The sequence below is a fragment of the Acinetobacter sp. 766875 genome (assembly GCF_000582055.1).
Classification (GTDB): domain Bacteria; phylum Pseudomonadota; class Gammaproteobacteria; order Pseudomonadales; family Moraxellaceae; genus Acinetobacter; species Acinetobacter nosocomialis.
The window spans coordinates 1-57,671 of record NZ_JEXX01000010.1; the positions used below are offsets into that span (position 1 = coordinate 1).

The window sequence follows — 57,671 nt, forward strand, 5'->3', positions numbered from 1 at the left end:
TATTATTATATAAAATAAAAAATAATTTAAATTATTTTTTTAAGAACTATATTAAAATCAACAATTAAATATTTTTCATCTTGAATTGAAAAAAATTCACTCCTATATTTATTTAAAAAACTTAGAATATATAGAAATATATCTTGATTTTTTCCTTATGACTACTCAGAGACAAAAACTTGAACTTCCTTTAGGACATAATAAATTATTACTTCATTCATGTTGTGCTCCCTGTTCTGGAGAAGTCATGGAAGCATTAATTGAGTCCAATATAGACTTTTCTATATTCTTTTATAATCCTAATATCCATCCAGTGAAAGAATATCTCATTCGTAAAGACGAAAATATTCGATTTGCAGAGAAACATAATATTCCGTTTATTGATGCAGATTATGACACAGACAATTGGTTTGCTCGTGCTAAAGGAATGGAAAACGAACCTGAACGTGGTATCCGATGTACCATGTGTTTTGATATGCGCTTTGAGCGTACTGCTTTATACGCTTATGAACATGGTTTTAGCTTAATCAGTAGTTCTTTAGGCATTTCAAGATGGAAAAATATGGCACAAATCAACGATTGCGGGATTCGCGCTGCTTCACACTATCCAGAAATCCAGTACTGGGACTACAACTGGCGAAAAAATGGTGGCTCTAGCCGTATGATTGAAATTAGTAAGCGTGAAGAATTCTATCAGCAAGAATATTGTGGTTGTGTCTATTCTTTACGTGATACAAATCGCTGGCGTATGAGTAATGGCCGAGATCGTATTAAACTTGGTGTTAAGTTTTATAGTAATGCTATGGAAGAAGATTAAAAATCTCTCTAGCTAATTAAAAATAAATAAGTTAATTATATTTATTTCATTTTCTAAATTTTTAAACTTAAATAAAAAGAGCCACATCTGGAGAATGTGGCTAAAAGGTGTACTTAGACGAGCTTTGATGTTTTTATAATAATTAAGTTAGCTTAAAATAATATTAATAAAATTTTTTTATTTTAAAAAGTCATAAAAATAAGCAATTTCTTTTCTCATTAGATTTATTGTGTTAGTTTTTAATACTTTAATGTTTCTATAAACTATTTATATCCAACATATAATTTCATCAATCAGTCAGAATGAAGTGTAATTATGATTCAAAATGAAATAATCAAAGTCTCGCCAGTTCAACAACAAGACTATACTCAATGGTTAGAATATTGGGTTGCCTATCAATATTTCTATCAGGTCAATTTACCCCTCCCTATCACAAAAATGACTTGGGATCGTTTTTTCGATGAAAAAGAACCCATTTATTGTGCTGTTGCCAAAAATAAACAAGGTATCTTAGGTTTTGTCACTTATATGTTTCATCGGTCTACTTGGGCAGAAAATAACTACTGTTATTTAGAAGATCTGTATGTATCACCTGAAGTTCGTGGACGACACATTGGTAAACAACTTATTGAGTATGTACAGAAGCAAGCCACCGAACATAACTGTGAACGTTTATATTGGCATACTCAAGAAAGCAATCAAAAAGCACAAAAACTCTACGACTGGATTGCACAAAAGCCCGGCATTATTCAATATCGTATGTCTTTAACCTAACAAGTAAAAACACCAAAAGCCTCAATTCTTTTGGTGTTTTATTTTTAAACCAAAAATAGTGTTTATTTAATTCTTGATACGAATAAGCTTACTTACTTTATCATTAACAGCTAAACACTGATTAAATGCTGCAAAACGTTTGAGTTCTTGCTCTAGCTCGAAAAAGAAATGCTCTTTATCTTTCACTGTTTTTTCTAAATGTAAGCTAATTACTTCTAACTCTTTCACACTCCGATGCGCTTTACAGTCAATTCGGCCTACCAACTCATCTTGATAGAGAATAGGTAAACAGAAATATCCAAATACCCGTTTGGCTGCTGGTACATAACATTCGATCCGATAATCAAACTCGAATAAAGAAGTTAAGCGATCACGATGAATAAGCGAGTTATCAAATGGTGAGAGTATTTTTAAACCAAATTCACTATCCACTTTTTGCTCTAATGCTGCTACATCTACATATAGGGTTTGACCGTCAGCAAGTTTAACCGCTGATAGAATACCAGCATCAACCTGTTCTTTGAGCACAGCACGCATAGCATCTTTTAAATCATTTTTCTTTAAATGAACTAATTGTTTCCATGTAAATGCCCCATGTGCTCGAAGCGTATTAGTAAATAATTATTGCGCATATTCGTAAAGCGTAGGCATTGTTAAATCAATATTTTCAGGCAAGCAACGCTCTGTCAAATCATAAACTTTTTCCATACCGTTACGCTCACAAATCATCAGATCGCCTTGCATATATAACTGCTCAAAAGCACGGCGTCCCGGACCTGTATTCCACCAATTCCCTAAACTTTTTTTATTTTTCTTGTCAATATCACGTAATCGAATTTTACCTTCAGCACGAACACGCGCCAATATTTCATTCATCAGGTGTTGATCACCTCTATTGAAATAACGGCTTTCCCCTTTCTTAACCGACATCATGGCAGGTAAAGCATAGCGATAATCTTTCATAGGAAGATAAGACGCCGCATGATACCAATATTCGAAAATCTGACGTTCGCGAACCAAACTATTTAAATGGCTTAACTCATAGTCATGCACTCGGTTCCATAATATATGGTGATGAGCACGCTCAACCACAGAGATGGTATCAATCTGCACATATCCTAAATGTTCAATCGCCTGTAAGGTTCCATCTACTCCTGTCGCAAATGGACTATTTTTTCCTAAGCCTTGTTTCAGTAAGGCAATTTTTTTCAAAGAAGATGTCATAAAAATCAAATATTATTGTATTCATTTCAAATCTAAAAATTTCAGAATCATCCTATCACTATTCTTTAATATTCTTTGCAACTAAATCGTATTTCTTTAGATATGTAATATTCTCTACTCACATAAAAATTTATAGGCGAATTTTGCGATAACTTTTAGGTGCTAGCCTTATCACTAAAACTATCACCAGTATCACACTACATATATGAAAAATCCATCCAGCTTTATAAGTCCCTGTAAAGTCGTGTAATGCTGCGACTAGCCAAGGTGGTATTGCTGCAAGTAAAAAACCACCCCCTTGCATAAGTGCAGATAAAGCTCCTGCATTGCTAGGTTCTTCAAAATGGTCAAGTGCAACAATAAGTGTTAGAGCAAAACAGCCTCCCAAGCCAATCCCTAAACAAATTGCCCATAAAATAGATGCAAACTCGGGCACAAATGCAAGTCCAGAAAAACCAGCAAATTGCATGAATAGAGTAAACCATAGCCATGGACGGCGATCTTTATATTGTCTAGCTAAAATAGGCAAAATCAGTGCCGATGCTGCTTGGCTTAAAGCAAGTAAAGCGAGCAATTTTCCACTTTGTCCACTACTCCAACCATGATCTTGAAAAGAAGGTGCTAACCAAGCAACAACCGAAGAATAACCACCATTAACAAGCCCAAAACACAGCATTAATAACCATGTTCTAGGTTTCTTAAACAATGTCTTGACAGGTGCTGGAGGTGCATTCGAACTTACGATAGAGGGTAAAAAAATAAATGTTGAGATTAATGCCAATACAGCTGGTAGAGCAAAGAAAGCCAATCCCACAGGCCATAAACCCGTTATATTTGAGACCACAGGCGCTAACCATGCGCCTAATGCACCGCCCCCCATAAGCATAGCTGAATAAAGTCCCATCATCGGACCAATATGTTGATTAAACTCTCTTTTGATAATGCCTGGAAAAGCTGCTTGTATCAGCGCGACGCCTAAACCGATCACGACCGCACTGATAATTAAACCCTCAGCTGTAGGAAATAAAAATCTAAGGCCACATCCAATACAAATAGTCAGTAAAGCACCCAAAACAACTCTGCGCTCGCCAACTATGCTTTGTACGATTGGACCAATAAATGCAATGACCCCCATTAACATCATCGGCAATAAAGTGAGTAAAGCTATTCCTTGTAGACTCAACCCAGTGCCTGCTCGGATACTGGAGACTAATGGACCAATGCTTGTCATAAAAGGTCTTAAATTGAGTCCAACCAAGGCGACTGTAACGATAAGCATGGATCGAGCAAAAGAAGCTCCAGACTGATTCATTACTTTAGGCCTGACTGATTGCTTTGATAATTCTTCCACAGTACGTAAAGATCGGTACGGCCTTCAAATCGAACAGGTACATATTCAATTTTCATAGACTGCTCAGCAAAGGGTTTTGCAAGATCAGCATATATTTCAGCTGTAGATAAACCAAAAGGTTTTCCGTCTTCATTAGAATAAGCATAATGAACTTTTTTTATACCTGCTAAACGCATTGCAGCCATACACATAGGACATGGATGCCCACTTGCAAACACAGAACAAGCTTCTAAATTTGCAGTTCCTAGAACTTGGCTAGCTGCACGAATTGCAAGTAATTCAGCATGAGCCGTCGGGTCATTGGTTGTTAAAATCTGATTTACGCCCGAAGCAATTACTTTCCCATCTTTTACAATTACTGCTCCAAATGGTCTGCCGCCTTTTTCAATATTGTGATAAGCAAGTTCTAACGCTTGGCGTAAAAACATTTGATTTTCTTTCATCATTTATCCTCAACCAACTTTGCGCCGACTAAAAGAAGTAACTTTCAATTTCACGGTATTCACTTGAATGTACATGCTGTAGCAACGATCCAATTATCTAGATAAGAAACTTAGGTATGAAAAACTCTAAGTAAACTTTAAGAGCAGAACAATTTGGAACTAGAATAAATGTGCTTAAAAGTATTTGGAAATTAAATTATTTAATCGATTGTATTAAGATTATAAATACTTATTTATTGTGCTTTTTGTATTGTTAGTGATAATTCTTATGTTTGACCCTCGTCTTCTTCGTGCATTTGTGACTATTTTTGAAAGTGGCAGTTTTACCGCCGCTGCTGATAAGTTACATCTGACACAATCAACGATTAGTCAGCAGTTGGCACGTCTTGAAGAATCCGTTGGTCATACTCTCATTGATCGCACATCACGCCCTTTACAATTGACTGCCTCAGGTGAATATTTAATTGGTTATGCTCAAAGGATTTTGATACTTCAACAAGAAGCAGAAGCTGTTTTAAAAGATCCAGCAGGTAGTATTCCTATTCGGATTGGCTTACCAGAAGATATGATGAGTACTGCTATGGCAGAAGTTTTCGGCATATTCGCACAAGCCCATCGGTCTATTCGCTTAGATGTTACTTGTGGCCTAAGCCGTAACCTAACAGAGCGTTACCGAAATGGTGAACTGGATATTGTTATTGTGAAAGAGCCTGCTGCGAGTGCTGATTGCTATGCATCTTTACCTGAAGAAATGGCTTGGTTTGAAAGTGAAAATACGATTACCCCCATAACCGATCCTATTGGTTTAGTAACTTTTCCCCAAGGTGGACTTTATCGAGACGAAATGTTTGAAACCTTAGAGCGAGAACGGAAACGTTGGTATATTGCTTTTACAGGCAGTAGTTTAGAAAGTGTTTTAGTCAGTGTCGAAACAGGTTTGGGAATATCTTTACTTCCTGTAAGTACCACTAAAGGTCGTCGTGTACGTAAATATAGGTCGTTAGGTGAAGCTTCACCTATGGTAGTTTCAATTTACATATGGGAAAAAGCTGGGTTGATTTCCCAGCTTGCTGATAAGATGACTACTGTATTGCACGATCGTTTCGAATCGCTCTCTTAAGCTTTTAACTTATTTCATTTAAGCTTTCAGCAATCAATTTTTCCGCCATTTCTTGAGTTTTCTTCAAACCAGGCATTCTATACTCGGTATGACCATAGTCTTGTATAGATTTCCAGCGTCCCCCCCATGTCAGTCCAACGGACTCTGCAACTTGCCCATACAGTCGATACCCCTGCATAGCCCATGGATCACGTTCAGAAATAACCACTTTACCATTTCGTTTAAATGCTACATCTGCTGCTAAACCAAATTGATGGTAGCTCTGATAACCTTTTGCCTTGGTTGTATTCGGGTTGCCTGCCAACATATTTTGGCGCCCTGGACTGCGATAACCTTCAAGCAAGACTAACTCATAACCATATTGCTCTTTCATAATTTTAAAGACCATAAGCAAACGCTGCTTATAGCGTGGGTTCATTTTGTCCCACTTACGATTGACCATATTGGTATCTAAAATTGCACGACCATCGAAACTTGCTTTATCAATAGGTGAAGAATTAATTGCACCACTGTCTTGAGAAGCATATTGTTGTTCTAATTGAGTCGCTTCAACAATTGCCGCTTCAATCAGACCTTCATCTACTTCAGGTGGTGGTGATAAGATTTCTCCATTTAATAATGCGTAAATTTGCGGATCAGTTTTTTTTAAGTATTCGGCTTCAATCCGAGTTGAACTAATCGGACGAGTAAAGGCAAAAACTAAAATGCTGGCAAATAAAAAAAATCCTGCAATTACAATCCACCATTGTTGCAAATGCCAATGAGATTGTAATTTTTCAGGTGCAGCTGCCTGATTCATGGTCTGGGCAAATTGCCTGACCTGATTTAGTTGCCGACGTCCCTGAGGTAATAACGATAAAACAAATGTTCTACCTTTACTTCTGAGTTCGTAAGACATTAAAAATGCCAGCCCTATAGCAAGGCAGGCAAAACAAAAGAAAATTAGAAAAATCATCATGAATTTACTAATTCACCGCAAATGGACTGCGAGTCACTTTGATATCAACCGATGCTTTCGGTGTTTCCGCCTCAGCCTCTGGCTCAACTGGAACTTTCTTAGCTTCAGCAGGTTTAGCTTGAACTACCTTAGGTTGAGCGATAGGTTTTTGCTGAGCTGGTTGTATTGGTTGAGTGGGTTTAGCCACAACTTGTTGCTTAGGTGCTACCCGTTCACCTGTTAACTGTGCATCAAAAGGTGAAACACGTTGCTGAGTTGGAGCCGCATTTTTATGAGGAGCAGGTTTAAAAATACCGCTCAGTTCATTTTCTTTAGGTTGCTCAAAACCATCATGGCTCATTGGATCAGCTTGCTCTTGCTGATCAACTGTAACTTGTCCATGCGTAGAAGAATTCGTCATCAATACTGGATCACGTTCCTGATCTTGATTTGACTTACTCTCAACAGTGGTAGGATCTGACGAATACGGTTGAGACAAGAACAGGAACAGTGAGATGCTTACAAACACCCCGGCAATAATACCAATGATGATATAGATTACTGGTGATCTCGACTTTTTTTTATTCGATTGCAAAACTCGAATAGAAGTTGGTTTTTCCTGAGCCATTTCGTTCCATCATCAAGGTAAATAAATTGTAATATGTGCCTGCTCTTGTGGGGCAGAAATCACATTTTGATAAGTAGATAATGCTTTATCATTTTGATTGTTCAACATAAATCTTAGACCCGCGAAGGTAAGCAATGCAAAAATCAATAAGAAAATCAAAATCCAGAAAAAAGGTAATTCGCGATGAATAATATTTCGTATCTGATCGGGAATTGCCGAGAACGGCGAAAAAGCAACTTTTTTACCTTTTAAATAATCAATTTCGTCACCTACTCGCGCAACCAAATGATTTAAGCTTTCGATAGACTCAATTCGATATTTACCCTGAAAACCTAATAATAGACAGTAATGGAATACTTCAAGAGCAGCTAAACGATCTTTTCCACGGCTTCTCAGCTGTTCTAATATTTCGAAGAACTGATAACCCGCCAATTGAGAACCAAATAAGCTCAATTGCAACGGACTAATCAACCAAGCATTTTGCAAATTAAAATAGCTTGGGTCTTGTTGGGTCACGATTGTTTCATCAATCAATGCACAAAATGCATATTTAGCATCATGAATATCATCTGCTGAAAACTGCAACTTTTTAGCTTGTTGTTCAAATCGATTAAGCAAATCTAAAATCTTTTCACGAAACCGCTGCGCGTCAGCTGGCACATACTGATTTCGAATCAAAAAGATTAAATAAAAACCATCGTGCAATAAATCGATCAGATTAATCGCCTGTAGTTTTGCTTGGGACTGGCTATTATTATTTCCCCCTGTCCCGATTTGCCCGTCATCAAATAAAGAAGGAGCACCTGTAGATTGTGACATTTTTCTCTCCTTTATCTTTAAGCGTTCATGACCGCAATCAGCTCAATACTGATATCTTGGAAGCCCGCTGGAACGTAAATACAAATCGTTTCTGAATCCAACATGCGCTGATAGAGTTCATGATGCGGTTCGATTTCGAAATAGCTCACACCAGAACGCACTGGAATAGCCGTTGGAACTTGAATTAAGTGGTGTAATGGAATGGCTGGCAATGCTGCAACAACACGCTGCTCAACATCCAGCGTACTACCGATTTTAAATCGTAGAGGTACAATCTGAATCAACTCGTGAGTCTGCATTGCACTGCTAGATACGGCTATGTAAAGTCTAGTGTCACGAGTAATCTTATCTGTCTCGAGGCTTCCCACCCAATATGAAGGACGAATTTCTTTAAGGGCAATACTGATGTAGCGACTAGAAATAATGGTATCTAATAAATCACGCAAAATGGTGTCGAGCTGGGTAAAGCTCTCTTGCAAATTGTGATGTTTATAGGCCGGTAACTGATCAACTTCATAAGCTGTCGAAAAAGTTAATAATGAGCCCGCCAAACGCAATAGTTCAAAAAACAATCGTTCCGGATGAATTTGTGGATATTGCAGGAAATGATTCAGACCAGCATGTGCAGTGTTTAAAGCATTGACTAACCAAAACGAAACGATATCACCTGAACGGAATTCAATTAATTTCTGTTCATTTTCACGGTTGTTGGTTTGAATGGTTTTAATTTTTGCCTTAATAACATTCAATGTTCTTTTTAAATTCGAAACCAATGTCTCAGATGCATCGACATGCAAAATAGGTGGAATAAATTTACGATCAATTTCAAAAGCACCTGAACTCTGGCGTTTGATTTTACCAATTGGCAAATAAAGAAAACCATCCAGATTATGATCAGGATTACTGTTTGCATCTAATAATTTAAACACAGCTCGACGACGCAATAAGCTGATATCAGCTTCTGTCGCATTTGTGAACAGATCGTGGGTCTCAACCAAATGTGATTGATAACGCCCCTTCTGTGATTGATTCTGATCAATTAAATTCTGTTTATTGGCTTGTAATAATGGTAATGCCAAATAGATGACCATTTCACCACGTAAATTAAGCTCATCAAGCAGAATTGGTTCAGGTAATAAATCGTAAGCCGGTGCCTGATATATTTCACCGTCTTGCCAAATCATTTCTACCGATTCAAGCGCAAGAATATGTGTACTAAGCTGTGCTTCATCAAAACTTAATTTTTGAACACCATATGAAAACGGCACAACGGCACGAACAGTGTGATTTAAGCGTTGTTCATGATAGGTATCTTGAATTTGGAAATGTTGAGGTCTTAAAAATAAACCTTCGCCCCACAGGACTTTTTCAGCTTTAAACATATGTCTTTACCAATCTTTATTCATATTCATTTTTAGGCTGCACACCTAACATTTCCTGAACCATTTGTAATGGGTTTTCATCTTTAATGACTTGTGCCAACCATTCATGTAATGGCATTTGACTCCATTTAATGGTCTTTTGAAGCATATAACTCACAGGACTATGTGGCTCGTTGGCCTGAAAATAATCGGCTATTTCTTGTAGCACTTTCATTGCTTGCTCACGGTTAGCCAAGTGAGTTTGTGCTTGAGGCTGAAACATAGGCTGTTCTGATACGATTTGTACAGGCACTTGATTTTCCATAGATGGAGTCGTAATAACAGCGGCCTGTTCTTGGGTTTGGGCAAGCCCACTACCAAAAGCCTCTGCTTTATAAATCTTGCGTAAGGTGCTGTGAATGGTTTCAAATGCAGAATCAATTGCAGCAAAACTTGGTGCATCTAATCCCATTAAGTGATCAAGCGTCTGTTTTAAAACATTCCACTCCGTTAGAACCGAAGTAAACTCTTGATAATTTGAATATTGAAAGGTTTTAGACGTATTAAAAATCGCTTGATCAAATTGTTCCAATTCAGATGGACCTGATTGGCTGTCGTACTCTTCTGTTTGCTTACGACGAATGTTTTCGTGGTATAGAAAATTATCGTAATCAAGTAAGTTGTAATAAGGAGCTGTGTTAGTTAAAGATACTTTCTTCAACAAACCAGGCAACTGATTAATTAAACCTTGTAATAAACCAATACGTTGGTCTAAATCATCATCTTCAATAATCGGATGAATATCCTGCCAATATTGGTTCAGCATGGTATGGGTTAAAGTTAAACCCTTTACCATACCCTCAAAGCCATTTAGATGAGTCCAGGCTTCTATTAACCATGTTAATAGGCGGATATCTTTGGTTTTTTCTGTGAGCAAATTACTGACGCTCTTTGCGACAAAATCCCAATCTGCCTGTTTCCGCTCAGCAACCCAATCCCCCTGATCTAATAATAGATCATCCTCAGTTCTCGCTTTCTTTATTTCGTGAAATTCATTAGAAAATGAATAATCCTCTCCACAAAGTAAGCTGTCATTAATGGGTTTAAGTAGTTCAGAAATATCAATACTCATCTAATTTTAGCTCTATTAATTTTAAACTTCTGATTTCAACTTTTTACTAGTCCGTTTTTTAGCAGGCTTCGCCACAGGATCTAGTAAATATTGAATTTCATCATCTTTGGCATCAATCATGATTACTTTCGGCAATTTTTGATCTGCTAACGCCACTAAAATCTCAGTTGCCAAAGCAGGTAAAACTGTCGAATTTAAGATGTTATCGACATTACGGGCGCCACTATCCACTTCAGTACAACGGCTAAGTAGTAACTCGACTAAATCCTCTGAATATTGGACTGCTGTTCCATATTGTTTTTCGATTCGAGCGGTAATTTTGCCCAACTTGTGTTTAATAATTCGAACCAATAAATCGTCATGCAACGGAAAATATGGCACAACTCTCATACGTCCTAAAAAGGCTGGTTTAAATTGTTTATATAAACTTGGTTTTAAATGCTCAATTAACTCTTCTGCTGTAGGCCACTCTTCAACAGGCTGATTTAAACACGCCTGCATAATTGCACTAGAACCTGCATTTGAAGTTAATAAAATTGTCGTGTTTTTAAAATCAATAACGCGACCTTCACCATCTTCTAAAGTACCTTTATCAAATACTTGGTAGAACAGCTCTTGCACATCGCTATGTGCTTTTTCAATTTCGTCGAGTAGTACAACACTATAAGGATTACGGCGTACTGCTTCGGTTAACACACCGCCTTGACCATAGCCCACATATCCTGGAGGTGCACCTTTAAGTGAAGATACCGTATGCGCTTCTTGATATTCAGACATATTAATCGTGATTAAATGCTGCTCACCACCATACAGCTCATTTGCTAAGGTAATTGCGGTTTCAGTCTTACCCACCCCGCTAGGGCCAACTAAAAGGAATACACCTTGAGGTTTATTTGGATCTTCTAATTTAGCCTTTGATGTTTTAATACCTTGAACCAATTGTGTAAGTGCATAATCTTGGCCCATTACACGCTCGCCCAATTTATCTTCAAGCGTTAAGATTTGCTTAATTTCATCATTTACCATTTTCCCAACAGGAATACCGGTCCAATCAGAAATAATTTCATTAATAATTTGAGAATTTACACGCTCAAAAACTAATGGCTGTTGACCTTGAATATCAGCAAGATCTTTGCGCATTAAATTAATCTGATCATAGGCTTCAGACTCATTAGAATGGCTCTGCGCTTCTAATTCCTGAATTTTACGAACTAGCTCTAATTCTTTTTGCCATTGTTCCTGAGTTTCTTGAATCTCGTTTTGTAAAGACTCTAAATGATTCTTCAGATTCTCTAATCGTTCATGGTGTATTGGAATCTGACGATGTTCATTTTCCAAAATCTGTTGCTCAAGCTTTAAGTTATGTTCTTGTGCCTTCAATTGATCAAGTTTGACTGGCTGTGCATTTTGGGTCAACGCTACACGTGCTGCCGCAGTATCAAGAACACTTACTGCTTTATCCGGGAGTTGACGACCACTAATATAGCGATGAGAAGCATGTACAGCTGTGATAATTGCTTCATCATCAATTTGTAAATTAAAGTGCTTTTGCATTACTGGAATCATTGCACGTAGCATATCAACAGCAACTTCTTCGGTCGGCTCTTCAACCTTTACGACCTGAAAACGGCGGCTTAAGGCAGCATCTTTTTCAAAATATTGTTTATATTCAGCCCATGTTGTTGCAGCAATCGTTCGTAGCTCACCACGTGCAAGAGCAGGTTTTAAAAGGTTAGCAGCATCGTTTTGCCCTGCTTGGCCACCTGCACCAATAAGCGTATGTGCTTTATCAATAAATAAAATAATAGGATGAGCCGAAGCCTGAACTTCCTGAATCACTTGTTTTAAACGGTTTTCAAACTCACCTTTAACACTTGCACCTGCTTGTAAAAGGCCCATATCTAAAACATGCAAATGTACATTTTTTAAAGCCTCAGGAACTAAACCTTGAGCAATTTTTAAAGCTAGCCCTTCAACTACAGCTGTTTTACCTACACCAGGTTCGCCAGTTAAAATCGGGTTATTTTGGCGTCTGCGCATTAAAATATCGAGCATTAAACGAATTTCAAATTCACGCCCAATAACTGGATCAATTCCACCATTCTTCGCTTTTTCAGTTAAATTAATCGTATATTGATCTAAAGCTGGTGTTTTTTGAGTTTTTACATTTGGAGTAGCAACTTGTTCTAGCTCAGCTTCTTCTTGTGAAGAAGTTTTAGGTTCTTCTTGTTGTTCTACACTCTTTTCACAAATCTCAAGAAATTTATGCTTCATTGAGTCTATCGGTAAAAGATCAAATAAACTCGAAGCTCTTGTTGCAATTTGATATAAATCTGGCGCAGTTAATAATGCAACTAATAAATGACCACTACGAATGACAGGTTTTTGTTCTGCCGAAGCCAATAACCAAGCTTGCTCAAATAAACGAACAATGGATTTAGCAAAAATTGGAGTACGTGTATTACCTTTTGGTAATTGAGAGATTGTCTCTTTTAAATCATCTGCCAAAGCGTCAGCTGAGATTTTATATTTTTTTAATAAAATTTTTAAATCATTTTCTAAAGACTGATTAAGTAGCTCTAAAAATAAATGTTCAATTTCAATTTCGTAGTTTTGCTGAAGAACACAAGCATTAGCCGATTTTTCTAAAGCAGTGCGCGCAACTGTAGAAAGTTTTGTAATTAAAATTTTTAAACTACTCATCATTACTCTCAATATTTTTAAATAATTTAATACTTAAAATCATAATGCCCGTATATTACCAAAATTTAGCTTTATCCGACAAACAACCTAGCATCATAATCATTAATATGATTTGTTCGATTTCTTATCTCAATATAAAAAATCTAATATCATTAAGAACATTTAATTAGTAGATATATCTTTTCAAGTTAATAGTTTAAGTGAAAAGATATATCCTCTGCTATCCTTGATTAACCAAACTTTGTTTCGGTAATAATTTACAACCACAAGATAATGAATCATTTACTCTTGCTGCTGATTTTCCCATGACTTGCATATTTGGATCTCCAGAAACAATCGTAGAAACCGTTTTATGAGCCGGACAAGTTGCTTTGTCACCTACACACGCAATTGCAATTCCATCTATTAAAAATGCACTATTACCAGAAATGACTTGCCCTCCACCTGTCGTTGGGCAACCAATCGTAATATAAGGGCTAGCCATATTCTTCTCCTTATGTTTATAAAACGGTGAACTCAATTCGACGGTTTTTCTTTCTGCCTTCTGGAGACGTATTATCTGCTACAGGTTTAGTCGAACCTAGTCCTTCTGCAGACAAATGATCAGCAGGAATGTTCTTACTCACCAAATAATTTTTAACTGCTAATGCACGGTCTTGACTGAGTTTTAAGTTTTTAGTCGCATCTCCAGAACTATCAGTATGTCCTACAATTTTGACTTTTTTACCGCCAACTTTATTTAAAGCAACCGCCATTTCATCAAGAATTTTTTGGCCAGCATCTGTGAGCACTGCACTACCAGATTCAAATTCAATAATTCGATTTTTTAAAGCATCATCAATGACTTTCTGCTCAGCCTGATTTACAGAAAGCTGTGAAAATAATTGATATGGTGGCTGTACTAAACCCTGAAATATCTGAATAGTTGGTTGTATTTCTGTAGGATTTAGCATTTTTCCAGTCAGTTCAAATCGCGTGCCGTTAACACTTAACTTGCCCTGAGAAACTTTTTTAAGATCTGGTGTAATCACTCTTGTTACAGAGTCACTCCAGCCATTTGGAGCTGCTACTGGTCGAACTTGTATCTTATCTACCACTTGGTCTGCACCATAAACAGACTGCATTTTCATTAAAATAGCCTGTTTACTTGCTTCGTTTGGCACGACACCTTCAACAACGATTGGCTGTGCTAAAGCATAATTGGCAATCGCATAGATACAACAGCCTTTTATTAATTGTGAAAGTTTAATTTGATATTTTTGATTCATTGTTATTCACCCAAAAAAGTCTGTCTAAATAGTTTTAAACCTTGATTTAAACTTAATTGGCGTTGGCATAAAGATTGTTCTAGCGTAGCTAAACCAGCATTTTGTTCCAAATAAGTATCAATCCATTGAGCTTCTATTAAAGAAACCCAATGTTTACTATCCATATTCTGAGTAAAAATATCGCTAAGAGCTAAAATATCCGCCCCCTGAAAACCAAAGAATAATACTGGCTGCTCTCGATGTAACAATCCAATCAAGACTTCAGTATTATGGTGTTTTAAAAAACGACAAATGATACTGACCCAGAATGCTGCTATTTCATAACAATAACCAGGATTATTAATCGGCAAAATTAGCACTTTATTTAAGCGACTGGTTCCATTTTGTAAAATTGGCTGCAGTAATAATCCTAGCCCAATCATACTTTGAGCTAATTCATAAATACTTAGCTTCATTAACTGAGCAAACGAATGCATTGTATGGTTTTCATAAAAACCGACACATTCACGTTCAGATAAAACTTGAATTTGATTTGGTAAATGATTGAGCTTACCAAATAATAAATCAGAATCTTTAATACCTCTTACAGCACGATTATTTTGAAATAAATCAACTAATACATGCTTATAACTATAAGGCGCATATAATAAATTTTCGTAAGGTAAATCAATCTCAAGTAAATGACTGAGTACCATTGGAAAAGCTCGGCCTGAACTGTCTTCGCTCGCCAGTAAATTTGCAGCTAAAAACATATTCTCTTGTGGATTTGCAATAAAGAAGTCCAATGGAGGCAACGTACCATATGCCTCTTTGAACGTAGTGGATTGCATTGCATACTCCAGCGCTTCTGTAATCCACTGGTCAAGCACCTGTATTAAGGCATATTGACCCTTTGTTTTTAAGAAATCACCGCGTGCCGGACTCTTCCCATAATACAGAGGAGTTGTTTTTAATGTATGCATTAGACCTCCTCCTTTAATGTTGAGGTTACTTTCCCTGTCATGGCTTAACTCCCGCAGTTGGTTGAGTTGCAGCAGGTTGTGTTAATGCAGCAACTGGATTTGCAGGTTTCGTAGGAGCAGCAGCCTGAGCTGGTGCTTGCTGCGCCGATACAACACGGGCAGCTTTATCAGCAGTAACTTTGTCAACCAATTGCATACCAGAGTAACCACGACTTGAACCAATACTGCCTGAGTTACTACTAATAAGACGGAAGTTCATTTTCACAAACAATGATGGATCCGTCTTACTGCGCCAAAGCATTTCGAAACCACCGTTCTGCTCTTTACGCTGTGCACTATCAATTAAGCGGTTAATACCATATTCACCTGGCTCATCAAAAATCGTATGGGTTTGACCTTGTAAATCTACAGCCGTAATACGCGCACCAGGAATGCTGCCTTGATTTGGCCAAATAAAGTTAACCCATTGCTGTACACCATTTTCATAAGTCATACGCTGACCATCAATATCAACGGTATATGAAAGCAATTGCGGGTTTTGAATTGGGTAGAACTGGAAGTTAGACTGATTTGTTGCCGGAGCCGCTGGTGCCTGACTATTTAATTCCCCAGTTGCCATACCATTTGTAGGTGCGACATAGCGCTGGAAATTCATCACAAATTGCGGGTTTAAACTAATACCCAAATCTTTCCATGTTTTTGAAGTTAAGGTATAGCCACGACGAATAACAAATGGGTCTAAGCTCTCTTTAACAAAACGGGAAATGCTACCGTTTTCACCAAGAATTTGACCAATTTCACTACTTGTTGCTTGTAAAGAAGCGGATGAGTTAAACGGATATTTCTTAGCAAGATTTGTAGTAAATGGCTGATACGCTTGCATAACCCAAAGTTTATTAATTTCATCTTGAGTAGGCGTAATTAGACTTTCAAAGGCTTGTGTAAGAGGACTTACCACTAATTTTTGTAGCAATTGCTGATCAATTTCACTGAAACCAACCGCCATTTTTTCATCTACAATTTTTTGAGTCTGATTAAATACCGATGTCTGCTCATTTAAGGTTTGCTTAACCAATGTCATAGCACTTGGCCCAACCTCACCCGCATTTTTAAGTTCATTAAACTTACTACGCACTAAAGCAAGATTTGTCATATATTCATCAAGTAAAGATTTACCCTGTTGATCATCACGTTTACGAACCAACTGATAAAACATTTGATATTCTTGAGAAATAGCACCTTGAGCATTAGCAACTGCTTGATTTGCTAATTGTTTATCATCACGGTTTAAGACTTTGCGTTTGAACCATGCAATAAATCCTTTTTGAGGAGCAGCTAATTCTGCTTGAACAACTGGATTGTCCCAATTTGTTTCAATAGCTACACGTTCAATAAGCGTGCGAATTGGTGAATTTTGTGGCTCGCCTAATACATCAATATTTTTTACTTGCTGAGCAAATTGATTTGCTTTTGCATAGTGAATACCACTTAAGAATTTTCTCCATTCCGCGATATATTCTTGCTTATAAAGTGCTGTGAGCTGCTTTCTAATTTGCTCTGGGCTACCCGAGAAAGTTAAGTCATCAGATTGACGGCTATTAAGCACCCAGTCTTTACTATCTGTAGGCTTATCTGCTGCTTCCTCAATGGCTTTTTCTACGTAGTCATTCCAAGCTTTTTGAGTAAATACACCTGGTAATGCATAGCTGCCTAACACAACATTTTTATTTGCCTCACCAACAATTTGACTTACTGTCAAAGCTGGGAAGCGAACAGCAGCACGCATTTTAATTTCGTTATAAACACGGTCACGTGCTGGCATACCTCTAATCACAGAGAGCAATACTTGACGTGTCTGATCAACTAATTGAGAGTCAGCATCCAAAATTGGGAACTGCTTATCATTTGCTAATGTCATTGCATACGACAAGATCTGTTCCGCTTCCTGAATCATATCTGCACGTGGCATTTGCCCTTTATTAGCATCCAGCCAAGAACGCCAGAAACGTGTTACCTGATCACTTAAATGACTTGCATCCATATACTGTGGATTACTCATCATCAAATATGCTTTTAATGCATTATAAGCATCTTGAGGGTTGGTATCTGACGGCTCTAAATATTGCTGAGTTTGAGCAGTTTGCTTAATCTCAACGTTGGTATGATTTGCTTTTAAAGTCGCTTCATTATTTTTCACACGTTGCAAATACTGAGCAATATTTTGCTGAGTAGGTGTTAAAACAATTTGTTTAACGCCTTTTAAATATTCAGCTTTTAATTTTTCACGTAATTCATTGCCTTGATATAAACCAAAACTAAATTTTAGAGGTCTATTTTCATCAAACTCGTCTAATTGCTGTAGACGTCTTTGTAAAATAAGTAGGGCTTCCAATTGAGTTGATAATTGTTGACCCGAACCCTTCTCTAACTGAACAACTTTATTTAAATCGGCTTGAACTTCACCAATAAGTTGTTGGTTATTGCGATACGACCAAACCCACACACCCAGAATAATTGAAACGCCAGCTAAAGCACCAATAAATGCAATATAACGCTGACGCTTTTTACCTGCATTTACATGCTGTTTAACTAAATCTTTATCTCTTAAAATAACATCTGAAAACAAGCCTTTTAAGAAATAACCATGGTTAGGCGTTGTTTTTAATTGATCTCTTACTTCATTTTGAGCAATTTGAGAAAGCTGAAATTCTTGTGCAATTTGCTCAGTCATTGGGCTTTCTATTACACCCTCTTGCAAGGCACTTGTGAAATAGAAACCACGGAAAACTGGTTGGAACTGGTAAGGGTTATCTTCAAAAAGTGTAGCAATAAAACTTTTTAATGCAGGTTTTAATGTTTTAAATTCTAATGGGAAGGTCATCACACTCGGTGAGATATTTTGAGAGTGTCGACGACTAAGATGGGTCGAGCTTACCCCTTTTAAACCATCGTAAAGAATATTGTAGTGTTTCTCAAAAAGATCTACAGCATTATGAGAAGAATTCTGCTCGTATGGCAGTGTTGCACCCCATGCCTGATTATATTCTTGTACTTCATAGAACTCGAAAAATTCGGTAAAACCCGCAATCAAATCCATTTTTGAAAAGACTAAATAAACGGGTACTACAACTTCTAAACGTTCCGTTAAATCTTGAATACGAGCACGTAAATTTTTAGCAAGCTTCAATGAATGTTCAGGACTTTGGCTCACCAGTTCAGCAATACTTACAATAAGAATTAAGCCATTCACTGGAGCTTTAGAACGGTTTTTCTTTAATATATTTAGAAAACCTAACCACTCTGAATGATCTTCGCTATATACCGAATAACGACCAGCCGTATCTAATAAAATACCTTCTGTAGAAAAGAACCAGTCACAATTACGGGTACCACTTAAACCAGCCGAAACCATTTTTTGATGTGTTTCTTCAAAAGGAAACTTTAAACCAGAATTATAGATTGCAGAACTTTTACCAGCGGCTGGATTACCAATAACCATATACCACGGCAACTCATATAGTGCTGCATTACCCTTCTTATCTCCTAGCTTTGACTTACGAATCAATTGAATAGATTCTTTCATTTGTTGGCTGATAAGTTGCAGCTCTTCTTTATCTTTATTTTTGCCGTACTCAGCTTGGTTATCTTTTTCTATCGCTTCAGCAAGCTCTTCACCTTGAACGGCATGCTTTTTGCGCTGAATTAGCCAATAAATTCCATAAACAATGAGCCCTAAAGCATAAGCAGATGCTAAAGCCCAAAATATATGGCGAGGAATTGAAGTATAGGAAGACATCAATGCCACGAACAATGACAAGGCGATAATTGCTTTAGGATTCGTGATGTACTGCCACAAGTAGCCTAAAATTGTATGCATTCTATTCTCGTTCTAAGTTCAAAGTTTAAATTAGCTATTCAACACCATCGCATCATCTTCTGAATTTTCAGTGACACTCTGCACAAAGGTATGTGCTGACACCGTATTTTCGCCAAAGACAAAAGGAACGATATGTTCAGGAAAATGCATACTGAGCATAAAGCCATAAATATCAACTAAATGCTGAGTATGCCCCAATGAAGATTTCACATAAATAAAGTGATGCGGTTCAACAGAAGTTTGCGTAAGTTGCTGCTGCAGTTGCTTCGCTGCTTTTATATCTGTCTGATCTGAAACAATAAGTACATATGGCTCATCCCCCTCGTACTGCGGTAATTCATTTAAGTTCAGGGTATTAAGAACTTTTGCAGTTTTTTCTTGACCAATTACAACTTTTAAATTTTTAGCAGGTTCCAGTTCTTCAATTTTTAAAGAGGGATCTGCAATAAGGCAGCTTGTAGCAAACTCCGCCGGAATATAATCCTTAACCATCCAAGACTTTTCATGAATCAGGTCCTGATCAATTTCTGAATCAACAGCAAGCATGAGAAACATTTCATGCTCTTTCTTTTGAATACGTTTTAATAAATGAATAAATTCTTGATAAGCCACACGCTCTCCCAAAAAGTGATATTCGATATGAACTTTTTGGGAAATAATGCCAATTTCAGTAAAGAACTCTAAAATTAAATCGTTACTTTGCTCATCATTCCATATATGCAATAAATCTTCTGGAAGAAGAATATGTAAATTCAGTCGATTTAAACGATGTACTTCAACTACAGGTGTTTCTGTATCTTCATATTCAGAATTTGGATCAACCCATGCAGGATGCATGTGATATTCACGGATCTGATGAGATTCATAAAATAAAATTGAACGCTTTAAATGTTCAGCCAAGCGATACAAATTCTCTATGTTTTGTTCTAATTGCTGTCTTATTAAAGACATAATACGAATTTGTCTTGGTGAAGCTGCGTATTCAAAACTCTCTTCATCCGACTCGGCCAAATCTTTAATTCGATAGGATAAAAGTGGCAATCCATAAGAATTTAACAACTGATCATCAAGCTCTGGACTTTTGAAATCTTGTATTTCTTTAATAATAGTTTCATTCTCGCCCAATGCATGTATAGCAAAAGCAGAGTAAATATGAAAATCTAACTGCTCTAGAGGCTGATCAGGTGTAGTCGTTTGTTTTTGGCTATCATCATTTTGGCTTTGACTTACAACTTTCTCTTTCTTTTCTTTATAACTTTTATAAACGCTATAAATCAGCCAAGGCGATAAGATCGCCAATGTAATAATTGCCGGTAACAAAAGAAAATAAAGGAAAAAATCCCCTTTATCAGGGTTATATTGAACATCGCGCCAGTAGAAAATAATCAATCCACTAACAAGTGTAAAAATAGCGATGAATGAGAGTAATATTTTTTTAATCATATTTGCTCTCCAATAAAGCTATAACATGTTTCATGGCTATGGGTGCTAGGCTTGCGAGACATTAAAAAAGCACCTTGCCCTAAGCCATTGGCTTGGCTTTGAGTCAGGCGAACAGGTTGCATTTCCGACTCATCTAATATCAGTCTTAGATCGATTGAAAGTGTCGGACTGCACCATGTTTCTACAATTTTTTTAAGCTTTAAACTAAGCTCTTGGTGAGGTAAAAACTTTAAATATTGCTGTCGCTTAAGTGGACCTATCTGAATCTCAATTTTTCCATCAATTTGTTGAATCGTTTCCCCACAAAACGTGTTAATACCAAGTAAGCTAGGCTGGCTTCCACCTAAAGTTGTTAACTGATCACTTGCTAACTTAAATGATTCTTGTATGAACTCTTTAATTGTAATTTCATGCTTAAATATACAACTCAACATTGTTTTCAAAGCATGAACGGTATTATTTTGCCCCTGCATTAAGCCCGAAAATTCAGCAAAATATTCATCCAAATCTTGTTGTTGATGTTGTGATCGAACATAACCATTTAAAGCATGCAGGATATCCAAATAATCATTTTTATTTTCTATTTCATATCGCACAGGCAAGTGATAAGTAATACTTGACTCTACATACTGACCAGTTAACTTATGATTAAATAAACTCAAAAACTCTTTAGTTTCAGCTCGTTGCTGCCGTGGAGCCTGCTTAATTTTATTTGTATAAGTATAAGGTAATGCCCCTTGTATACCGGTAAGGCCAACGATCAAGTTAGTTAAATGAACACGCTCATCTACTAATTCTAAACTTTCAATTTCAGTGGCCGGAAAGTTTAAGTTAAACGAGGTCTCAAATTTGAAATGATCAGTCCATGACGAACAGGCATCATTAGCTGGGCTATGACGCAATAACCGTGTTGCTTGAATAAATTCAAAAGATTTGGGGCGTTGAAACAACTCAGCAGTTATAGAAGAGTCTTGCCACCAACGTTCTGACTGCATTGGTATAACTCCTGCTGAGATGAATAATCCTTAACCACCAAATCAACAAAACTATTAATTTGAACCTTTAAATTAAAAACACGACTTAATAATTGACTAAAAATATATAAGCTATGCCCTCTAAACACTGATGAATCAATTTGTAATTCAGCTTTTACCCCTCTCACAAACATTGGAAATGGTTTGCCATCTACAAGTTTATGGGTAAGTGAAAATTCTAATTTTTTAATTGATTCAATAATTAAATAATTTTCTTTTGACTGCGGTAAGTTATATAAAGCCAACAGCTCTTTAACATGAGAAACAGCATCCCCTTTCATAAGCGCTAAGCTATTTAATGAAAGATGCGAAATCACACGCCATTGCTCACTTTGGCCTTGTTCAAACTTATAAGGTTTGGTTGGTCGCTTTAAGACAATCGCACGTCTCGCCAAGCTACTATCGTTTAAATTTAATACGTTATTAGACTGACCCAGCGCTTCATGAGGCAAATCACGGTTTGAACATAATAATTTGGTACTAATAAAATCTGAGCGTGTTGAAAATGGATTTAGATTTTTAGAAATAATGGAATAGCCCATTTCAACAAAATTAGACTGTAACTTTTGATAATTCACTGAGTAAAAAAAGCGAGCTGTATCATTGTGATAATGACTCATTGCAAAAAACGGTAAAACAGGAACATAACTTTCTTCCTGATTTGTTTTTTCACGTACCATATTCATCTCAAGTATTGAATATACTTGATAAAATTCAGGATGATGAGCATCTGTAACCAGTGGATATTCGAGTTGCTTATGAACTATCTTTTGAGGTTCGGCATATTTTTCGAATAAGTTGATTACTGGGGTAGTAAACAATTTAAAGTTTGCAATATTTAATTCAGAATAGTTTCTAACAACGGCTTGATCGTTTAAATTTAATTTGAAATGAATGAGAAGCTCAAATTCGGATACTTGCTGAGGTAACCCCTTTAAAAAATCTAAATCAAGTTTCAGATAGCTAAACTTTTCTGGGAAACAAAAATACTCCATTAATAAACGATAAGCATGATGCGTATGTTGATCGAGGGGTAATAGACTTTCTTGTTCAGAAAAACCTATCAGCTCGAATGGATTTTTACCCAACTCTACAATCTTTTGCCCATGTTTAAGTGCAAAACTGGTCCCTTTTTTAAAAATGCTATCAAGTACTTGAAGAGGAAAATTAGAAATAGCATCCAAATAAATAGGAAGCTTTTCGTGAACTAAAGATGCATGAGCGTTATTAAAAATTTCAAATTTAAAACTTAACGTCGCATTTTGATTTAAGTGCATATGTGCACTAGGTGTAGTTTTAAAATCTAAACCACTTAAATGAATAGGTAGTAATTTTACATCTTGAGTTGTATTGAACTCACACTGTACCCCTTTAAAACTACGAGATTTCAAAACGGTATGATCAGGTACAAGATGAGGTTCGGTAAGCTGTTTAATTTTATTAATATCTTCAAAACTAACGACAGAACAAGCAGGAAAATGACGTAAGTATTGAGGAAACATTACCTCAAATAAAGAACGAGTAAAAACATCATAACTGTCTGTAAGTTTTTTATCGATTCGAGCCGCAATCAGCGAAAAAGCCTGAATCAGACGTTCAATATGCGGGTCATCAATTTGCTCTTGATTTAAAGATAAACGCTGAGCAATTTTTGGATATTTTTGGGCAAATTCTCGAGATTGCTGACCAAATTCTTGTAATTGTTTTTCATAAAACGGTAAAAGCTCTTCTATCACAGTACACCCACTACGCTTAAGTTCTCGCTGAAATTACATACTGCTGCGTTGTTGGTTTTAACAATGCATCAAATACAACAGGTTCATATAGAGGGTGAATATTTAGATAAGCCTGAATACTTAAACATAATGCGCCCATATTATGTCCATCTAACAACATCTCTACTCGTATTTGTCTTAACCGAGGCTCATGAGCTGCTATTGATTGCTCAATGGATTGGCAAATTTTATCTCGGTCTAGAGGGTTGGCTGTAGAGAGCCCTACAAAATCAATAATCCCAAACTGAAGTATCGATTTCTTTACAAGTGGATAGTCATCAACTACATGATCTAACTTTGCTACCCGACTATTGAGCAAATCTTCTAAATCCTTTGCTACAGATTCTCTTAATTGCTGAATAGAAAGACCTTTTGCATAATCTTCACTTTCTGGAATTAAGCGATCAAATAAAGTTGAACGAAATCCGTATGGATAAAGCCGATCTAAGTTCATTCGAGTTCACAACAAAGCATATTTAGAGACAGCAGAGGCTAACTTTGTGTCAGCCTCCACCAAATATTCACTTAAATAATTAAGCTGCGTAAGAAGCTGTATTATTAGAAAGTGACCATTTCTTAGTAACAGCACCTTTAGCAGTACCGTTAATATCTTGTTGGTTATAAGTCCACTCAACAGCAGCATATTTCAAGCCAAATGCTTCTGTAGGAACGCCTTCTTCGTTAACAGTTGGAGTCACGCTAGAAACTAGAACATGCTTCAATTTGATTTGTAAGTACTTGATACGTTTATCGCCATTTGCACGATAAAAGTCGATTTGTACTTCATCAAATGTATAACCAGCTGAACATGCTTCCCATAGTTTAGGGCTAGTAGCATCTAAGTCTTTTACGAAAACCATGTCAGAATGTTCAACACGCTCAGCAGTGTGACCACCTACGCTACTTGAAGTAGCAGATTTAGGTTGACGAATGTTATGAGACCAAGAGTTAACTTCTAACCAACCTTTGTGCTCAGAATCACGAGATTCTCCATCAACTTTATATTTACCGCGAAACTCAACGTATATATCTTTCATTTAGAACTTTCCTATTTTTAATTTAAAGTTATTCTTTAGCTGACCTTGATTAATTTGAGGACTGAGGTAACTCAGTGACAAGTCGTAAAGAAACCGACAACTCATCCAGCTGGAAATGTGGTCGCAAGAAAACCACAGATTTGTAGTGACCTGGTTGAGCAGGATCTTCTACAACTTTTACAGACGCTTCACGTAATGGGTATTGAGCTTTTGCTTCTTGAGAAGCGCCATCATCAAGTAATACATACTGTGACAACCACTCGTTTAAAAATGCTTCGACATTACCAGCAGAAGCAAAACTACCCACTTTATCTCGCATCATTGCTTTTAAGTAATGTGCAATACGTGAAACAGCCATGATGTACTGAATTTGACTTGATAAAGCCGAGTTTGCGTTGGCAGTATCGTTGTCATATTTTTTAGGTTTTTGAGTTGATTGCGCACCAAAGAAAGCTGCGTAATCTGTATTTTTACAATGTACTAATGGAATAAAGCCTAGATCGCTTAGCTCTTTCTCACGACGATCTGTAATTGCAATTTCAGTTGGACACTTAAATACCACTTCACCATCTTGTGTTTTAAATGTATGGACTGGTAAACCTTCAACCAAACCACCACCTTCAACACCACGAATAGCAGCACACCAACCATGCATATCAAATGCATTTGTTAAACGAGTACCAAAAGCATAAGCTGCATTCATCCACAAATATTCATTGTGATTTTCACCAGAAACATCTTCAATAAAATTAAAGCCTTCTGTCGCAGTGCCTTCTTTTGGATGATATGGGAGACGACCTAAAACATGCGGCAACGTCAATGCAACATAACGTGAATCTTCACTGTCACGGAAAGAACGCCATTGAACATATTCAGCAGTTTCAAAGATTTTTGAAACATCTCTAGGACGATCAATATCTGTAAATGACTCAAGGCCTAAAATGCTTGGACTAGCAGCCGAAACAAATGGTGCATGCGCTGCTGCAGCAACATGAGAAATTTGTTCAAGCAAATACATGTCAGATGGCGTGCGGTCAAACTCAAAATCACCAATTAATGCTGAGTATGGTGCACCACCAAAAGAGCCATATTCTTCTTCATAGATTTTCTTAAATAAAGTGCTTTGATCAAAATCTGTAGCACCCTGAAAATCTTTTACCAACTCTTTCTTTGTCGTATTTAACATACGAATTTTAATAAGCGGATTTGAAGGTGTTTCTTGGCAGAAGTAATAAAGACCACGCCACGTTGATTCAATTTTTTGAAATTGTTCATTGTGCATAATCTGACTTAACTGACTTGAAATCAGCGCATCGATTTCTGCAATACGCTTATCAATTGATAAAGTCATATTTTCAGAAACAGTAATGGTTCCAGCCATTACTTCTTTGGCAAGTTCACCAATTAAACTTTTAGCACGTGAATGTTCTTCTTCATTTCGTGCAATGCGACTTTGCTCAACAATTGAATCTAAGAGATTAACTTCTTCATTTTCAACAAGTGGCATCGCTGCTGATTGAGTATTATTCATGGTCAGCCTCCGCACTTAATTTACGAATCTGATCAGTATTTTTAAGAACTTCATCAAGCAAATCTTCTAAACGTTCACTGTTAGAAATTTTATTTCTTAAATCAGTTAAACGTTCACGTGCTTCCACCAATTTCTTTAATGGATCAACTTGTTGAACAACATTTTCAGGACGGAAATCTTCCATTGACTTAAATGTTAAATCAACAGCCATCTTCCCACCCTCTTCAGTTAGCGTATTATCTACCTGAAAAGCAGCTCTTGGAGACAACGACTCCATTACTTCATCGATATTATCTAAATCTACATTAATAAATTTTTTATCTTTTAACTTTGTACGTTCAAGCTCAGATGCTGCGGAAAAGTCACCCATCACACCAACAACAAACGGGAGTTCTTTCGCTTCTTTTGCATCACCAATTTCAACATCGTAAGTAAGCTGAACACGAGGAGGTCGAATTCGTTGAAGCTTCTTTTGTACGCTTTCTCTTTTAGCCATAAGGTTCTATCCCAGATTATTTAGTTAAAGGGTCAAAAGGCGAACTTTTTGATTTACTAACACTCGCAACAGGCGCAGTTTTTGGTTTAACTGCAGGTGTTTTTACTGGAGTTACTGTATGTTTAGTTGTCGTTCGAGGAGTAGAAACTCGATTACGTACTACATTTTGTTTTCTATAACTTCTTTTTTCATTATCAACTGAACCACCTTCCGAGCTCGCTTTGAAACTTGATGGATCAGGTGCAGGCATTGCTGTATGGATATTTTCAATTAACTGCTTTGCAGGAGGATATGTTACGTCATTCGTTAAATATCGCATTTCCTGACCACGCATTTGTTGCAAAGAGTTATTTGCAATGCTTACGCCAGATAAAAACAATACATCTGTTAATAATGAACCACGAACGTTTTGACTCTGTAATTGACTAGCTAAATTTAAGGCTTTAACTGGTTGGTTGGTCTGATAAAAACGCATTGCTGCTTTAGCTAATAAATCATTTTTTTGAGTAGAATTATCTGTATCACATACTTGTTTAAAAAGATTTAACAACTCTGGATCAGTTTGACCTTCAATTATAGGATTTTTCTTAATACAGCTTTTCTTTAATTTTATAGGTTCTAATTCTGCAGCTTGTGCACAAGATAAACCAACATAGTTACCAATTAAAAAAAGTATCAAAACACTTTGCTTTAACACAACTTTCATTCCTCTATCTTCTTATTTAATCAAGGTTTTACTGAAAAATTAACATTTTATAAATATCAAAAAATCAGGCTTAAACCTTATATTCAAAAAATTTGAACGCAGTTTATCATATAATTAAACATATTTTATATAAAATTCATATCAAACTAAACTAAAAGTAAATAGTTTAGATGCTTATAAAATATGGCTTAATAAAGTTTTTCTAACAAAAAAATAATATTGTTAATTTTTGTAAATAAAAATAAGTAATTGATATATATTGAATTTATTAAGAATTAAAATAACTATAAATTTATCCAAAATATTGAACCTTTATAGCTTATGAAACAATTTCTTAAGAATATTTAATCATATATTAATTAAAAGTTACTTCTATCTGGTTAGTAACAATCCAACTAATTTTCAGAATTTTAATTCACTACATAAAATAAATAAATTTGTCAAGACTAATCTGTCTATATATCATATTTTTTAAAACTAATTTAATGCTTCCCTAGCACAAAAAAAACATACTCTCCGTACGCGACCATATCTTTCATATAGTTTTTTGCTTGAAACGGTTTTTTTGACAAAAATTGCAAATTATTATTTTGATTGTTGTAATGATCTAGACTGGGAGCCCCATGTTAGCGATATATTGTATTTTTTGAAAAATAACTTTTAATCATCAACTCAATTCAACAACAAAAGCCCTATTCATATTTCTTATGAGTCTTATTAAAATAGTCATATCGCCTTCAACTATATGTTTTTTAAATAAGATGATTAGACAGAATTTAGCAATCATTCTACTTTCAAGTATTACATTAACTGCTTGTGCAAAATCACTGAATAATACAGATCAAGCTCAAACCCCAGTTACTAAACAAAACCTCTCACCAGAGCAACAAAAGAAGTTGCAACAATTGCTCGATAAAACAAAAAAGAATCTTATAGAAATTAAGGGTGGTACTTTTATGATGGGAGACTTTGGTGAGCAAAAAAGCCCAGATAAATTACCCTATGATAGTAATGCAGATAGTAAACCTTTACATAAAGTCACTTTAGACAATTTTGCATTAAGTGCAACAAAAGCAACTTATGCTGATTTTGATGTATACACTGAAGTTACAGGGCAAGAAAAAATTGGGAAGTTTGATAATATTTCAATAAAATATCGTATTGCTAATTCAGCAGCAGGCGTCAATTGGCAGCAAGCCCAAAATTATTGCCAATGGCTAGGAAAACAACTTAATTTAAAAATGGATTTACCGACTGAAGCCCAATGGGAATATGCTGCACGAAATCGTGGACAATACATTCTTTACCCTACAGACAACGGTAAAATTGATATTGGTAGAAACGTTTGGAGCTTTAAACAACGTACTCTTTCAAAGCAACAATATCACGCTAATAAAGATATTTCTATTCTCCAACAGTTTCCTGCCACTCCCTTAGGTTTATATGACATGATTACCGATAATTATGAGTGGATACTAGACTGGTATGACCCACAGTACTATAGCAAATCTACTGAAAAGAACCCCCACGGTCCTAAAACAGGAACCCTTAAGGTCGTAAGAAGCTCAGAACCATCTGATGGACAGAACTTACAAATGTTTGGAGGTTTTACCTTTAGTCGCCATGCTATTCACCCTGTAGAAGATCCCAAACTATCAAATGATCCTGATATTAAAAAATATAATATTGATTTAAATAGATTAAATTCTGTACGATGTGCCGTTAATTAGTAAAATATAAAAGTATATAAGGTAACTAAGCCTTATATACTTTACTTTCATCAGTATCATCAAAAGGTTTAAGAATATTTTGATTACTCGCCATGAGAATCATATCTTCCTCGCCACTCCATACCGCTTGCTGTATTTGCAACTGTTTAAAACGCATATCATCTTGATTTTTTACCAGCATATAATTCAACGAACCCGCGATTTTCTTCGCTCCTTTGCGGTATTTTAAATAGTCTTGAAGCCATGTATTTATTTGAGTACCGTTATAGTCAATACCTGAATTTAGACAACGAATTATATCTTCCGCGTACTTTTCATCATTTCCATAATTAAGAAAACGAATAATATCTCCCTCTACCTTACCTAATTGAGTTTTAGTAAGTTTTATTCCTTGCGGATGGATATGCTGAATCGTATTTTCCCATTCCTCAGTAGAGATACATGTTTTAAAAATATTGATTACTGCTGTCTTCCTAGTTGGAAAAAATTCAACTTTCATATCTGAAAATTTAACATTCATATCAAAAATAGGAGCAGTTCTATCTGTCCAATGTGTTACTGCATAAAGTAGAATCCCTTTAGTTTCAGGTGTTGCATAAAGTAATTCTTTTTTTCCTGAACTGGAGTTAATATTTTGTGCAGTTTTATAACGTCCTTGATCAATATCCAACCTATCGAGCCACTCCCCATATAATTCTGATATTTTTTTTATATTCTCCGTTACTGGATGATTCTCACCTATACAATAAGCCAAAACCTGTGCAGTTAACAAAAATGCCGCTTCATTTATGTAGAGTAATGTCTTAAATCCTGCATGAGCAACTTGGGATTTAATAAAACCAAGATAACTTAAAAAATACTCTGTCCCCACAACAAATGAGGCCACTCCTTTTGCTCCTATTCCCCAACATAGATGAGCTGCTACTAATATTTTGAAATTACCTGAACTCCGATCGTAACCAATTTGAAATTGCCCTTGTGCACCCGCTCCTACGCTAACACCACCGCCAGCCGCAACTGAAGCGATTGCCACAAACTCTCCTTCACCGCTGCCATCCCCTTTAGGCTTAAACCACTCTATAGCCCCTTTAAGTAAACCTTGTATTTGAGCGCCAGCAAATGCATTAATACCAATATTTCCTTGATTCTGCGCATTTTCTTGATTATTACCAATTATTTTTAAACTCCCTTGTGCTGGCTGAAACATAGGCTTTTTATTACGATCTACCATTTGACTCATTGATCCTTCTGGTGGTCTTACCACAGCCTTTATGACCTGGGTTGTGCCTTGATAAGAAATATCAACGGATAGATTGCCAGCGATCCCTAAATTTGCTCCTGAAAAGCCAGATATCTCCGCCCCAATTAAAAAACGGATTGTTCCTAAATCATAGTTATCGTATTCAAGTTTCCAGCCTGTTTCACACGGATAAAATTTACGCCATTCTTTAACTCCTTCAAATAATGTCCATTTAGTTGACATATCTCCAGAAGCCTTAATACTTACCCCTTTTGGCGCAGCACTTATTGAACCTTCGCCACTTACCCCAGCGACCATGCGCATCCACTGTGCTTCTTGGGTAACCGTAATGTCTCTACTATTTTTGTATTCCTCCGCAATTTCGCCCCCCAAGCCCCCTATTAAGTTATAAACAGCTTTCTCATCACTTCCAACACTACCTTTCGCTGTCAAAAGTTGTTGTGAAAGTTTTTCAAAACTACTACGGATTTGTGCAGGTTGTTGTACAGTATATTGATTTGCCGTTACATCCACATTTTTCTGAGGGTTCCTACGCTTTGCTTTTAGCTCTTCATATTCTGTAACTTTTAAATAACGACGCTTTAAATTATATTTAGATGCTTTTTCGTTTGTTTTACCTGTGGACTCGACCACCCACACTTCTCTTAAATCAGCTCTTTGTTTAAATTCACTATTAATCTTTTCAATGGCCTTTTCCTGATTTATATTTAAACGTTTTTCCAATTCTTTGATTTCATCCAAATCACGACTTTGAATTGCTTTTGTCAGATTTGCATTCGACTTATGAACCTCCTTCACTGCGTCAGATAATATTTTGGTTTTTTTATCAAATTCCGCATAGACTGCAGGCGGCAAAACAAGCACTTCATTGGTACATGGGTTAATCACTATAGGTGGCTTTTGTCTTGCACCCATGTTTTCTTTATGATTAATATCAGGCTGAGTTACTGCTATCGAAGTCGGAAAAATAATTTGATAAATGACTTGTTTATCTACACAGGTAATCGGCTCGTACCATTCACTATTTTTTATAGCAGATCCTAAAGTATATGTAACTCTACTTTTCAGATGTGTGTAAACTAATTGGGTATATCCTTTTTTATCAGGTGGTCCCGGCCTTGCATTTATTAAAGGTTTACTCTGATTTTGAGCGAATATTTGATAATCTACTATTGGAATACCTTTTCCAGCGCTATCAACAAATCTATATAAGGCATAGTTTTTAAACTTAAGATATTTTGTTTTTTTTACATTATGTGTATTTTTCTTTTTGTATTCCTCATAAGACATATTAATCCTTTCATTTAATTCTTCTGCCAAATCTGAAGGGAAAGCTGGTCGTATTTTCGATAAGTTGAAAAAATTTTTCTGTTTAACTGCTTTAGCATTTTTTCTTAGTTCTTCCAAATCTTTACTTGCTTTTTTCTGCATAAGCTCATATTGAGCTTTTGTTAAAAATGAAGTATTGCCTTTAAGTCTTATATCATTTACTTCAACTATATTATTTCCTTCAGCCAAAATAGGTTTTATCGTCTTCTTAGGACTAAAAATAGTTTCATATCCCTCGACAAAGATGTGTAATTTCCCATTTTGATTTAATGAAATTGGTTTTGTTTGGCCTTTTTGATTCGTAACATCTTGGTAAGTCTCTTTTCGTCCATCTTAAGAGAAAAAAATTATAGTGTATTTTACATTTGGTAGTTCTTGATTTCTTTGATTATAGAAGACGATTGTATATTCAAAAGTAGTATAACGATTCATTATATCTTTAACCTTTTACCACTAGTTTATATTTAGAAGCATTTTCATCACAAATATGAATGGAAACTTGTTCAGAGCCATCAGTTTCAAATCTTTGAGTTAAACCTTGGGCGTTAGTTTTCCCCTTTTGTCGGTTACCATCCATTCTAAAAGCAATATACTCTACGTTTTTCGCTGGCTTTCCATCTAAATCAGTAATTTCAAAAGTCAAATAACATGGTTTATTGTCCTGTTTTTTAGGAGGATTAACTTGCGCGCCCCCCATAAACACATGCTGTCCAGCCTTCACCTCAAACTTGCCCCCCGTGACTGGGAAAATACCCGAGCTATTCAGTTTTACTTGAGACCCACTTGCTGTCAGATTAATTTCAGTAGGGCTAGTAATATAAACGGTGTCTTCGGTTGAAGTAATTTGCATACCTTTTCTAGCAATGATATCCAATCTATCGCCTTGTGCCTGTATTTCAACTTTCCCTTTGCCCGCATAGAACCGTGCTCCTTGTTGAGCGGCAAATAGACTAACTTTTTGACTCGCATGGTTCACTATATTCTTTTGCGTACTGATATTAATGCTGTCGCCCGCAGTTTGGTTGAGCTGCCCATCTGCACTTAAGCGAATGTCTTCATTACTACTTACAGCAATACTTTTTGGAGATGCCAGCAGCATCACTGCTGATTGAAACTCAGCAGCCTTTTTAGGATCTTCTTGCTTGAGAACTTCTAAGAAAGTCTGAATATTCTCAAGCATATCTAACGGGTCGGTTTGCTGATTTTTAGCAACTTCACTGAGGGCCTTAGCATTGCTAAGTCCGCCTTCGATTTGTTGTTTGGCCTCGCTTGCATCAAGGTGTACACCCTGAGCTTGGTCCTGTTTATGAGTACTAATGAGTAAGCCACTACCAGCTCGAACCGCACCCCACTGGTCAGTTCTGAGTTCAAAGCCTTCACCACGACCGTCACTTTCGGCTTTGTCTTTTGGATGGCTTAAGTTACCGAGGTTTAATTGGCTAGCTGCATGGCTGCTTTGTAACTGAGCACTGATTTGACCTGTGGTGTCATCAAAACGGAGTTGGTTAAAGCCTTTGCCATCGACTTCTTCAGAGCGAATGCCACTGAGCTTTTTGGTGTCAGGTAGTTGGCCTTTCTGGTCGAACTGGGTTGGATGGCGTTCAGCTTCGTGAATGCGTCCCACCACAAATGGTCGGTCAATGTTGCCGTCAAAGAAGTCGATTACCACAATCTCACCCACACGTGGCAAGAAGCGTGCCCCATAACCTGCACCTGCCCATGGGGTCAGTACATCCACCCAAGCTGAGTCGGTGTCATTGTCGTTACTGCCTGCTCCACCGTCATGGCTATGGTCATCAGCTCGGGTAAACAGGAAGCGGACTTTAATGCGCCCCCACTGGTCAACATGAATGCTTTCGCCTTCTAGCCCCACAACTTTAGCGCGTTGCGGATAAGCTGCTGGTCGGTGCTCTAGCGGGTTATACTCAGGCACAGCTTTTATGTTGCGTCGAACGACATTGAGTTCAGCAAAATGGCGCTGCACGGGGTTTAGGTTGTCGAGTTGAGTAGTTTTAAGCTTGTCTTGTGGTAATAGGCGTTCAAGTTGCTGTTGTAATTCTTTCGGTAAATTATTCTGGTTATAGTAGTGCTTGCTTAAGATTAAAAACTCTTTATCAGCACTGTCATGTTGGTCAAGTTCTGGGTGGTCATTGAGTTCAAACCAGTAACCCACTTGTGCATCACGGACATTCCCTGCAACGGTAAACTGTTTAGAACTCAGGTGATGGTAAGCGTTAATGTGTTGGTTAAGCTGTTCAATTTGACTGTTGCCTGAAGCGGTAGCTTGGTCTTCGCCTTTTAAGTCCTGCATCCAAGCAGGGCTAACATGCCATGCATCTTCAAGGTTCAGGCTTGCATTGTCATAGTGTTCGCTGTGCTTTTGTGTGCCTTGTACGCTGCCACTGCCTTCTTCTTGTTGAAGGGCATCAGCTTGCCAGCGTTGGATATGAACCGAGGTTGGTTGTAAACGACGCTCAGCTTTGACTTGGGTAATGGTATCGAACTGTTCTGTGGCACTGCTGCGTTGGTAGCGGAGGCTGCGGCGATCAAGGGCTTTATAATTTTGATTTTCATCAATTAAACGTAGCACTTGTGGCTGAATAGAAGCATTCGGGTCCGCGACTAAAAGCTGTGACTCATCGACCAGCCAATTAATACCTTCACTACGCCACAAACGGGTTAAAAAGTCATAATCGCTTTCGTTTGACTGCATCACAAATGGACGCACATCGTAGTCCTTAGTTAAGCCAGATGTGTCGAGCGTTAAGCTTGAGGCAAACAGCGGACTTTTACCTTGCCATTCTTTAAACAAAATTTCGCTAATATCGCGCACACTTTTATTCATAAACACGCGGCTATTGCGGCGTTTATGCCAGAGTGCAGTTGGGTCTTTTAAAGTTAAATTATAAATAGTGAGTGAGCCGTCACTTTGGCCTTGGCTGGCTTCGGTAATAATACCTGTCGTTCTAAAATATTGGCCCATGTCAGTGACCTGATCAATGGCAACCTGACAGCCAATAAATTGTTTTAATGCAATATACGCATTTGTAGACAGACACAATAATTCAGCAACGCTACCCTGATTAAGCGTATGTTCACCCTCAATACGTTGTAAGAAGACTTGCTGATTTAATGATGGGTTGGAAAACTGCACATGAAGTAAGCGATTCTGTGCAACCAAACCTAAATTATCTAAAATTTGAAATATTTTATGGGACATCATTATTATAAAACTGGGTAAAAATCAGCATTATTTTATAAAAAACAGACAGAATTGTCTATTTGTATGGCTTTAAATCGCATCTTTTACATTGCTTTTATTTTATCAAAAGGTAAAACGAGCCACCAAGAAGTCTATTAAGGCGCGTGTTTTGGCAGGCAAACTAGAGGTGTGAGGATAAAGTAATTGAATACTTTGTAACGGTAACGAAAAATCTGGAAATAACCGAATTAGGCGATTGTTTTGAATATCTTCATCAACTAACCAGGCAGGACAAATTGCCACACCTAAAGAAGAAAGAGCCATTTGATGAATTACAGTAACCGAGTTTGATTCATACTGACTGCGAACAAAAGGTAATGAATATTGCTCCCCTAAACTATTTTGCAAAATATATTGTGAATCTTGCCAGTTTAATAAAGAGTGGCCAATCCAAGAAACATTTGCCAAATCAGATATCTTTTCTATTAGATGATCTTTTATAAACTGCGGAGTAGCCACAAGATAAATTGGATATTCTCCGATTTTTCGAGTTTTTAAAGATGAGTTTTTTAAATTTCCTAACCGAATAACGAGATCTAACTTTTCAGTAACTAAATCGTCAAGAGAAGAGTTGAAAGAATACTGTAAGCGTATATGTGGGTAAAGCCGGCAAAACTCAGGAAGCAAAGGCAAAATAAAACGTTGGCCAAACTCATTGGTAGACGAAAATCGTAAAGTGCCTGTAATGCTTGTACCTAAGTGTTGGCTTCGTTCAAAGGCATCATCAATTTGAAGTTGGATTTGTTTAAAATCTTCATAAAATTGCTGACCTATTTCAGTTAATGCAATATTACGGGTGTTACGAATTAATAGACTTGTATTTAGCTGCTTTTCTAATTGTTTTATATCAATACTCACCATTGATCGACTTAAGCCTAAAATTTCCGCAGCTTTGGTAAAAGAGCCAGAATCAACGACTTGTAAAAAACTGGTTATTTGTTTGAGGTTTTTTTGCACAATTAAGCCAATTGTTTAAAATTATCAAATAATGATTTTACTTCGCTTGCATCGACAATAAAAGAGCCGGATCTTACCCTGCCTGCACGGAGGTAGGTATGTCATATCGATATAAAATAGCGACAGTGTTTTTACTTGGGTTCTTTATTGATTGCATCAACATTTTTATGTCTGCAATTGCATTGCCTAATATTGCATCGTCATTTTCAGTGAGCCAATCCATGGTCGTATGGGTAACAAATGCTTATATTCTCGGCCTCATTTTAATTATGCCCATGAGTTTATGGTTAGCCGCCAAACTTGGGGATCAAAAATTATTGTGTTATTCGATGCTGTTATTCTCGATAAGCATCTGCTTTATGGGTTTTAGTGAATCGATTTATAGCTTAATTTTTTGGCGATTTATTCAAGGAATAGCTGGAGGTTTATTAATTCCAGTCGGGCAAGCACTCGTATATGCATTCTTCCCGAACCAAGAACGCCAACGCATTTCTACTATGATTATGGCAATTGCACTGATTGCCCCAGCTTTTTCACCTGCTATTGGAGGCGTAATTATTGATTCATTGAATTGGCGATGGGTATTCTTATCTAACCTTCCTTTTTCTTTACTGGCAGCAGCTCTGGCATGGTTATGGGTTAAAACAACAAAGAAGGTTTCGAGTGAAAGACCAGATATTAAAGGCTTAGTTATCTTTAATATAAGTCTGTTATGTTTATTACTCTCCTTTTCATTCTATAGTGATTACCATCATGCCCTATTCGCTATAACGAGTTTTCTAATTTCAGTGGGAATGCTTATTTTTTACATTCAACATGCGAAAAAAATTTCCCATCCTGTTCTTAATCTTGAGTTATTAAAAAATAAAAAATTTACGTAATGCATTTATTGTCTATTATGCCGTTCCGGGTATTTTTACAGGCGTTAATTTACTCAATATTTTTAATTTACAACTTAACTTCGGCTTTAATGCAAAACAAACTGGTTTATTTATGTTGCTCTATGCAACCGGGGCATTCACAGCCATGATTAGTGGCGGCCTACTCTATCAACGGTTAGGAAAAAAGTATCTTCTTATTATTGGAATAACCCTACATAGCTTTGGCATATTTCTTTTGTTTTATATTTCAAACACTAGTCCCTTAAGCTTTTTAGTGATTGCTTATTTATTGATAGGTATGGGAGGCGGATTAAGTGCCAATATTGCCCAAATCAGCTCATTGATTGATTTTGCAGGTGAAGACTTATTACAAGGCAGCGTACTTTGGAATATTAATCGGCAAGTTTCATTTAGTGTCGGTACAGTTGTTCTCATTTCGATATATAACTTAATGTCCAGCTCAAGCGAGCTACTTCGCTATCAACATACTTTTTTAATTGCAGCTTTGCTCTGTTTACTCTCACTCATTCCCGTTTTAAAGGAGAAAACTCATGTCTAATCAAATGGATCAAGCCATTCAAAGTGTAATAGACCTACATGTTTTAATAGAAAATGTATTTACAGGCCAAAATGCACAGCAAAGTCTTAAGCCTCTTTTAGATAGCTTTGATCAAAATTTTAAGATGGTAACGGTTCAAGGTCAGTGTATTGGTTTCGCCGAAGTGAATAGTTTATTTAGCCAGAATATCGGAAAGAAACCTTCTTTAAAAATCGACATTATTAAAAGCGTAGCTTTATACGAATTTGAAAATTATTGCTGGGTGCAATATCAAGAACATCAGCAAACTGATGAAACCGAGACAGTACGGACTTCTACAGCCTGCATTAAAGTAGAAGACAAAAAATGTTATTGGGTTTATGTACATGAAACTTTAGTTCCCTCGTCTTCTTAACTCATCTAAAGCATCTTAAAGATGGCACTTATTTTGCTTAACAATATTACGTTTTATGAAAATCGTAATACTGATCAAAATGGGGAGCTCTCGATATGGGTTATGTTGCAAAGGAATTTACGCGAAAGAACAAGCTGATTCTCAGTATTTGTTCTTTCGTTATTCCAATATGTCTTTGGTGCGCAATCAGTTACTTACCTTTTATTTGGCATCCTCAAGTACAAATCACGAGTTCAGGCAGTGTTCCTTACTTACAAGTAGGCAGTCGTGTTGATAAAAGTGTGTTCTATCTCGAAGCACAAAACGCAGTCAATCGAAATTCTGCACCACCGCAAGGTATTTTGGTCAACCCTATTTATTTACCCGCTCCCCATGAGGTCGCTAAAGCTTTGGTCACCGCCTTTACCACACCACCTGAACAACCTGATTCGCCGTGGTTTCATCAAAGTTTATGGCACAGTATTAAACTGGTATTTTCAGCTTTTTTTATTTCTTCGCTTATAGGGATTCCACTGGGTATTTTATGTGGTTTTTCTAAGCGGATCTCCCTGTTAACAGAACCGTTTGTCGAGTTTTTCCGTTACTTACCCGCTCCCGCCTTTGGCGCACTTGCAGTAGCAATTTTAGGGATTAATGACGCACCTAAAATTGCCATTATTGTGATTGGTACTCTGTTTCAGCAAATTCTCATTATTGCCAATACCACCCGAATGGTAGATCGAAGCTTAATTGAAGCTGGCTATACGCTTGGCACCAATAAGCTCAAAAGTTTATTTCACGTGGTGATTCCTGCTGCCTTACCTGATATTTACCGTGACTTACGTGTGCTATTGGGCTGGGCTTGGACCTATTTAATTGTTTCGGAGTTGATTGGTACGACTTCAGGTATTACGTGGTTTATCACCCAACAGGCACGCTATCAAAACTTTGACAATGTCTATGCAGCTATTTTGATTATTGGGGTGATTGGTCTGGTTTGTGATTGGGTATTAATGAAGTTAGGTGAGCGGATGTTCACTTGGAAAGTGGGAGCAAAATAATGAATGATTCAACATTTAACGCGCATGAATACTTTCAAAAAATTTATGAACGTCCTGTTATTTTAGAGGCCAAACAACTGAGCCAAGTGTTTAAACATGGTCAAAGCGAACGCACTGTTTTAAATAAGCTCGATTTAAAAATTCATAAAAGAGAATTTATTTGCGTAATTGGTCCTTCTGGCTGCGGTAAATCGACACTGAGCCGTATCATTGCGGGTTTAGACCCATATCATAGTGGAGAAGTTTTAGTAGACGGCGAATGCATTACGGGACCATGCCCTGAACGCGGCATGGTATTTCAAGGTTATACCCTTTTTCCTTGGAAAACCGTAAAAGAAAACGTGATGTTTGGTCCTCAAATGCGTGGAGCTAGTCAAATGACAGCCGAAGCTCAAGCACGCGAATGGATTAATATTATTGGTTTAGAAAAATATGAAAATCAGTATCCGCACCAACTTTCTGGCGGTATGAAACAGCGTGTTGCGATTGCTAGAGCTTTGGTTAATCAACCTAAAATTTTACTCATGGATGAACCTTTTGGTGCACTCGACCCGCACACCCGTCAAAAAATGCAAAAGCACTTAATGGATTTATGGCACAACATTGATATCACCATTATTTTTGTGACCCATGACATGGATGAAGCCATTTTACTGGCAGACCGAATTGTGGCACTCAAAGCCAACCCCGGTGAAATTAAGGAAATTATTGAAGTTAATTTACCTCGTCCACGTTCACTCGACTTAATGAGCACACCTGAGTTTAAACAACTCCGTTCACGGGTTGATTATTTAGTTCACGCTGAAGAAGACGAGCTTGACCCAGCTTTACAAGACTTACCAAAAATTCCACGTATGACTCAGGTCAGTACAGAAAAATAAGCCAAACACAAAAAAGCCCAAGTTCAACTTGGGCTTTTTGATTTATGGGGTTTATTTAAGTTGCTCTATGAGTGTTGGATAAATCAGCCCATCTACATTTTGTTCATTTTTATAAATACCGTTTTCGACATTAAATTTATTGACGTGATAGCTAGAGCCATAAATTGAGTCAAAATTTTGAGATTTAGCAAATACTTTTTTATTGGCATTGATATCTAATAAATGCGTACCGCTGACCATCAGCTCATATTGTCTTGGATCAACCCCTGAACGGTTTGCCATGATTTTAACCGCATCGGCATGGGTTGCAGGGTCATTAATATATTTAACGGTTTTATCCCACACCTGAATGATTTTTTTCCATTCTTCTTGATGAGCAGTTAAGTGGCTCATGTTGACTGTTAAGGTGTCGTAAATTAAACCCGGCTTGTCTTTAGAGGTATAGATAATTTTAGAACCTGCCACTGCTTTTAATGCCTGACCTGCAACAGGTTGCCAAACAGCAATCGCGGAAATATCGGGGCTATTAAACACTTGAGGTAATTGGTTCGTCGCTGAATTTACCAGCTTCACATCATTCGCTTTAATGTTATGGTCGGTTAAAGCAGTTGCCAATAAAAGATGATCAACCAAGCCTTTTTCGACACCGATTGATTTTCCTTTTAAGTCTTGAATGGTATTAATGCCCTCTTTTGCAATAATGACATCATTGCCCGCAGAATAATCCGTTGCCAAAATCATCATGCCTTGCGTACCGCCTGAAGCAGTTACCAAGTTATCGCCATTAGTGACCAACACAGCGTCGAGCTGATTTGCTGAAAAGGCCGAAAGCGACGCTGAATAATCAAACCATTTAAACTCTACATTTAACCCTGCTTCTTTTAACCAACCTTTTTCAATAGCCACTTGCCAAGCCACCCAACCCGGCCAATCACTATATCCGATGGTAATTGGTTTTGTATTTGCGGCTGCCTGAGCATCTTGTTTAGCCTCGGGCACTTTGGCCGTATTGTCACATCCACCCAATACAACTGCCGATAAAATAGATACGGATAACAACGCTTTTTTAATCATATAGAAACTTCCCCAACATTTTTACTAACAACGCTTTGAGCGGTTTGATTGAGTGACTGTATATAGGCTCGCCAGCCTCCAAAATGGCTAATATCAGTTGCATCTTGAATGGCATAAGCTTCGCAAATAAAGCCTTTGACCCATGTACCATCTTTTAGTTTGAGGTTCCCAATGCCAAGAGGTGCAGGTACTTCAGCCACAATGGCTCCAAAATTTGCTAAAGGAACATCCCACACTTCGACTTCAATAGATGTACCTGCTGCATCGCATTGCAGCCCTGGTTTTTGTGGTGTGGTATTTTTTAGGGCAAAGAGTTTATAAGTCTCTGCGGTCTGGGTTTTCTTGAGCAAAGTAGCATTACGGCTAGTAAGCTGAAAATTAAGTGGCATGCCTGTTAAATGTGCTCCTACCACTGCAAGCTGTACTGAATGATTCGATTCGATCTCTAGACTTTTTTGATAATGTTGAGTTGATTTACCTAAACTCAGCGATGTTTCAGTTTGCCAAAGCTGCGCAAAATTGGCGAGTGCCTGATCATGCCAAGCTGGTGCAATAAAGGTTACCCCGCTTGGTAGGCCGTCTTCACGGAGTACATTTGGTAAAGCTAAAGCCGAAAGATCAGCAAAATTGACAAAGTTGGTATAGGCTCCCATGTTCGCATTTTTAGTCAATGGGTCGGCTTCAACTTCAGCAATGGTGTAAATGGTTGGCGCTGTCGGAACCATCAAGGCATCAAAAGGTTGTAAAGCCAAATTAATTTTTCGAGCAATTACGGCGCGGTTATATTCGGCTTGAAGTGCATCTGTTGCCTTGAATTTATCTGCCTGCGCAATAATTTGAGCAATGACTGGATGAGCCTTTTCACGTGTTGTCATGCGTTCAACGGCGACTGTTCTTTCTGCCACCCAAGCATCGTTATACAGTGCGGCAGCAAGCTCATTAAACGCGCTGAAATCAATACTCTCAACGTCATAGCCCAGTTTTTTTAAGCGCTCAATTGCAATTAAAAAGGCCTTTTCAGATTCAAGATCACCATAAAACTCAAGCTGAGCAGGAATAGCAATTTTTCGTTTAGAAAATTGATTTGGTACATTGGCTGGATGTGCTCGTGAATATTCATCTGTTTCATCGTAGCCCTGCATTAAACTGGCGACTGCCCAAGCATCATCAATATGTAGTGCAAAAATGGAAATGACATCAATAGTTCGACATGCAGGAATTAAACCTGTGGTAGAAAACCAGCCCTTTGTTGGTTTAAGGCCCACAATATTGTTATGACCTGCGGGAACACGTCCTGAGCCCGCCGTATCTGTCCCTAAACTAAAAGGCACAATGCCGTTGGCAACCACTACAGATGAACCTGAGCTTGAACCACCACTAATATATTCAGGGTTAAAGCTATTTTTTACTGCGCCATAGGGTGAGCGAACGCCGACCAGTCCAGTTGCAAACTGATCAAGGTTAGTTTTACCAACCACAATTGCCCCTGCTTTTTTTAGCTTAGCAACTACGGCAGCATCTTGGTTCGCTAAATATTGAATCTCTTTACAGGCTGCAGTGGTGTGGAAACCAACAACATCAATATTGTCTTTAACTGCAAATGGCACACCGTATAGAGGTAAGTCAGCAACATTCTGGTCTTTTAAAACATTAATTTGTGCCTGAATCTGCTCGTTCGATGCAATTTCAATCCATGCATGATCATCATTTTTAATTTCTGCAACATAGCCAATCAAATCTTCAAGGTAGATTTGCCCGTATTGATATGCTTTTTTCCAGTCTTGGATGGTCCATAAATTTTTCAACACGCTACTCCTCATTTAGTCATTTTGCTGTATAGGCGGCATGACGGCATCCATCAGTTCTAAATGCCCCTTAATTACCCCTTTCAGCACAATAAATTGCTGGCTAATTTGTCTAAGCTCAGAACTCGCGCCCTGCATTAACATGACTTGCAATATCTTTTGTTGGTCGAGCTGAATATGAAGTGAACTAATCACCTGTGCTAAAAACTGTTGTTGTAAATCGACCAATTGATTGCGCAAGGTCATTTGGCTAGCGTCATAAAGCAGCGTTAAGGTGCCCACCATGACTTCATTAGCCTGTGCTTGCTCTGCAATCAGGTGTTTATTAATCATGTCGACAATGGCTTGCGAGCGACTTTCATAGTTCTGCTCGACAATTTTTTGATCGAGTGCGTTAAGTGTCGTTTCAGGTACGGTAATACTGATTCGAGCCAGCTTTTGTTTCGGCACAGTCTTATCCTTTTGTTTTAGGCGGCTGATTGTTTTGTTTGATATATACGCCTGCACGTACGCTGAGCAATTCGACTAAAAAGGCTTTTAAAGTTAGCTTTGGTTGAACCACAGGTTTTACATCGTTCATATCGCACCTCTAGTTTGGTATTACCAAATTCAGTTTTTGTATTACTGGTAAGAGATGCAGAAAATGTGCCAGTTTTTAAGCGTCGTTTTGATGGGATTTATGGGTATTTATGAATGATTTTTGGGCAAAAAAAGCCTCATGCACAGGGATGGGGCTATCTCTTTTAATCCTTAGTTATGTTTCAATAAATCATTCTGATTAAAAAGGAATCCATCTTTAGGAGCCTCTATTTTTATATTATTTATTAAAATTTTAAAATCATTAATCGCTTTATTTGTATCATTACCTTCGCCTTCATATGTCACTAAGATAACTCCAGCATTAGTACCTGATGAAGCACTGATAAGAAAACGTTTATCAAAGTTGGTTGTAAATATATTAGCTTGATAATTCATACCACTACTCAATGGAATATTAATATCCTCATTAACCAATGTTACCCCTTTCATTTTTACTAGTCCTTGTTTCGGAATTTGTAGCGAAGCAACCAGATATTGCATACCCTCTTCTATACTTTTGGGATAATATATTGAAATTATAATTGCCTGTTTACTCGCTTGTTTTATTGCAATTAGCTCTTCATTTTGACCTTTGCTAATATCCCACTGATCTTTTAAATTAACTACAATATTTTTATATTTTACTTCTTGAGCATAAGTCGGAGTAAGTAAATAAAAAAACATAAATGTTAGTAATAAAATTCTTTTCATAATAATTCCATTTTTGTTCTTGAAGTATCATATTAAATATCATTCACAGAGTCGAATCTATTCAATAATTGAATTTTGTCTTTTAATCTTATGACTGATTAATCATCGTATGTGCCCATACCGATAAAGATTCTAAAACAGGTTTAAAAGATTGACCTAATTCAGTCATTTCATAAACCACTTTAATCGGTGCTTTTTCACCATAAACGGTTCGAGATATTAAGCCACTTTGCTCTAATTGTTTAAGTTGAAGGCTTAAGGTCATTTCTGTGATGGTGGGCATTAATTGATTGATTTCATTAAAACGTTTTGGCCCATCTTTTAGATAATACAAAATAACGCCTTTCCATTTTCCACCCACCAAATCCATAGCCATACTGATATGACATGGATACGTTTTTCCATTCATGGTGATTTCACATTTATTTTCAGTATTTGCCATTTTTAACGCCACCTATCAACTTTGATAGTTATTGTACACCCATACTATAAAAATTATAGTGACTATGATTTTTATAGCTACAAGGCATTATTATGGCTTTACTGATTTTGGCCCATCCCTACTACACTCAATCAATTGCAAATAAAACGATAGTGAATGAACTTATAAAAACCTATCCGGACCTTGAAGTCCGAGATATTTTCCAGCTTTATCCAGACTATAAAATTGATGTCAGTGCTGAACAAGAAGCGTTGCTACGCCATGACACGATTATTCTGCAATATCCAATGTTCTGGTTTAATATGCCGGCAATTTTGAAGCTATGGTTTGATGAAGTTTTTACTTATCAGTTTGCTTATGGCTCTCAGGGCGACAAATTAAAAGATAAAAAAGTCATTATTAGTATGACGGTCGGGCAAAAAGAAGCGAACATGGTGAACGACCAAGAAAACTTAATCGATAGCTTTTTAAAAGCGGTTCAACATTCAATTCAATATACGCAAATGCAGTTAAGCGGCACATTTTTGCTTTATGACGTATCGCCTTTATCGGGTAACCCAGAGTCGAAAATTAAATTAGAAGCTGTTGAACATGGCCATAAAGTATTAAAACATTTGACCGAAGCATAATAAAAAAGAGAGCATCAATATCGATGCTCTCTTTTGGTTTAAGCGACTGGTGCCAAAGTAAATAGCACTTGTCCTGTTTTTACGGTTTGCCCTTTTTCAATGGTAATGGTTTCTACTTTCATGCGTTCCGGCGCAATAATCGGAATTTCAATTTTCATTGCTTCAATTACTGCAAGGGTTGCACCTTCTTCAACTATATCTCCTGATGCACATTCAATTTTCCAGATTGAACCCGGCATGTGTGATTCGACTGCACAGCCTCCTTCAGGAATAACCACGGTTTCACCTTCATCAACAGCATCTAGGCTTTCAGAAATATATTCTTGCAAACCTGCTTCGTGCCAACGGCGGCGCTCAGCCTCAAAGTTAGCTTGTTGCATGTCTTTAAAGGCTTGAATGCTGTCTTGATGTGTTTTTAAAAACTCGTTGTATTCTTTTAAGTTAAGCACACCATCTTCAATACGAAGTTGTAGACGCCCCGCCTTAAAGTCTTCACGCATTTGCAGAAGTTCAGTCTCAGAAACTTCATAAAACTTAACTTGGTCAAAAAAGCGCAGTAACCATGGTTTGCCTTCTTCGAAGTTGGCATTTTTACGATAACGGCTCCACATTTGGGTCGTGCGACCGACAAACTGGTAGCCACCCGGCCCTTCCATACCGTACACACACATATACGCCCCGCCAATGCCGACCGCATTTTCAGGTGTCCAAGTTCGCGCAGGGTTATATTTTGTGGTCACTAAACGTTGGCGTGGATCGAGTGGCGTTGCAACGGGTGCACCTAAATACACATCGCCTAAACCCATCACTAAATAGTTTGCACTATAGACAACATCTTTAACCGCTTGCTTTGAAGCTAAGCCATTAATACGGCGTATAAACTCAACGTTATCTGGGCACCACGGCGCATCTGGACGAACAATTTGTGTGTAGCGTTCGGTGGCAAGTTGAGTTTGTGAATCTTCCCAAGCCAAAGGCAAATAGACAGTCCGTGAAGGCACCTGCATATTTTGAATGTCAGGTAATTCGGCTTCTGCCTGTTGAAGTTTCTGTAAAAGCTCAAGTTGATCGAGCTGGATTGAATCAAAATGAATTTGTAGTGAACGAATACCCGGTGTTAAGTCGATAATACCTTGAATGTTTTGATCTTTGACCCATTGCATGAGTGCATGAATACGGAAGCGTAAATTTAGGTCGAGGACTAACTCGCCATATTCCACCAACAAATAACTATTTCCCGCTGGTCGATAGGTCACGCCTGGTAAGTCAGCTTCACCGTCTAAAGTTGCCAAAACTGCATCTTTTAAAGTGTCGGGTTCTGCTTGAATAGCTGGATTAAAATCGATCTGAGTTGTATCAGTCGCGGTTAAACTTTGATGATATTTTTGATCGAGTGCTTTTGCTTGCGCATAACTCACGGGTACAAATTTGACCTTGTCGCCTGCTTTTAGCTGCCCGATTTTCCAAAGTTCGGAATGAATGACTACCGCAGGGCAAACAAAGCCACCTAAGCTCGGACCATCTGGACCCAAAATAATTGGCATATCGCCCGTAAAATCAATTGCGCCAATGGCATAAGCATTGTCGTGAATATTGGAAGGATGTAAGCCTGCCTCACCACCGTCTTCACGTGCCCACTCAGGTTTTGGGCCAATTAAACGAATGCCTGTCCGGCTTGAGTTATAGTGAATTTCGAACTCATTGGCAAAGAACGTATCAATATCTTGTTTGGTGAAAAAATCTGGTGCGCCATGTGGGCCATACATGACTGCAATTTCCCAGTTTTGGGTAAAGCTAGGAATTTGCGCTTGAGCTAAAGCTGTAGTCGACGGAGCGGAATATTCAGTAATCGGCAGCATATCGCCAATTAATAAATTACGGCCTGCGTGCCCACCAAACTGCCCCAAAGTAAAAGTCGCCTGTGACCTTAAATAGTCAGGAACATCAAAGCCACCTTTCACGCCTATATAGCTACGGCAACCTGAACGGATAAGCCCACATTTTAAAACTTGGCCTTTTTTCACATTAATGGTTTGCCACATCGGCACCAGTTCGCCATCAAGTTTTGAAGGCATATCACCGCCTGTAATGACAATTTGGCTGTCACAGTGAAACTTTAAAGTTGGCCCTTGCAAGGTACATTCAAGCCCTGCCGTATTTGGCTCATTGGCTAGAAGCTGGTTTGCCACCGTTAAACTGAGTGGATCGATGGCACCTGATGGCGGCACACCAACATCCCAATAACCTAATCGGCCTGTTACGTCCTGAATGGCGGTTTGAATACCAGACTGCAACACCTCAATTTTTTGCGTTTTCCATTCAAACGTATTTAAAAATCGAGTGGTTTGAGTACCTAAAGCAAACACATCACAAGCAATAATGTTTTGTAAATATTCTAAATTGGTTTCAATGCCAGCCACCTGCGTGTTGGCAAGACTAGCGCTCATTGCCTGTATGGCTTGGTCCCGTGTTGCAGCAGTTACAATGATTTTGGCAATCATTGGGTCATAAAAAGACGACACCGTTGAGCCTGTTTCTACCCATGTTTCGACTCGGGCTTGCGTGTCAAATTTAACGTGTGTAAGCAGGCCTGCACTCGGCTGGAACTGTTTAATTGGGTCTTCGGCATAAAGACGAACTTGAATGGAATGTCCTGTTGGCTCTAGCTTTTCTGTGGGTGCTGACCAGTCACCGCTTGCCAAAGTAACCATCCATTCAACTAAGTCGACACCAAACACTTGCTCAGTCACGCCGTGCTCGACTTGCAAACGCGTGTTGACCTCTAAGAAATAAAATTCTTGCGTTTCGGTGTCCATGACAAACTCAACCGTGCCTGCCGAACGGTAGTTCACCGACTGCATGAGTTGAATCGCAACTTTTTGAAGGTAGTCACGTTGCTGTTCATTTAAGTGTGGCGCGGGTGTTTCTTCAATGACTTTCTGATTACGGCGTTGTACCGAACAATCACGCTCACCCAACGCTAAAACTTGCCCTTTCCCATCACCAAAAATTTGTACTTCGATATGGCGTGCATGTTGTACAAATTTTTCTAAATATAAACCTGCATCTTTAAAATTGACCTGCGCTAAATAAGATACGGTTTGGTAGGCATCTTTTAATTCAGTTTCATTCCAGACCAGACGCATACCAATACCACCACCGCCCGCGGTACTTTTAAGCATGACTGGATAGCCAATACGGGCTGCCTCAAACAAGGCTTCGGCTTCATCGGAAAGTAATGAGCTACCCGGAAGTAAAGGCACATTGCTTTTAATAGCGAGTTCACGTGCAGTATGTTTTAAACCAAAATCCAGCATTTGGCTTGAAGTTGGCCCAATAAAGGCAATGCCTTGGCTTTCGCACAAATCACAAAACTCGGCATTTTCAGACAAAAAACCATAACCGGGATGAATGGCTTCTGCTCCCGACTGTTTAGCAACCTCAAGGATTTTTTCAATATTTAAATAACTTTGATGTGCAGGTGCAGGGCCAATCAGAAAAGCTTCATCGGCCAAAGTCACGTGTAAAGAATCACGGTCGGCCTCGGAGTAAACTGCAACTGAAGCGATCCCGAGTTTTTTAAGGGTGCGAATTACGCGACAGGCAATTGCACCGCGGTTAGCAATCAGAACTTTTTTAAACATGCTTACACCCCTTCCGCTTCACGGACAACCAGTTGAATTTTGGTTGGGTTATAGGCATTACATGGGTTATTGAGCTGCGGACAATTTGAAATTAAAACAATCAAATCCATTTCCGCCCGAACTTCTACATATTTTCCCGGACCTGAAATTCCATCATCAAATTTAAGCTGACCGTCTGGTGTAACAGGCACATTCATAAAGAAGTTAATGTTTGGGCCGATGTGACGGACATTTAAGCCATACTTTTTTGCAATCGGGTGTTTTGCCAAGGCATACATAAAGTTGTTACGGCAACTATGCATTGGGTAGGTTTCATGTGCATAGCGAACTGTATTACTTTCACATGAGCAAGCACCGCCAATGGTGTCATGACGCCCACAGTTATCATCATGAATAACGGCAATTGGACGACCCAAATTACTGTAGAGTTTGGTGCCCTTTTCTAAATAGATTTGTTGGTTGATAGCCAAGGTATCCATTGCGCTATAACGCTCAGTCGGATTTTCGGCACTCATAAATAAAGTATCGACTGCTTGGTTTCCCTCAAGGTCAATAATTCGAAAATATTGGCCCTTTTTAACCTCGCACATCCACGCTTCGCCAGCAGGACAAACTTCATTTAAAACTGCTTTTTCAAATGATTGTAAAACTGTCATGATGCTTCTCCTGATTTAAATATTGCTAAGTGCGTAGTAGCGGGCTGTGTTTTGGAACGCACGCTGATTTTGCGAACATGCATCACGACAAATATCGCTGTCTGTTAGAGAATGGGCTTTAAATAAACTGAGTTGAATATCGGCAGGTTGATAGCTTGGGCTGGTGTCTAAACCATGCGGCGTAGCAGATAAAAATACTAAGCAGTCCATTTCAAAACGCAGTTCAATGCTTTGATTGGTGTTATCAGAACTGACATAAGACAAAGCGCCGTTTTCATCTGGAGCAACTTTAGAAAATAGGTTAACCGTGGCACTGAGATCTTGGCTGGCAAGCCCGTATTTACACATTTCAATGAGTAAGCTGTCTAAGCCGTTTTGGTACATATCATTGCGGGCATCTTGAAATGTACGTATCCCAAATTGCTTTTCAATTTGTTCTGGTCGACTTGGGCCACAAAGTGCATCGTTCCAACCATGGTCATCATAAACAATGGAAGCCATGACACGACCAAGGTCTGAATACAACACATTGGAAGCTTTTAAATAGGCTGTATGTTGCCCTTTTAAACTGTCGGGCATGTTAAAACGTTCAAGCACATCGGCAGCATTTACACAAAACAAAGAAACATTTGCCTGAGCGCCAAGCGAAGTAAATCTAAGAATAGTTCCCTTTTGAATACGACCCGACCAGTGATGTCCTCCGGGTAAAAGTTCGGTCCAAATCGCCTGATTGTTATGATAACTTGCAGTGTTCATAGCCACTCCTGTCGGATAGTTTTAGACTTCCTCCCGGGCTTTTATCCCTCCGTGTAGTTCGCTAGGAACCGTGAACTCTCGGTCCAGACATACTGTAAGTATCGGAACCCTAGATCACTTTTGATTGATTAAGACTATGCAAAGGACATGCCAGCTTAGTATTACGTTTTTGGTGAAAAGTAATACTCAATTTGAGCAAATTGGGTGCGCTTTAGAATGGAAAATAAAAAGCTGCACTAAAAATTGTGCATCTTGAAAATAAAAAAAGCCCCTTTTATTAAGAGGCTCTAGAGTGAAATTATAAGGCTGAGATTTTTAAGGAAGCAGAATCACCTTACGGCATTCCTGTTCTCTTTCATTAAAAATACGATAACCCTCTGCGGCATCTTCTAATTTCATTCGGTGGGTAATAATCGTTTCAGGTGACAAGTCACCACGCTCAATAAATTCTAGTAAAAGCGGTAAATATTGATGCACATGAGTTTGGCCCATTTTAAAAGTCAGTCCTTTATCAAAAGCATCACCAAACAAGAAACCATGAATTGGACCTGCATATACACCCGGTACACTCACCACACCACCACGGCGAACCGCGGCTATACATTGACGAAGCGCTGCGCCACTTGAACCTTCAAGTTTTAAATTGGTCAGGACTGTTTCAATCACACTTCCTTTTGCCTCGAAACCAATCGCATCAATCACCGCATCGACGCCACGATAATTGTCGGTATTTTGAATAATAAATTCGGCTGCATCGACTTCATCAAAATTAACCGGAATAGCGCCGTAGGTTGCCGCCGCATAGTTCAATCGATATTCATTGTGATCGACCATAAATATTTTTTCTGCACCAAGCATCTTGGCACAAGCGGCGCTTAATAGTCCGACTGGCCCTGCACCATAAATTGCAACGGTTGAGCCACGAGTCACTTGAGCGTTGGTCACTGCCTGCCAAGCGGTAGGCAAAATATCGGTCAAGAAAAGCACTTTTTCATCTGACAGTGAGCCGGGGACTTTAAAAGGTCCTTTATTGGCTTTTGGCACACGCACATATTCTGCTTGCCCGCCCGGCACACCGCCATATAAATGGCTATAACCAAATAAAGCTGCACCCGGTGGAATTTGCTTTTTATTTATAATCGCGCCGCGTCCTGTATTGGTGGTTTCACAGGCAGCAGTCAGGTCAAGTTGGCAAAAGAAACATTCACCACAAGCAATCACAAAAGGCACAATTACACGGTCGCCTTTTTTCACGTGAGTGACTGCGGGGCCTACTTCTTCAACCACGCCCATAAACTCATGCCCAAAAATATCGCCATGTTCAGTCTTTGGAATTTTGCCTCGATATAAATGCAAGTCAGAGCCACATATCGCTGTGGCGGTTACACGTAAAATAATGTCATCTGGTTCTTGAATAATAGGGTCTGCAACCGTTTCAACTCGAACGTCTTCGGCACCGTGGTAAGTAAGAGCGCGCATATTGTTATTCCTCAATTTCCTATCATGTCATTTGATTATGAGGAGGCTTTCTTTACGGTTTGCAACGATTCTTACTTTTCACGTAAGGCTTATAGCTCAAATGCAAATGAGTTAAGGCTCCACTTCTAACAAAAAACGTGCAATATAGAGATGAAATCACGCCGACGAACTAGAATTCCAGCCTAGTGAAAAGCATGCTAATATCCAAATTCTGACAATTACTCATGTCAAATTTACTTTAGAGGGAACAAGATGTTAAAAACTCAAAAAATCAACATCGTACAAGAATTTAATGCACCTATAGATAAAGTCTTTGCAGCCTTGAGTGAACACGAAAACTTAAGCAAACTTTTTGCCCCTGCTAAAGTCACTCGCATTAGTAACGGCAAGGATGCACGTAACGGTGTTGGCTCTGCCCGCAAGATGTCTATTCCGTTTACACCTTCATTTGTTGAAACAAATTTAGTCTATAAAGAAAATGAACTGATCGAGTACGCGATCACAAGTGGCATTAGCCCAATTAAGGCACATCGTGGCGTGATGCAATTTACTGACTTGGGAAATAACCGAACTCGTTTGAATTACACTATCAGCTTTAAAGGCCGCGTTCCTTTTATTGGCCCGATTATTAAAGCGGCCTTACAAAATGGCGTGAGCCGTGGACTTAAAAAACTTAAATTTTAAGAAGCCAATACCATAAGAAAGCCCAATGATGGGCTTTCTTATTTTAGATTGAATACTAAGATAGGGTTATTAAAAAATATTCTAATAATTTATCTCGTTCATCTGTTTCCTCTTTACTTAAAAGCTGAACCATTGCCCCATCAATCACAAACAAAAACATGTGAGCATCTTCCATTAAGGCTGTGGGTTTAATAGTTAAAAGTAGGCCATGTATTTGGGTCACTAACCAGTTTCTATAATCCACCACCACTCTGTAGGCAGTTGGATAAAACTTTTCAATTTCCAAAATGGCCTTAAAAGGCAAACGGTACAGCCCTTCGAGGTTGGCATGGAGATAAAATATTTTTCTTAGCTTATCAAACACCATAAGTTCACGATAAGAATGAATAATAGATAACACCTCTTCTTTTAACCCATCTTTTTGAAAGGTTAAGCACATTTCAATGAACCTTTCTTTTGAATGGAAATGCTTATAAAAAGTGGCCTTATTCACTTTGGATTCGGCAATAATTCGGTCAACACCGACTTTGTGAAATCCATACTCCATAAATAAATCTTTTGCTGTATGAAGCACTCTGAGTGCTCTAAATGAACCTTTTAAATTTGGCATAGTTGTACCGTTTAAAATAATTTTTTGTTGTATATAAAAGAGATAGAAATGCCGTCACTCTTAAATTGAGTGCTAAAAACAGGCATGCAAAAGCCGCACAATAAAGATGTGCTCGCCTATCTCGGGTTTATTGTTGCTATGATTTTTTAGTCGTAACGATGTTTAGGTGTAAAAACCTAGAGTCGATTAAACCGATTTAGAGAGTATTTAAACGGTATAAATAGAGAGATTTTGGCAAAGGCCAAAAATTGAGAAGAATTAGTACGCATAGCGGACTCCTAGATGAAATAGAAGTTCTACCAGATCACTGCTAAATGATTATGGTGGCAGAACGAAGAAGGGTTAGCAGACCAGTCATCTAGGAACTGGCACGCCCGAAGGCGTCCCTCCTCCGTCCTACCGCTACGAAGGGAGACGAACGAGTTCACCACCAAAAAAATTACTTTTTTGATGATCTAGATGAAAACGGTCTGCTAAAACCGACTGGCAATGTAGGCCAGCACGCAAAGGATAGTATTCGCTTTTGTTATCGTCAAGCGTAGGAAATGACAATCGTATTAAAGTAGAGCGTTTGGGTTCTAAATTATTTTCAAGTTTTTAAGATTTAAAAAACTAATTGAATATTGATATGTAGGATCTGTTTTTCCATTTATATTCTCAATTATTTTTTACTTCTAGGGTCATTAGGACTAAATTGGCAGGTATCTTTTTGATGATCCCATGCCCCTCCAGAGTCAGCACATGCATCTTTCGTAGCTGCATTGTCAAAGAATTTATTTGCAATAAATTCGATCATACCGAACAAGATAACAAACAGTAAAAATAGGACAATAAGCCATTTAAGTATTTTTAATATTGTTTTTATTATTTTCATTTCAATCACCAGATACAGATAGAATAATTCAAATTCAATTACTTAAAACTTATTTTCACTACTTAATCTAAGCAAAAAAACACCTACCATTATTCCAACAAAATATGGCCTATAGAAATACACCCAATTTTCGTCAGAGATAACCAAAGAAAAGACATTGCCCCATAGCGCGAATAGGAAAACAGAAACTATTGCAAAAAGCATCGAAACTATTGAAAGGAAAGGATTAGTTAGAAGGCCTTTAAGAAGTATATAAACTTTATCATATAAAAAGACAAAAACTGGTCTATAGTAGCGCCCAAAAATAGCACCTAACAAAACGATCATAGGAATGGAGTCAATCATTTTACTGTTCCAAATGAGAGAAGACTTAGCTCTTTAATACAAATATTAGATTGTCTAAGATTTTTTATTCTAAACAATTTACATGACATCATGTCGAATAGCCCATGCAACCAAAACTAAAATAAAAGTAATAAGTAAACTTAAAGATGAAGATATTAATAAATACAGAAGTGCTAAATGATTAGGACCACCTATAGTAAAAAATTGTGCATTGGCCCAATCTTTAGGAAATAAAATTGCTAAAACAAATAGAGTGATAATAAAAAATGATAAAAACCATATTGGCGCTAAATAGCGAAGCTTCCACCGTGCTTTAACTACAAAATAGCCAATGCCATATAAGAATATAAAAAAAATAGCGAAACCCAATATAGACATAGTACCTTCTTTTAAATAATAATTTACTTTTCACAAAGTTAATTTAGAAAACTTTATTACGAATACTCCACACTACAATAACAAGTAGTAATGTTAATAAGGTTGAAGACATACCTGCCACAAAAAATAAATCTACTGCTCGCCAATTCAAAGATATCCTTCCATCCACAAAAAATTGGACATATCTTCCTTTAAAATAAAGTAGTAATAAAAAACCCAACCAAACAATTATAAATATTGAAATAAAAGATAGGGCAGCCAAATGCCGAATCTTCCATTTAGTTTTAGCTATAAAGTATCCAATGATATGTGAAATTATAAAAAAAATAGCGAAACCCAATATAGACATAGCACCCTCTTTAAGATTATTTTTTATATTAACTACTTATCCCTCATTTAAAACTATTACTCTTCGGATGAAATCCAAAAAATCTTGCTCCAACTACCCATCCTGATAGATATATAAGCTTACCTAGTTCTGTTATTCCACCAGAAAGTATGCCCCATAATATAAACCCTCCCGTTAAAATTAGAGAGAATAAAATAAAGAACAAAACAGCTAAAAGAAAAAAGACAAAGTATTTATTTAAAAACTTATCAACAGCAGATATAAAAATAGATAAAGACTTTTGAACTAAAAATATAGTATATCGGCCAACAAGTAACCCTACAAAAAAAGTAAGTATCATAATAACTATTGACACTGCTTAAGTTATTCCTTTTTTTAATATTAAAATAATTTTCTATTTCTCATTATAGTTCCCAACAAGAGATAGAACTTCATTTCTTTTCATTTGCTTATCACTTTTTATTAAGCATTTAATATGCCAATTTTTATCATTTTTATTAAAAAAGAAGATTTAATAGGAGTTAAGCAACCTAAAACCACTCAACTCCTTAGAAAGGCTTAATCAATCCATCAACTTTTTACGTCGATACAACCCACAATTTCCAGAAAATAGCGCCGCCAATAAACAGGTAATAATGGCATAAGTGGCAACATTCATTCCAAATAGTTCAACAGCTAAAATAATAGAGGTTAACGGTGCTTTACTCGCGCCTGAAAAAAGGCTTACCAACCCTAGGCCTGCAAGCAATGAAATGGGTAAGTTTAAAACTGCGCCTAAAGCGTTCCCTAATGTTGCACCAACATAAAATAACGGCGTAATTTCACCACCTTTAAAGCCCGAACCTAAAGTAATGGCTGTAAAAACAGTCTTGTTAAAAAAGTCGTAAAACTCAATCGGCACATAAAAAGATGAAATGATTTTATCTGTACCTAAACCGTTGTACTGCTGATGTGCAGTGAACAAAGTAAGTAGCATAATCACAATACCGCCGACCATCGTTCTTAATGGCAAATAACGAATATATTTATAGAAGAGGTCACTTGCCAAGTGGATAGCTGCAATAAAGAAGCGTGCAGCCAAACCAAAAACTAATCCTGCCGCAATTAAGCTCATGAGTGTGCCAAAATGAATGGCTGGAAACTCGCTAATTACATAAAAAACGTGCGGATGAACAATTTCAAATAGCTCAGGAATGGTCGATGCAATAAGTGCCGACACAAAACATGGGAAAATAGCTGAGTATCTTAAATTACCTAAAGCAGTAATCTCTAAACCATAAATTGCCCCCGCCAAAGGCAGACCAAACACCCCAGCAAAACCTGCTCCAATACTGGCGATTAAACAGATTTTTCGGTTGTCTTCCGAGATTTTTAATATATAGCTTAAATGGTCAATTAAGGCACCCGAAAGCTGAACTGCTGGCGCCTCACGCCCTGCTGATCCACCAAACAACTGCGTTAAAATTGAGGTAATAAAAATGATAGGACTCATTCGTTTTGGAATAAACGACTTGGGTTGATGAATCTCATCTATGAGTAAATGTGTTCCCCGTTCAATCGGCGAACCATATTTTTTAATGAGATAACCAATACCAAAGCCTACAAAAGGCAGAAAGTAGATGAGCCAGTGATGCAGACTGCGGACTTTGTTTGAAATATCAAAAGCCACAAAAATTAAAGTCGATGCCAACCCTGCAACGACTCCAATCACAATTGATATGACGAGCCAATAGACACTGTATTTTAGAATTTGATCATATTCAGATGAAGGTAGAATTTTCATTCGCTTTCTTCAATTCGCCTGTGAGTGAGTGCCAAATTCTCAAATTTTTTTTATGCTGCCAGTTCATTAAGTGAGAAATGCTTAAACTGGGCTAAAAATTAAAGCTCGCATAAGCGAGCTCCAAATACAGTGATCAATATTTATACCACAAATCTGTGACAAATATCTCATAACCCGTTCTGGCTTTCAAGTTGAAAATGGTTAATGAAAACTTAAAAAATGCCTGATTGAGTTAATTAATAAGCACTCGATTTGACCTGATCAAGCTAAAAACATTATCAGACCAAATAACCTATTCAAATTTTAATTAATGCTGGCAATCATGGTTTCAGCATGGCAGGTTGCGCCCTTCTCTGCACTAATCTGAATAACACCACTCCGGTGTGCAAGTACCTGAACTTCCATTTTCATGGCTTCCATAATGGCAACCACTTGGCCTTCTGTCACTTGCTCACCATTTTCCACTTTCCAAGCGCTAATCACACCATTAATTGGGGCAAGTAAATGCTCGGCACTGACTTCTGGCTCGGCAATCTGCGCTTGAGCTGCGGTTGCTGGGCCTTGTGCAAACATGCCCGCAGGTAAACCTAAACGGTGTAACTTGCCATCAATTTCAATGTAGCTGAGCAGCATTGGTTGTTGATGGTTTGGAATACCACGTTTGGTTGGCTTTAATTCTTGCTTAAAGTCATTTTCAATCCAACGCGTATGTACATTAAATTCATTTGTAAAGCCCGGTTCATTAAGTACCGCACGGTGGAAGTCTAAAACTGAAGCCACACCTTCAATTTTAAATTGCTGCAAAGCACGTTTAGCGCGAGCAATTGCAACTTCTCGGGTTGGACCAGTCACAATTAGTTTTGCCATGAGTGAGTCAAAGTGACTAGATACTAATGAACCCGTGCGAACACCTGTGTCAACTCGTACACCGTTACCAAACGGCGCTTCAAACAAACTCAACACGCCAAAGGCAGGAATAAACCCGCGAGCTGGGTCTTCGGCATTAATACGAAACTCAATGGCATGGCCTTGTGCTTTTGGTGTTTCTTTAATAGAAAGCTCATGGCCCTGTGCCACGCGAATTTGCTCAACCACCAAATCGACTTTTGAGGTTTCTTCAGTCACTGGGTGTTCAACTTGC

Annotated in this window: 48 protein-coding genes, 2 pseudogenes and 1 riboswitch (1 of these 51 running past the window's edge); of the genes and pseudogenes, 10 read left to right on the forward strand and 40 right to left on the reverse strand. The window is 37.7% G+C overall.

Features of this window, described 5'->3' with window-relative positions; all coding sequences use genetic code 11:
* Nucleotides 1–157: 157 nt before the first annotated feature.
* Together J576_RS10485 and J576_RS10490 are read left to right on the forward strand one after the other, a co-directional pair.
* Nucleotides 158–817, forward strand: a complete 660-nt coding sequence (locus J576_RS10485) for an epoxyqueuosine reductase QueH (protein ID WP_006580639.1) — start codon at nt 158–160, stop codon at nt 815–817.
* Between the two features lie 315 nt (nt 818–1,132).
* Nucleotides 1,133–1,591 carry a GNAT family N-acetyltransferase gene (locus J576_RS10490; RefSeq protein ID WP_002048344.1) on the forward strand — a complete coding sequence of 153 codons (459 nt, stop codon included), beginning with the start codon at nt 1,133–1,135 and terminating at the stop codon, nt 1,589–1,591.
* 66 nt (nt 1,592–1,657) lie between these two features.
* On the opposite strand, the pseudogene J576_RS10495 reads toward J576_RS10490, so the two are convergent.
* The 3 genes and pseudogenes from J576_RS10495 to J576_RS10505 all read right to left on the reverse strand — a co-directional run bounded on the left by J576_RS10495 (nt 1,658) and on the right by J576_RS10505 (nt 4,609).
* Nucleotides 1,658–2,815: pseudogene (locus J576_RS10495) on the reverse strand (winged helix-turn-helix domain-containing protein).
* A gap of 130 nt (nt 2,816–2,945) precedes the next feature.
* The gene (locus J576_RS10500) at nt 2,946–4,127 is read right to left on the reverse strand and encodes a cyanate transporter (protein WP_033855592.1); all 1,182 of its coding nucleotides are present in this window, start codon (nt 4,125–4,127) and stop codon (nt 2,946–2,948) included.
* Nucleotides 4,127–4,609 carry a nucleoside deaminase gene (locus tag J576_RS10505; RefSeq protein ID WP_002048325.1) on the reverse strand — a complete coding sequence of 161 codons (483 nt, stop codon included), beginning with the start codon at nt 4,607–4,609 and terminating at the stop codon, nt 4,127–4,129. The genes J576_RS10500 and J576_RS10505 overlap by 1 nt, the downstream gene beginning before the upstream one ends.
* A gap of 268 nt (nt 4,610–4,877) precedes the next feature.
* On the opposite strand from J576_RS10505, the gene J576_RS10510 reads away from it, so the two are divergent.
* Nucleotides 4,878–5,729, forward strand: coding sequence for a LysR family transcriptional regulator (locus J576_RS10510; RefSeq protein ID WP_002048373.1), 852 nt, complete (start codon nt 4,878–4,880; stop codon nt 5,727–5,729).
* A gap of 4 nt (nt 5,730–5,733) precedes the next feature.
* Here J576_RS10510 and J576_RS10515 read toward each other — a convergent pair whose 3' ends face one another.
* The 18 genes from J576_RS10515 to J576_RS10600 form a co-directional block, all read right to left on the reverse strand.
* Complete coding sequence (locus J576_RS10515; RefSeq protein WP_002048347.1) at nt 5,734–6,687, reverse strand: M15 family metallopeptidase; 954 nt, start codon at nt 6,685–6,687, stop codon at nt 5,734–5,736.
* Between the two features lie 7 nt (nt 6,688–6,694).
* Nucleotides 6,695–7,294 (reverse strand): hypothetical protein, encoded by a 600-nt coding sequence (locus J576_RS10520; RefSeq protein ID WP_002048355.1) that lies wholly within the window; start codon nt 7,292–7,294, stop codon nt 6,695–6,697.
* A gap of 12 nt (nt 7,295–7,306) precedes the next feature.
* Nucleotides 7,307–8,113, reverse strand: coding sequence for a type IVB secretion system protein IcmH/DotU (gene icmH, locus J576_RS10525; protein ID WP_002048400.1), 807 nt, complete (start codon nt 8,111–8,113; stop codon nt 7,307–7,309).
* A 17-nt stretch (nt 8,114–8,130) separates the two neighbouring features.
* Nucleotides 8,131–9,495: a type VI secretion system baseplate subunit TssK gene (gene tssK, locus J576_RS10530; RefSeq protein WP_004702450.1), complete on the reverse strand. Its 1,365-nt coding sequence runs from the start codon at nt 9,493–9,495 to the stop codon at nt 8,131–8,133.
* Nucleotides 9,496–9,511: 16 nt separating this feature from the next.
* Nucleotides 9,512–10,606, reverse strand: coding sequence for a type VI secretion system protein TssA (tssA, locus tag J576_RS10535; protein ID WP_002048331.1), 1,095 nt, complete (start codon nt 10,604–10,606; stop codon nt 9,512–9,514).
* A 21-nt stretch (nt 10,607–10,627) separates the two neighbouring features.
* Nucleotides 10,628–13,312, reverse strand: a complete 2,685-nt coding sequence (tssH, locus tag J576_RS10540; protein ID WP_081404068.1) for a type VI secretion system ATPase TssH — start codon at nt 13,310–13,312, stop codon at nt 10,628–10,630.
* A gap of 217 nt (nt 13,313–13,529) precedes the next feature.
* Nucleotides 13,530–13,793 carry a PAAR domain-containing protein gene (locus J576_RS10545; protein WP_002048345.1) on the reverse strand — a complete coding sequence of 88 codons (264 nt, stop codon included), beginning with the start codon at nt 13,791–13,793 and terminating at the stop codon, nt 13,530–13,532.
* Between the two features lie 16 nt (nt 13,794–13,809).
* Nucleotides 13,810–14,577 carry an OmpA family protein gene (locus tag J576_RS10550; RefSeq protein WP_002048340.1) on the reverse strand — a complete coding sequence of 256 codons (768 nt, stop codon included), beginning with the start codon at nt 14,575–14,577 and terminating at the stop codon, nt 13,810–13,812.
* A 2-nt stretch (nt 14,578–14,579) separates the two neighbouring features.
* Complete coding sequence (gene tagF, locus J576_RS10555) at nt 14,580–15,539, reverse strand: type VI secretion system-associated protein TagF (protein WP_002048313.1); 960 nt, start codon at nt 15,537–15,539, stop codon at nt 14,580–14,582.
* Nucleotides 15,540–15,576: 37 nt separating this feature from the next.
* Complete coding sequence (gene tssM / locus J576_RS10560) at nt 15,577–19,416, reverse strand: type VI secretion system membrane subunit TssM (RefSeq protein WP_002048364.1); 3,840 nt, start codon at nt 19,414–19,416, stop codon at nt 15,577–15,579.
* Nucleotides 19,417–19,446: 30 nt separating this feature from the next.
* On the reverse strand, nt 19,447–20,859 hold the full coding sequence (locus J576_RS10565) for a hypothetical protein (RefSeq protein ID WP_002048297.1): 1,413 nt from the start codon (nt 20,857–20,859) through the stop codon (nt 19,447–19,449).
* A complete protein-coding gene (gene tssG, locus J576_RS10570; protein WP_033855594.1) occupies nt 20,856–21,854 on the reverse strand; it encodes a type VI secretion system baseplate subunit TssG in 999 nt (332 codons plus the stop codon). The genes J576_RS10565 and tssG overlap by 4 nt, the downstream gene beginning before the upstream one ends.
* The gene (gene tssF / locus J576_RS10575; protein WP_002048370.1) at nt 21,818–23,629 is read right to left on the reverse strand and encodes a type VI secretion system baseplate subunit TssF; all 1,812 of its coding nucleotides are present in this window, start codon (nt 23,627–23,629) and stop codon (nt 21,818–21,820) included. Before tssF ends, tssG begins: the two co-directional genes overlap by 37 nt.
* A 16-nt stretch (nt 23,630–23,645) precedes the next feature.
* A complete protein-coding gene (gene tssE / locus J576_RS10580; RefSeq protein ID WP_002048404.1) occupies nt 23,646–24,122 on the reverse strand; it encodes a type VI secretion system baseplate subunit TssE in 477 nt (158 codons plus the stop codon).
* 79 nt (nt 24,123–24,201) lie between these two features.
* On the reverse strand, nt 24,202–24,705 hold the full coding sequence (locus J576_RS10585) for an Hcp family type VI secretion system effector (RefSeq protein WP_000653195.1): 504 nt from the start codon (nt 24,703–24,705) through the stop codon (nt 24,202–24,204).
* A 49-nt stretch (nt 24,706–24,754) separates the two neighbouring features.
* Nucleotides 24,755–26,236: a type VI secretion system contractile sheath large subunit gene (gene tssC, locus J576_RS10590; protein ID WP_002048311.1), complete on the reverse strand. Its 1,482-nt coding sequence runs from the start codon at nt 26,234–26,236 to the stop codon at nt 24,755–24,757.
* The gene (tssB, locus tag J576_RS10595) at nt 26,229–26,732 is read right to left on the reverse strand and encodes a type VI secretion system contractile sheath small subunit (RefSeq protein ID WP_001119042.1); all 504 of its coding nucleotides are present in this window, start codon (nt 26,730–26,732) and stop codon (nt 26,229–26,231) included. The genes tssC and tssB overlap by 8 nt, the downstream gene beginning before the upstream one ends.
* A 16-nt stretch (nt 26,733–26,748) precedes the next feature.
* On the reverse strand, nt 26,749–27,438 hold the full coding sequence (locus J576_RS10600) for a hypothetical protein (RefSeq protein ID WP_002048341.1): 690 nt from the start codon (nt 27,436–27,438) through the stop codon (nt 26,749–26,751).
* Nucleotides 27,439–28,199: 761 nt separating this feature from the next.
* On the opposite strand from J576_RS10600, the gene J576_RS10605 reads away from it, so the two are divergent.
* Nucleotides 28,200–29,168 (forward strand): formylglycine-generating enzyme family protein, encoded by a 969-nt coding sequence (locus tag J576_RS10605; protein WP_002048322.1) that lies wholly within the window; start codon nt 28,200–28,202, stop codon nt 29,166–29,168.
* 25 nt (nt 29,169–29,193) lie between these two features.
* On the opposite strand, the gene J576_RS10610 is transcribed toward J576_RS10605, so the two are convergent.
* The 3 genes from J576_RS10610 to J576_RS10620 all read right to left on the reverse strand — a co-directional run bounded on the left by J576_RS10610 (nt 29,194) and on the right by J576_RS10620 (nt 35,977).
* Nucleotides 29,194–31,947 (reverse strand): hypothetical protein, encoded by a 2,754-nt coding sequence (locus J576_RS10610; protein WP_002048273.1) that lies wholly within the window; start codon nt 31,945–31,947, stop codon nt 29,194–29,196.
* Between the two features lie 250 nt (nt 31,948–32,197).
* The gene (locus tag J576_RS10615) at nt 32,198–34,981 is read right to left on the reverse strand and encodes a type VI secretion system Vgr family protein (RefSeq protein WP_050679904.1); all 2,784 of its coding nucleotides are present in this window, start codon (nt 34,979–34,981) and stop codon (nt 32,198–32,200) included.
* A gap of 102 nt (nt 34,982–35,083) precedes the next feature.
* Nucleotides 35,084–35,977, reverse strand: coding sequence for a LysR family transcriptional regulator (locus J576_RS10620; RefSeq protein WP_033855595.1), 894 nt, complete (start codon nt 35,975–35,977; stop codon nt 35,084–35,086).
* A gap of 98 nt (nt 35,978–36,075) precedes the next feature.
* Between J576_RS10620 and J576_RS10625 the strand changes: the two are divergent.
* From J576_RS10625 to J576_RS10640, 4 genes and pseudogenes are all read left to right on the forward strand, one after another.
* A pseudogene (locus tag J576_RS10625) lies at nt 36,076–37,417 on the forward strand (MFS transporter).
* Nucleotides 37,410–37,811: a hypothetical protein gene (locus J576_RS10630; RefSeq protein ID WP_033855596.1), complete on the forward strand. Its 402-nt coding sequence runs from the start codon at nt 37,410–37,412 to the stop codon at nt 37,809–37,811. Before J576_RS10625 ends, J576_RS10630 begins: the two are co-directional and overlap by 8 nt.
* A gap of 95 nt (nt 37,812–37,906) precedes the next feature.
* Nucleotides 37,907–38,851, forward strand: coding sequence for an ABC transporter permease (locus J576_RS10635; RefSeq protein ID WP_000542531.1), 945 nt, complete (start codon nt 37,907–37,909; stop codon nt 38,849–38,851).
* On the forward strand, nt 38,851–39,732 hold the full coding sequence (locus tag J576_RS10640; protein ID WP_002048423.1) for an ABC transporter ATP-binding protein: 882 nt from the start codon (nt 38,851–38,853) through the stop codon (nt 39,730–39,732). Before J576_RS10635 ends, J576_RS10640 begins: the two co-directional genes overlap by 1 nt.
* Nucleotides 39,733–39,783: 51 nt before the next feature.
* On the opposite strand, the gene J576_RS10645 is transcribed toward J576_RS10640, so the two are convergent.
* From J576_RS10645 to J576_RS10670, 6 genes are all read right to left on the reverse strand, one after another.
* Entirely contained in the window at nt 39,784–40,806 is a 1,023-nt protein-coding gene (locus J576_RS10645; RefSeq protein ID WP_002048467.1) for an ABC transporter substrate-binding protein, read from the reverse strand.
* Nucleotides 40,803–42,614, reverse strand: a complete 1,812-nt coding sequence (atzF, locus tag J576_RS10650) for an allophanate hydrolase (protein ID WP_002048459.1) — start codon at nt 42,612–42,614, stop codon at nt 40,803–40,805. Before atzF ends, J576_RS10645 begins: the two co-directional genes overlap by 4 nt.
* Before the next feature lie 12 nt (nt 42,615–42,626).
* Nucleotides 42,627–43,061, reverse strand: a complete 435-nt coding sequence (locus J576_RS10655) for a CopG family ribbon-helix-helix protein (protein WP_001125932.1) — start codon at nt 43,059–43,061, stop codon at nt 42,627–42,629.
* Between the two features lie 4 nt (nt 43,062–43,065).
* Entirely contained in the window at nt 43,066–43,191 is a 126-nt protein-coding gene (locus tag J576_RS19730; RefSeq protein ID WP_002048439.1) for a hypothetical protein, read from the reverse strand.
* A gap of 170 nt (nt 43,192–43,361) precedes the next feature.
* On the reverse strand, nt 43,362–43,901 hold the full coding sequence (locus tag J576_RS10665; RefSeq protein WP_002048468.1) for a hypothetical protein: 540 nt from the start codon (nt 43,899–43,901) through the stop codon (nt 43,362–43,364).
* 88 nt (nt 43,902–43,989) lie between these two features.
* A complete protein-coding gene (locus J576_RS10670) occupies nt 43,990–44,343 on the reverse strand; it encodes a winged helix-turn-helix transcriptional regulator (protein ID WP_000024061.1) in 354 nt (117 codons plus the stop codon).
* Nucleotides 44,344–44,435: 92 nt separating this feature from the next.
* Here J576_RS10670 and J576_RS10675 point away from each other — a divergent pair, with 92 nt between their 5' ends.
* The gene (locus tag J576_RS10675) at nt 44,436–44,972 is read left to right on the forward strand and encodes an NAD(P)H-dependent oxidoreductase (RefSeq protein ID WP_002048432.1); all 537 of its coding nucleotides are present in this window, start codon (nt 44,436–44,438) and stop codon (nt 44,970–44,972) included.
* Between the two features lie 38 nt (nt 44,973–45,010).
* Here J576_RS10675 and uca read toward each other — a convergent pair whose 3' ends face one another.
* The 4 genes from uca to J576_RS10695 form a co-directional block, all read right to left on the reverse strand.
* Nucleotides 45,011–48,616 (reverse strand): urea carboxylase, encoded by a 3,606-nt coding sequence (uca, locus tag J576_RS10680; protein WP_002048450.1) that lies wholly within the window; start codon nt 48,614–48,616, stop codon nt 45,011–45,013.
* A 2-nt stretch (nt 48,617–48,618) separates the two neighbouring features.
* The gene (locus J576_RS10685; RefSeq protein ID WP_002048469.1) at nt 48,619–49,272 is read right to left on the reverse strand and encodes an urea amidolyase associated protein UAAP2; all 654 of its coding nucleotides are present in this window, start codon (nt 49,270–49,272) and stop codon (nt 48,619–48,621) included.
* Between the two features lie 15 nt (nt 49,273–49,287).
* Complete coding sequence (locus J576_RS10690) at nt 49,288–50,028, reverse strand: urea amidolyase associated protein UAAP1 (protein WP_002048465.1); 741 nt, start codon at nt 50,026–50,028, stop codon at nt 49,288–49,290.
* 28 nt (nt 50,029–50,056) lie between these two features.
* Nucleotides 50,057–50,152, reverse strand: a riboswitch (guanidine-I (ykkC/yxkD leader).
* Nucleotides 50,153–50,343: 191 nt separating this feature from the next.
* Complete coding sequence (locus J576_RS10695) at nt 50,344–51,507, reverse strand: zinc-dependent alcohol dehydrogenase (RefSeq protein ID WP_002048476.1); 1,164 nt, start codon at nt 51,505–51,507, stop codon at nt 50,344–50,346.
* Nucleotides 51,508–51,759: 252 nt separating this feature from the next.
* Here J576_RS10695 and J576_RS10700 point away from each other — a divergent pair, with 252 nt between their 5' ends.
* Nucleotides 51,760–52,191: an SRPBCC family protein gene (locus J576_RS10700; RefSeq protein ID WP_002048421.1), complete on the forward strand. Its 432-nt coding sequence runs from the start codon at nt 51,760–51,762 to the stop codon at nt 52,189–52,191.
* Nucleotides 52,192–52,246: 55 nt separating this feature from the next.
* On the opposite strand, the gene J576_RS10705 is transcribed toward J576_RS10700, so the two are convergent.
* The 6 genes from J576_RS10705 to J576_RS10740 form a co-directional block, all read right to left on the reverse strand.
* Entirely contained in the window at nt 52,247–52,801 is a 555-nt protein-coding gene (locus tag J576_RS10705) for a TetR/AcrR family transcriptional regulator (protein ID WP_002048475.1), read from the reverse strand.
* 661 nt (nt 52,802–53,462) lie between these two features.
* Nucleotides 53,463–53,675 carry a hypothetical protein gene (locus tag J576_RS10710; RefSeq protein ID WP_002048451.1) on the reverse strand — a complete coding sequence of 71 codons (213 nt, stop codon included), beginning with the start codon at nt 53,673–53,675 and terminating at the stop codon, nt 53,463–53,465.
* 423 nt (nt 53,676–54,098) lie between these two features.
* Nucleotides 54,099–54,398: a hypothetical protein gene (locus tag J576_RS10720; protein WP_025467676.1), complete on the reverse strand. Its 300-nt coding sequence runs from the start codon at nt 54,396–54,398 to the stop codon at nt 54,099–54,101.
* A 392-nt stretch (nt 54,399–54,790) separates the two neighbouring features.
* Complete coding sequence (locus J576_RS10730) at nt 54,791–55,102, reverse strand: hypothetical protein (RefSeq protein ID WP_025467673.1); 312 nt, start codon at nt 55,100–55,102, stop codon at nt 54,791–54,793.
* 207 nt (nt 55,103–55,309) lie between these two features.
* Complete coding sequence (locus J576_RS10735) at nt 55,310–56,530, reverse strand: chloride channel protein (protein ID WP_002048433.1); 1,221 nt, start codon at nt 56,528–56,530, stop codon at nt 55,310–55,312.
* Nucleotides 56,531–56,833: 303 nt separating this feature from the next.
* A protein-coding gene (locus tag J576_RS10740; RefSeq protein WP_031951057.1) for an acetyl/propionyl/methylcrotonyl-CoA carboxylase subunit alpha crosses the window boundary here: on the reverse strand, nt 56,834–57,671 show its 3' end. Its footprint extends 881 nt past the window's final position; 838 of the gene's 1,719 nt are visible here — the last part of the coding sequence; its start codon lies beyond the right edge, outside the window; the stop codon is at nt 56,834–56,836.

Bases quoted from the DNA above. Each gene is read 5' to 3' on its own strand.
- J576_RS10485 (WP_006580639.1), top strand. From the start codon at position 158: ATGACTACTCAGAGACAAAAACTTGAACTTCCTTTAGGACATAATAAA.
- J576_RS10490 (WP_002048344.1), top strand. From the start codon at position 1,133: ATGATTCAAAATGAAATAATCAAAGTCTCGCCAGTTCAACAACAAGAC.
- J576_RS10500 (WP_033855592.1), bottom strand. From the start codon at position 4,127: ATGAATCAGTCTGGAGCTTCTTTTGCTCGATCCATGCTTATCGTTACA.
- J576_RS10505 (WP_002048325.1), bottom strand. From the start codon at position 4,609: ATGAAAGAAAATCAAATGTTTTTACGCCAAGCGTTAGAACTTGCTTAT.
- J576_RS10510 (WP_002048373.1), top strand. From the start codon at position 4,878: ATGTTTGACCCTCGTCTTCTTCGTGCATTTGTGACTATTTTTGAAAGT.
- J576_RS10515 (WP_002048347.1), bottom strand. From the start codon at position 6,687: ATGATGATTTTTCTAATTTTCTTTTGTTTTGCCTGCCTTGCTATAGGG.
- J576_RS10520 (WP_002048355.1), bottom strand. From the start codon at position 7,294: ATGGCTCAGGAAAAACCAACTTCTATTCGAGTTTTGCAATCGAATAAA.
- icmH (WP_002048400.1), bottom strand. From the start codon at position 8,113: ATGTCACAATCTACAGGTGCTCCTTCTTTATTTGATGACGGGCAAATC.
- tssK (WP_004702450.1), bottom strand. From the start codon at position 9,495: ATGTTTAAAGCTGAAAAAGTCCTGTGGGGCGAAGGTTTATTTTTAAGA.
- tssA (WP_002048331.1), bottom strand. From the start codon at position 10,606: ATGAGTATTGATATTTCTGAACTACTTAAACCCATTAATGACAGCTTA.
- tssH (WP_081404068.1), bottom strand. From the start codon at position 13,312: ATGATGAGTAGTTTAAAAATTTTAATTACAAAACTTTCTACAGTTGCG.
- J576_RS10545 (WP_002048345.1), bottom strand. From the start codon at position 13,793: ATGGCTAGCCCTTATATTACGATTGGTTGCCCAACGACAGGTGGAGGG.
- J576_RS10550 (WP_002048340.1), bottom strand. From the start codon at position 14,577: ATGAATCAAAAATATCAAATTAAACTTTCACAATTAATAAAAGGCTGT.
- tagF (WP_002048313.1), bottom strand. From the start codon at position 15,539: ATGCATACATTAAAAACAACTCCTCTGTATTATGGGAAGAGTCCGGCA.
- tssM (WP_002048364.1), bottom strand. From the start codon at position 19,416: ATGCATACAATTTTAGGCTACTTGTGGCAGTACATCACGAATCCTAAA.
- J576_RS10565 (WP_002048297.1), bottom strand. From the start codon at position 20,859: ATGATTAAAAAAATATTACTCTCATTCATCGCTATTTTTACACTTGTT.
- tssG (WP_033855594.1), bottom strand. From the start codon at position 21,854: ATGCAGTCAGAACGTTGGTGGCAAGACTCTTCTATAACTGCTGAGTTG.
- tssE (WP_002048404.1), bottom strand. From the start codon at position 24,122: ATGAACTTAGATCGGCTTTATCCATACGGATTTCGTTCAACTTTATTT.
- J576_RS10585 (WP_000653195.1), bottom strand. From the start codon at position 24,705: ATGAAAGATATATACGTTGAGTTTCGCGGTAAATATAAAGTTGATGGA.
- tssC (WP_002048311.1), bottom strand. From the start codon at position 26,236: ATGAATAATACTCAATCAGCAGCGATGCCACTTGTTGAAAATGAAGAA.
- tssB (WP_001119042.1), bottom strand. From the start codon at position 26,732: ATGGCTAAAAGAGAAAGCGTACAAAAGAAGCTTCAACGAATTCGACCT.
- J576_RS10600 (WP_002048341.1), bottom strand. From the start codon at position 27,438: ATGAAAGTTGTGTTAAAGCAAAGTGTTTTGATACTTTTTTTAATTGGT.
- J576_RS10605 (WP_002048322.1), top strand. From the start codon at position 28,200: ATGATTAGACAGAATTTAGCAATCATTCTACTTTCAAGTATTACATTA.
- J576_RS10615 (WP_050679904.1), bottom strand. From the start codon at position 34,981: ATGATGTCCCATAAAATATTTCAAATTTTAGATAATTTAGGTTTGGTT.
- J576_RS10630 (WP_033855596.1), top strand. From the start codon at position 37,410: ATGTCTAATCAAATGGATCAAGCCATTCAAAGTGTAATAGACCTACAT.
- J576_RS10635 (WP_000542531.1), top strand. From the start codon at position 37,907: ATGGGTTATGTTGCAAAGGAATTTACGCGAAAGAACAAGCTGATTCTC.
- J576_RS10640 (WP_002048423.1), top strand. From the start codon at position 38,851: ATGAATGATTCAACATTTAACGCGCATGAATACTTTCAAAAAATTTAT.
- J576_RS10645 (WP_002048467.1), bottom strand. From the start codon at position 40,806: ATGATTAAAAAAGCGTTGTTATCCGTATCTATTTTATCGGCAGTTGTA.
- J576_RS19730 (WP_002048439.1), bottom strand. From the start codon at position 43,191: ATGAACGATGTAAAACCTGTGGTTCAACCAAAGCTAACTTTAAAAGCC.
- J576_RS10665 (WP_002048468.1), bottom strand. From the start codon at position 43,901: ATGAAAAGAATTTTATTACTAACATTTATGTTTTTTTATTTACTTACT.
- J576_RS10670 (WP_000024061.1), bottom strand. From the start codon at position 44,343: ATGGCAAATACTGAAAATAAATGTGAAATCACCATGAATGGAAAAACG.
- J576_RS10675 (WP_002048432.1), top strand. From the start codon at position 44,436: ATGGCTTTACTGATTTTGGCCCATCCCTACTACACTCAATCAATTGCA.
- uca (WP_002048450.1), bottom strand. From the start codon at position 48,616: ATGTTTAAAAAAGTTCTGATTGCTAACCGCGGTGCAATTGCCTGTCGC.
- J576_RS10685 (WP_002048469.1), bottom strand. From the start codon at position 49,272: ATGACAGTTTTACAATCATTTGAAAAAGCAGTTTTAAATGAAGTTTGT.
- J576_RS10690 (WP_002048465.1), bottom strand. From the start codon at position 50,028: ATGAACACTGCAAGTTATCATAACAATCAGGCGATTTGGACCGAACTT.
- J576_RS10695 (WP_002048476.1), bottom strand. From the start codon at position 51,507: ATGCGCGCTCTTACTTACCACGGTGCCGAAGACGTTCGAGTTGAAACG.
- J576_RS10700 (WP_002048421.1), top strand. From the start codon at position 51,760: ATGTTAAAAACTCAAAAAATCAACATCGTACAAGAATTTAATGCACCT.
- J576_RS10705 (WP_002048475.1), bottom strand. From the start codon at position 52,801: ATGCCAAATTTAAAAGGTTCATTTAGAGCACTCAGAGTGCTTCATACA.
- J576_RS10710 (WP_002048451.1), bottom strand. From the start codon at position 53,675: ATGAAAATAATAAAAACAATATTAAAAATACTTAAATGGCTTATTGTC.
- J576_RS10720 (WP_025467676.1), bottom strand. From the start codon at position 54,398: ATGTCTATATTGGGTTTCGCTATTTTTTTTATATTCTTATATGGCATT.
- J576_RS10735 (WP_002048433.1), bottom strand. From the start codon at position 56,530: ATGAAAATTCTACCTTCATCTGAATATGATCAAATTCTAAAATACAGT.